Below are 57,671 nucleotides of genomic sequence, written 5' to 3'. Positions count from 1 at the left end.
AGGTATGTACCGGAAGTTCTTAAAGATAAGGTTATCAGGTTCGAATATGGTTAAAGTACCATTTCTCTGATTGGTATCCTCCTCCCCTGACTCCTTAACCAGCTCTCCCTGTGCAAACTCAGCCCACTTGGTCTTACCATCCCGGAAAGATTGTACTTTAAAGTAGTTGGAAAGAGCATTCACGGCCTTTGTACCGACCCCATTCAGACCTACTGATTTCTGAAAGGCTCCAGAATCATATTTTCCACCGGTATTGATTTTGGAAACACAATCTACTACCTTGCCTAATGGAATACCGCGGCCATAGTCCCGTACTTCAACCCGATGTTCCGAAATTTTTATTTCAATGGTTTTACCATTCCCCATCATGTGTTCGTCAATTGAGTTATCGACGATTTCTTTGACAAGTACATATATACCATCGTCAACAGAGGCACCGTCACCTAACTTACCGATGTACATACCAGGCCTTAGCCGGATATGTTCTTTCCAGTCCAGTGATCGGATACTACTCTCATCATATTGCACATTTGAATTATCTGCCATAAAAAATTAGCAATTTTTTAACAATACTGTTTATATAATGTTTTAGTGAAGGCTTCGTTAAGGAAACGGACAAACCACAGCATTTAGATTCCAAAAAAAACAGATTCTATCAAAAAAAATGAAAAATCTACGTTACTTTGCTGTTCAGTAGCACCATTACACGTTTATTGTACTTTTATTAGAGTGAGCACAATTTAGGGATTTTTTAGAAATAATCCTTACCAGACAACTTCCAAGTATAAATCATTTTCTATGAACACTAAGAAACTGATTGAAATCAGTAAAATAGTATTGATTTCTTTTCTGATTATCTCCACATCCTTATCTAACGTATTTTCACAAGTTGCTCCCGCACCCACAACAGGAACTGGCACCACCGGAACCGGAAATACTGGTACCGGACCTACCGGAACAGGTAATACAGGTACAACAGGTAATCAACCTGGTTCAACAACAAACAACAGAGGTCCAGCCGGTACCCAGGGCAATCCAGCTAACCCCAATGCCCCTACTAATAACACAAATCAGCAGGGAGAAGTGCTACAGGATGCCAAATCAAATGTTAATCAGGAAAGAATAAATGCTGAGCTTCAGGCCGAGTCAGAAGCCAATCAAAAACTTACTCAGGCTGAGCAACAAAAGCTAGCACTTCGCCAGCGGATTTTTGGTTATTCTATATTTACCAATAAGACTTTCCAGCCTAACCCAGACCTCAACATTGCTACACCACGTGACTATACAATTGGCCCTGAGGATGAGCTGGATATTTATGTATACGGTTACGCTCAAATTACGTATAACAACATTATAGTAAATCGTGATGGCTTTATCACATTGCCCCGTGCCGGCTCCATCTATGTGAGTGGCAAAACCATTGAAGAAGTACGTAAGATATTAATTGACAAGCTAAGCTCTTTCATACCGGGTCTGCTTGGCTCCAATGGACAAGCCAAGAGTACTCTGACGGTTACACTCGGCCGAGTTAGAAGCATCAATGTTTTCGTAACTGGTGAAGTGGTGAATCCGGGTAGTTATCAGCTTAGTTCACTAAGCTCTGCTTTCAACGCTCTTTTCCTGGCTGGTGGTCCTAATGAGTTAGGTACTTTCCGCGATGTTAGAGTAGTAAGAAATGGTAAAGTAGTGAGCCGGATGGACCTGTATGACCTACTCATGAATGGTACTGCCAAAGGAGATATTCGTCTTCAGGATAATGACAACATTATAGTTGGAGTTTATAAAGAGCGCATTGACCTGACCGGTGAGGTTAAAAGACCTGGTATATTTGAGCTGCTTCCTGAAGAAAACCTGGCAACTCTGCTGGAATATGCCGGTGGCTTTTCAGATAATGCGTATACTGAGCGAGTTCGAGTATACCGTGTTACTCCAAGAGAACGTCGTATCATTGAGGTTCGTGAACCTGGGTTCGGCAGCTTTGACCTAAAATCAGGTGATGAAGTAGAAGTACAGGTAGTACTTGACCGGTTTGAAAACCTGGTAAGCATTCAGGGCTCAGTTATGAGGCCGGGTGAGTACTCTATTGATAGTAACCCTACCCTAAAGACTCTAATCAAAAATGCCGATGGTCTGCGTGAAGATGCCTTTACCGGACGTGGTAGTATCATCCGTACCAACGATGACCTTTCTGTTCAGAATATTTCATTCAATGTAGCTGATATAATCAATGGTACTGTCGAGGATATCGAGCTTAAGAAAATGGACGTAGTAGCCATTACATCAAAGTTTGATTTGGCAGAGCCGGCTTACGTACATATACAGGGTGAAGTTAACACACCAAATACGGGCACAGGTGAGGGTATTTATCCTTACATGGCTAATATGACTTTGGAAGATCTTATCCTGAAAGCTGGTGGCTTTAAAGAGTCAGCAAAAGCTTCACAGGTAGAAATAGTAAGAAGAAAACGTGATATCAACATCCTAGCCGCTGACGCCAAGATCTCCGAAACCTATTCATTTGACGTAAGCCGTGATCTCAACCTGCGTAAAGATGGTCAGGAGTTTGTTCTACAACCTTACGACGAGATAATTGTACGCCGGGCTCCTAACTACCGCGAGCAGACTTTTGTAGCAATCGAAGGTGAGATATTAAACCCTGGCTTCTACGGTATAATCGCCAAGAATGAGAAGATCTCCGATATTATCCAGCGCGCTGGCGGATTAACCGATCTGGCCTATCCGGATGGAGCTACGCTCGTTAGACAAGTAGTCATTTCACAAAGTGAGGCTGAGCAAAAGAGCGAAACTCTTCAGAATATTGCCAGTGATGTTAAGAAAGGAGCCATTGATGTGCAGGTACAACAAACATCTGAGCAGTTGATTGGTATCAATCTTGAAAAAATTCTCAGAAGCCCAGGCTCTAATGAGGATCTGATTATTCAGGAAGGTGATATTATCAGAATTCCTAAAAGACTGGAAACTGTACAGGTACAGGGCGAACTGCTGTACCCTACTACTGTAAAGTATGCACGTGGCATGCGCTTCCTTGATTATATTTCACACGCTGGTGGCTTTACCAGAAAATCACTAAGAAAAAGCGCTTATGTAAAGTACCCCAACGGTTCGATTGACAGAACACGGAAGTTCTTAGCCTTCAATATCTATCCTAAAGTAGAGCCAGGTTCAGAGATTTATGTTCCAATGAGAACAGGTACCGAAATCACTGCCCAGCAGGCCTTACAACAGGGTGTAAGTATTACATCTACCCTATTCACACTCATCCTTTCAGTATTAGCATTCCGTAATATCCGATAACATTTATGTCACAAGTAATCCAGACAGTTCCTGAAGATCAGATTTCCCCAAAGGAAATAGTACTGAAGGTTATTGCATTCAAAAATAGCCTTATCCGTAACTGGAAGATCTTGCTACTTTTCATTGTGTTGGGGGCAGGTATAGGATATGTGCTTGATATCTATTTAGAAGAGCCCGCCACGTATGAAGCCACAGTGGTATTTAATCTGGGAGGTGGAAGCTCAGGCCAGGCCAATGAGGTTGCCGGATTGTTAGGACTTGGAGGTGGAGCACCCGATGCAAATATTTTTACGGGTGAAAACTTCTTTTACTTTGTAACATCACGTCCCGTAATCGAAAGGGCGCTGATGAAGGAAGTAGATATCAATAACAAAAAGATGCTCTTCGCTAATTTTTATATTGATTCAAGTGGTATCAAGAAGGATTGGGCAGAAGCAGAGTCAACTGAAATGCTAAACTTTCAATTTACAAATAATGACCCTACAAAGCTAACACTTAAAGAAAGGCTGGTACTCAATGAGATTGTAGAAAGAACCAAAGGAGCAACCAGTGTAGCTGCACTTGACCGTAAATCGTCATTTATTCAACTTACTAGTAATTCACAAAACTCAACGCTTGCCAGAACCTGGGCAAACACACTCCTTGAAACAGTAGAAGAGGTTTATACTGAAAATCAGACCTTTAAGACTCGTAAGACGCTTAGACTGTTACAAAGACGTGCCGACTCTCTGGCGGTTATTCTAGGTCGTACAGAAGCCCGTCTGGCGCGTGAACTTGATTATAGTACTCAGGTAGTAGTTCCAGAGGGTAAGGTTTCAGTCAACAAGCTGGAACGCAATACATCCTTTATTCAGGGTCTCTATATGGAAACGATGAGAAATGTAGAGAATACCAGAGTTTCACTCATTAGAGAAGCTCCACTGTTTACTATTATCGAGGGCGTTAAAACGCCACTGGATATGAACATCGATAACGCCCAGAGAATGAAAATCGGTCTTTTGGTTGGTCTTATTTTTGGTTTGTTCTTTGTATATATTAAGGATGTGTATGCCAATGTTATGGCAGATCCACGTGTCTAACTTATAACTTATGTCTCATTCAGTAACGATAAAGGCCGACGGATCAGAAAAAGATTATTGGAAAGACCTCTGGAGAAATAAGCAGCTTCTCTGGATCCTTTCAAAACGAGATATTTCTGTACGGTACAAGCAGACTTTTTTGGGTATGGCATGGAGCGTTATTCGCCCTTTGATGACCATGCTTATTATGGTGTTTGTATTTAGCTTCGTAGCCAAATTAAGACCCGATCCGGGTGTCCCCTACCCGCTTATGGTACTGGGGGGCCTCACCATTTGGTTATTCTTTGCGAATACTTTTACTCAGATAAGTAGTAGCATTGTACTTAATTCCAATTTAGTATCCAAAGTATACTTCCCTAGGCTGCTCATGCCTTTGAGTGCAGTAGCCGTGGGCTTTATTGACTTTCTGATATCACTGGTGTTGTTTATCTGCCTTTGTTTCTGGTACCAGTATTCGCCCAGCTGGCAGATCATTTTCATGCCTTTTTTTATATTTCTGACTTTCCTGACTTCACTGGGTTTCGGTTTGTTTTTTTCAGTAGTGAATGTAAAGTTCAGAGACATTGGCCAGTTAGTACCTTTTATGATACAGATCGGCTTTTATGTGTGCCCTATCGCTTACACTAGCCGACTGGTTGAAGACGCCTGGTGGTACAAGTTCTATAACCTAAACCCACTTGTGGGTATTATTGATGGATTCCGCTGGTGTCTCCTCGGTGATAAAGTCTTTTTCAATCCAATCAGTTTGTATTCAACACTTGTTATATCCTTAATAGCTTTGTTCCTTTCGGTGATGTACTTTCGTAAAAAAGAAAATACGTTTGTTGACCACATTTAGAAACCACATCCATTAGCATGTCTGTAATTACTGCCGAAAATATAAGTAAGAAATACATCATAGATCACAAAAGCTCGAAACGTTCGAACAGTATTCGTGATTTGGTGTCAGACACATTTGATAGTATTTTCAAGCCTAATAAAGAAGAAAATAGTAAGGGTAAAGAAGAGTTTTGGGCACTACGTGACGTCAACTTTAAGATTGAACAGGGAGACCGCGTAGGTATAGTCGGACATAACGGCGCCGGAAAATCTACTCTTCTGAAAATATTAAGCCGTATCACCAATCCTACTACCGGACAGGTTAAGATTAGCGGTAGAGTAGCCAGTCTTCTGGAAGTAGGTACCGGTTTTCATCCCGAACTTACCGGCCGTGAGAACATTTATCTCAATGGAGCTATACTGGGGATGAATAAGGAAGAAATACGGAGATCATTTGATGCCATCGTAGACTTTGCCGGTGTTGAAAAATTTCTGGATACGCCTGTTAAACGGTATTCCTCCGGTATGTACGTCCGACTTGGCTTTGCCATTGCCGCCCACCTGGAACCCGAAATCCTGATCATTGATGAAGTACTGGCGGTAGGTGATGCCGAATTCCAGAAAAAGTGTCTGGGAAAGATGCGAGACGTGTCGGAAAGTGGCCGTACCATCCTATTCGTAAGTCACAACCTGGTGGCGGTTCAGGCCCTGTGTAATAAAGCTTTCTTCTTCGAAAAAGGCACTTTAGTTGATCAGGGTGATACAACGCATATTGTAACTACCTACCTCAGCAAGATATCCCAGAAAAACCTGGAACGCCAGTGGAATAGTATCGATGAGGCCCCGGGTAACGATCAGGTCCGGATCAAGAGCTTTAAGCTTATCCCGGAGTACCAGGATAACCTGATGCATATTGATGTGAGGACTCCCATGCAGCTCCAGTTTGAATTCTGGAATATGGAAGAAGAGTCCAACCTCAACCTGAGTATGCACCTCTACTCTTACACCGGCGAGTGTATCTTCAACGTAGGTACTACCTCCCAGACTTTTTCTAAAGGGCTGGTGACAGGTAGCTGCGAAATCCCTGGCCACTTCCTTAACGATGGCTCGTATGTAGTATCCATGATGATTGTGAAGGATACCAGTACAGTTGTATACAACATGGAGGAGGCTTTGAGCTTCGACGTGGAAGATTACCGCGAAGGTGTGACCTGGTACGGCAAGTGGCCTGGCTTTATTCGCCCACAACTTAACTTTTCTATTAGTCAAACAGAACCCGTAGTGAATGATTAATGTCACTAAGACCTTTCTCCCAGATAAGGCCGAATACATACAATACATCCATGAAATATGGGATAAAGTACAACTAACAAATAATGGTCCATTACTACAGGAGCTCGAAAAGCAACTTAAGGAGTATCTTGACGTACAGCATTTGTATTTCTGTACTAATGGTACCGTTGTCCTGCAGATAGCTTTAAAGGCTCTGAAGATATCAGGAGAAGTAATTACGACTCCTTTTTCGTACTGTGCTACGACCAACTCCATTATTTGGGAAAACTGTACTCCCGTATTTGTTGATATCAATCCAGTTGATTTTAATATCAACGCAGATCTAATTGAAAAGGCTATTACTCCTCATACATCGGCCATCATGGCTACCCACGTCTATGGCAATCCGTGCGATGTAGAAAAGATAGAAGCCATTGCCAAAAAGCATAACCTGCGCGTTATTTACGATGGAGCGCATGCATTTGGAGTAACGTACAAAGGTCGTTCTCTATTCTCCTATGGAGATGTCAGTACTTGCAGTTTCCATGCTACCAAGGTGTTTCACTCCATCGAAGGCGGGGCCATTATCTCTAACCTTCCGGAGCTGCACGAAGAGCTACACCTACTGCGTCACTTTGGGCACCGGGGTGATGAAGACTACCGCTTCGCGGGCATCAACGGCAAGAACTCAGAATTTCACGCCGCTATGGGGCTTTGTAATCTTCCCCATGTACCTTCTATTATACAGGCGCGAAAGGATGTATTTGAATTGTATGATAGTTTACTTAACTGGGATTTGCTTTTCAAGCCCCAGCTAAGTAAGAATATTGAGTATAACTATGCCTACTATCCCGTAGTATTCCAGTCCGAAGCTGTCCTTAAAAAGGTACAGGCAGCCCTGGTAGTCGAAGATATAATACCACGCCGGTATTTTTACCCTTCGCTTAATACCCTTTCCTTTATGCCACGTACGTATGCCTGCCCGGTATCAGAAGATATCTCTGTGCGTGTTCTAAGCTTACCGTTGTACGTTGGCCTGCCACAGGAAGACATAGAACGAATAAGTAAGATCATCAACGAAAACCTATGACCCCCCGTCATGGCTATACTTTACTGGATTTCTTTTATTGCGTTTGTACTAGGTGTTGGATATACCGCTAAAAAAGTAGCGGAACCTTCTTTGACAGAATGGATCATTGTATCTTTTCTTTTCTTTGTAGGATGCATCATACCAACAGGTTTTATACTTTCTGGTCTTCATCTGACGGCTACACCCTGGGCCTGGCTAATAGGTGTTTTTATAGTACTGGCTATCTATAACCTGGTGTGGCCCCGGCTGGTATCAACTCCCCAATCCTACTCTGTCCGATCTTTGTTTGGGGACCGGGTACGTACTTTCAGAACCTGGCTGAGAAACCTCACGCCATACCTGAAATTTATGTACATAACCATGTTCGGTACCTTAACGATCATTGCTATTACTAATCTGCTATTGGTACTATTTACGCCCCCCAATGAATGGGATAGTATGACCGGCCACCTCAACCGGGTGATTCGTTACATTCAGCATGGTACTATGGCGCACTTTGGAGGTACCAACTGGAATATGGATACGTATCCTAAAAGTGTTACTACTATTCAGATATACACCTATCTAATAAGTGGTGAGATTGAAAACGCGATGAAACTGATCCACCATTCCGCGTATTGGATCAGTATCATTGCCATTTTTGGGATCAGCCAGCGGATCGGCCGTAACCTTTCAGCAAGTATCTTCTGTGCCCTGGCGTACAGTATGTTCCTTGACTTCCTGATGCAGGCCATTACTACTGAAACCGATATTGTACTTACTGCGTATCTAAGCTGCCTGATCTACTTCCTGTTCTCGTACCATGCCACTCGTCAGAACAAGTACCTGTACCTGGCCGGTCTGGCTTTTGGTGTAGTATATGGGCATAAGATTACCTTTACGCTGCTGCTGCCATCGGTATTCTCCGTAATGGTGTACACAGTATTCATAGCACAGGACTTCAAGACCTTCTTTAACCGGGTCTGGCGATTGGGTGTGGCTATATTGGTAGCTATGCTTATCTATACCCTACCCACCGGCTACCTACGCAACATACAAGTATTTGGCCACCCTATTGGCCCCCCTACGGCCCTGAAGCATCAATCCGTTGAGCGAGCCGGAACCCTGCGCAACCTTTTTGAACAAGGCAGCCGCAACGTGGTAAGATACAGCTACGACTTCTTTAACCTGGATGGAATCCGGAATGCTCAGTGGGGCTACGAACTCAATACCCTGGTTAGGAAGCCGATCGTGATGCTGGAGGATAAACTACACATGCGGCTTGATGAGGAAACCGACTTCTCGATTGTTCCCTTTGCCTTCCAGCGCCGGTTTGAGTTCTATAATGCCAATCCCTACTGGGGTATTTACGGGTTTGCCCTGACGCTCCCGCTGGTGCTACTTGTCTTTTTCAGGGTGATCTGGTCCCGGCCGCACTGGTTCCTGGCACTGGCTATTGTTTTGCATTTCATAGCCATATCCTATTCAGCTCCCTACGATCCATTCAAGGGTAGATATTTTATCGAAACTGGCCTTTTCGGAGTCTTATTCTTACTGCTGCTCTTTACGCACCATCGCTTGTCGATACTCAAGCCACACCGCTGGGTATGGAAGGGATACATAGGTCTGATCGTAGTGATGGGCTGTATATCAGCACTTATGTCTGTATACCTCAATATCCGGGCCCTGCCTATCTCAGCGTATGGGCACGAGTCAGCATTTACGGGCAATCGCATCCGTCTGATGACATTCGCCCGACCCGATATTACACCTGCTTATCTAAAGTTTGACTCCATTGTACCTCAGGATGCTACCGTAGCCTTAGGTACCATCAACGATGACTTCGAGTATCCCCTGTACGGCGATAAGCTTACCCGCAGGCTAATTACTATAAATCCTTTTGAGAAAGGAGTACAACCCATTCCTCCCGAAGCTGATTACCTATTTTTTGCAAAGAGTGTTATCAAGCCTCAGCCGGGCGATATCAGACTGGGATCGGACACAACCATGAATGATCTTATTGTAAAAGGAGAAGACTATTACTTACGTAAGCTCAAATAGCAGGCTTACTTATTATCTTATTAAACAGAAGTACTATGACAATAGCCATCATGCAGCCTTACTTTTTACCCTATATTGGGTATTATCAACTCATCAAGGCAGTTGATAAGTTTGTGATGTATGATGATGTCAACTTTATTAACCGGGGCTGGATCAATCGGAATAATATGCTGGTCGGCGGGAAAGCGCACCTGTTCACGATCCCCCTGAAAGATGCCAGCCAGAATAAACTGATTAATGAAGTAGCACTGGCAGACGATGCCCAATGGCGTAAAAAATTACTGAAGACCATACAGCAGTCGTATCAGAAGGCCCCCTGCTTTAAGGGTGTTTTCCCGATAATTGAAAACATAGTCAATTATACTACTGAAAGTATTTCTGAACTTGCGCTTCAAGGTTTGGTTCAGGTCAATACGTATCTGGGTATCACAACAGAAATCATCCCCTCTTCTACGGTTTACGCTAATTCTGAGCTGAAAGGCCAGGATCGTATACTGGATATCTGTCAAAAAGAAAATGCTACCCGCTACATTAATCCGATTGGTGGTATGGAATTATATGACAAAAGAAAATTCGAAGGGGAAGGTATTGAACTTTATTTTATAAAATCTTTACCCCATTCGTACCCTCAGTTCAAAAATGACTTTGTACCTTGGCTCTCCATGCTGGACGTGCTGATGTTCAACGAAGTAAGTACCGTACACGAACTACTAACCGCATACGAACTAATCTAAGAATGGCAAAAGTTATTATATTCGGAATAATGGACACGGCCGAACTGGCCCACTACTACCTTCAGCACGACTCCGAGCACGAAGTCGCAGCATTCACCGTCAATCGTGAGTACCTGAAGGAAGAGTCTTTCAGAGGGCTTCCTCTGGTTGCATTTGAAGATGTAGAAACCATTTTCCCTCCCCAGGAGTACCAGTTCTTTGCACCCATGACCGGTCGCAACATGAACCGTAACCGGGAAAAAATATATAACGAAGCCAAAGCCAAAGGCTATAGCTTTATTTCCTACATTAGTTCCCATGCCACTATTCTGGATCGGAGTGTAGTGGGTGAAAACTGCTTTATTCTGGAAGATAATACCATTCAGCCATTTACGACCATTGGTAACAATGTAGTACTCTGGAGTGGAAATCATATTGGTCACCACGGTCAGATCAAGGATCATGTGTTCTTTACCTCGCACGTGGTTCTTTCCGGACATTGTGTAATTGAACCATACTCCTTTTTTGGTGTTAACAGTACTATTCGTGATTATACGCATATAGCACAGGGTACCCTGGTAGGTATGGCCGCCGCTATAACAAAGGATACCGAAGAATGGGGGATTTATATTGGGAATCCTGCCAAGAAAGTACCCGGAAAGCTTAGTCACGAAGCGTACTAGTAGTGTTAGAAGCAGGTAGAATCTCCTGCATAATGTGTTGTTAAGTGAGCGCCCTGTAAGAAGTGGAGAAATGTCTAAGAAAGTACTATTTATAAGTCACGATGCCAACCGAGCCGGCAGCCAATTGCTGCTGCTTCAGTTGCTTAGGCTACTCAAGAAAAAAGGAGTACCTATGCACCTGCTGCTATGCGACGGGGGGAACATCGAATCTGAATTCAGAGAGGTAGTACCTATCACAGTCATACCCGGCAGTGACGACTTACTTCTGAATCCGCGCCTTGACAATGTACTTTCCAAGGCTGGAGCTTACAGGAGCATCAAGCAGCAGAAACAGCGCAAAAAGCAGGAGCAATTTGAGGCAGAGCTCAAAGGACTGGATATTGGTCTGGTGTTTGTAAACTCCATTGCCAATGCTGAAATCTACCATAAGCAACTGACTTGTTTACACCACCTTCCGGTAGTCCTTTTTGCGCATGAGTTACAGATGTCGGCTGAGATCTATACCGAGAAGCCTGATCTCTCATTCCTGATCAGTAAGACCAATCACCTGATAGCGGTATCCAATGCGGTAGCCAGCTACTACACGAGGGAATTTGGGTTTCCGGAAGAAGAAGTAAGTACTTTTACCCTTATTGATCACGCTCAGATTGACAAGTGCCTTAAAGTAGCGGATCATCATCTGCTCGAAGCGCAGTACAACATACCTCAGGATGCCATCGTGATTGGTGGCTGTGGTAATGCCGAACTTCGCAAAGGAAATGATATTTTTAACTGGATAGCCCGGATAGTACTGCAGAAAACATCACCCCTACCGGTATACTTTGTATGGGTGGGTGCCGGTCCTGAACATTCTATTTATGACCTGCTCATCAGTGATATACAGCGCATGGAGCTTGAAGATAAGATTATACTTATCCCTCCTACGCCCAATGCCCTGGATCTGATCAGCCGGTTTGACGTACTGCTGCTTACCTCACGTGAAGATCCCTACCCACTGGTAGTACTGGAGGCAGCCCTCAATGAAACACCCATTGTGTGCTTTGAAAAGGCCGGAGGCGCTCCTGAACTCGTAGAGCATGACGCCGGATTTGTAGTACCTTATATGGATATTTCGGCTGCCTCTGAGGCTGTTATTCAGCTTATTGTTGATCCGGCCCAGCGTCAGACTATGGGAAGAATAGCCCGTGAAAAAGTCCTGAAGAGACATGACACACGAACCAGCATAAAGAAAGTACTCACAATCCTTCAAAGGTACCTAACTTTGCCGCTGTCCGAAACACATGATCGATGACCATTGCTTTTACTATTTGCTCTATTAATTACCTGGCCCAGGCTCGTACTTTAGGAGAATCGCTGGCGGCCACCAATCCTGATATCAAGTACTTTGTTGGATTAGTAGACCGTCTGGAAGGTGTTAGCTTTGATGAATCCTATCGTCCGGCCTTTCCTCTAGTAGAGATACACGCTATCGGCATAGAAGGCTTTCAGGAGATGTGTGACAGGTACAACATCACGGAGTTGAATACAGCCGTTAAGCCCTTTTACTTTACCTATTTCTTTGAAAAATACCCCGAAGCGGATAAAGTCATATACTTTGATCCTGACATCATCGTATATCAGCCACTCACCCATCTGCTGCAGACGCTTGATACGCACGAAGCAGTAGTTACTCCCCATGTGTGTACGCCCATTGAAGACCAGAAAACTCCCAATGAGCTACATCACCTGAATACGGGTGTTTTTAATCTGGGTTTTGTAGCATTCAAAAAAACGGCCCAGACTGAGAAGTACATCAAATGGTGGGAAGAAAAACTGCGATATGAATGTCTGATCGCGCTCTGTGATGGTCTATTTGTGGATCAGAACTGGATGAATTTTCTGCCTCTGTTCATTGATAATACCTACATTGAGCGCGATCCCGGCTACAATGCCGCCTACTGGAACCTGCACGAACGGCAGTTCAGCGTAGACCAGAATGGCATCCACTATGTTAATGAGGACCATCCGGTAGTTTTTTTTCATTATAGTGGGTATGATCCCGCTAAACCAGCTATACTTTCAAAGTACCAGGATAGATTTGAGCTCTCGGAAAGACAGGATATGCAACCTCTTTTCGACATTTATCGTAACAGCCTGATCCGTAACGGAAATGAGTACTACCGGAGGTTTCCCTGCTGCTACATTAAGCCTCCTAAAGTACTGCGGTACCAACGGGTCAGAAAGTTTCTAAAAAAACGGGTAGAGTACCTGATCGAAAAAATTGACACCATCTGATGAAAGAGTTAGTTACAGTGGTAGTACCTGTATACAACAGCAGATTAACGCCCTTTGAGGAGAAAATGCTGGAACAGTGTACAGCTACACTGGTAGGTTTTCCGATACTATTTATTAGTGAAGATAACCTTGATCTTTCCGGACTGAAAGAAAAATACCCCGACTGTACTCAATATACCTTTGACAGCAAGTACTTCGAGAGCCGTTCTGCCTTGTCCAGACTACTCCTGACCGAAGACTTTTATGAACGCTTTGACTGGAGTGAGTTCATCCTGTTATTTGAGTGTAATAGTTACGTATATCGAAACGAGCTCCGCTACTGGTGCCATCAGGGATATGACCTTATTCAGGCCGCTCCCACCGACCTGGACCGAAGTCCGTCTTTGTGGCATTCAATAACGAGCATAAGCCGGGCAAAAGTTCTATCGGCCGGGTCCGTAACGGAACTGGAAGGAAGTGGAATATCACTCAGAAGGGTAGAAAAGCTTCGCAAAGCATTGAATAAGTATAAGAGGGAGGCTTATCAATACAGAAACAAGTCGGAATCCCTAAAAAATGATTCATTATTCTGGGAAACCGAAATGAATAAAGGATGGCCTTCTCTTCAGATACCTACCCCCATAGTACGTGATCGCTTTGCCTTATACGCAAATTCCAAAACATTTGAGGCCGTAAAGCCGTTCGCTCTAACGGGGTTGACCGAGAAAGATACCTATCAGGGAATTGATTAGTTAGCCCAGTCGCCATTATCAGTATACATGAATATCTTTTTTACAGTATGCAATCGTACCGAACTGCCTAACGCCATAGCTCTGGGAAGTTCAGTAAAAAAATACCATCCTGACGCGCAAATGATCATAGGTTGGGTAGATGAAGCTCCGGTTCCATCCTTACCCGAAGAGATGCTGCGTTTGTCGGTAAAACTTATTTCCATCCCCGGCTGGGCTACTATGTACGAGCGCTACTATGACTTTGAACTGGTAGCAGCCTGTCGCCCCTGGTTTGCCCACTACATCCTGCAGACTAATCCTGAGTGCAGCAGGCTCGTGTTCCTGTCACCTACTACTGTACTGTATCAGGCAATTCCCTTTACTGATTTGCCCGAAGCGGACTTACAGCTGACACCTCACATCACACAGCCGCTGCCGCTTACTATCGAGCTGGACGACAAAAGGATACTTAATATTGGCATGTACCATGCCGGAGCGTGGATACTACAACATGGTACCGAAGCCGAAAAGCTACTAGACTGGTGGAAACAGCGGACCTATGACCGAGCCCACTTTGACCTATGTCAGGGGATGTGTATGGATCAGTTGTGGCTTAATTTTGCTCCTGTTTGGATCCGGAACACTGCCCGGATCAATCTGCCGGGATGGCATCTGGGGCTACATTCTATTGCACAGAGAGAACTCAATATAGTCAATGGACAGTACCAGGTAAATAATAAACCTCTTATTACAGCTGATTTTGCCGGTCTTACCAGCTATCATCCGGTCTGGTCTGATCATCAGCAGCTCTTAAAACATAACAGGACCTTTGAGCAACTGTACAGAGAGTACAAACAAGGTCTGGAACAGTATAAAAAGTACCAGGTCAATAACACTCCTGCCTTTGGACAAACACCAGATATAAAAGGAAGCCGACAATTGAGAAAGGGTCTGGTCTCGAACTTAAAAAAGGTACTTACTCAAATAGATGAGTTTGAAATAAATCAATAAGTAAGACTCTAGAACTACCTCAGATCAGCCCGCCCGTACCATTGGAGCAAAATTGGGTACTCGTATATACTAATACTAAATCAGGACGTTTGTGTAATGGTTTGGGGCAGGTATCTGTACAACTACTAGTTAGGTGCTATATTCACCTAGTTACTGATAGCCAGCTGAATGCAGCTAATTATCATGAGGTATAAATGCAAGTAACGCTACTACACTATAGCTTAAAATAGGTATCTTTGTAATTGGATCAAAAGCAGACTACCACTTACAGCATTGTTACTTTTTTACAAAGGAATCATAGGTTGAAAAGATAAAACATGGATGTTTCACAATTTATATCAGTTTTTAATCCACTCAAAAACTTTAATAACCTCAGGTACTCCGTAGGTATCTACATGCTATTCAATGGCTTCCCTATCATTTTCTTTGTCCGTGACACCTTAGGCATCGGTCCGGCATCAAGCGTATTTACAGCGGCTTTCTGGATGTTAGGGCTCGTGCTGATGCTCCCTGCTCAGCTGTTCATGCGAATTTACAAGCCCAATGCCATCTTGTTCAACCTGAGTGTTCTGTTCCTTCTGCTAGCCTTTTTTTACTATATGCTACCGGGTTCGACAGGAGCCGGTACAGTAACAGAGTTTGGAAACTACTTCTTTATTTTTGCGTACCTGATCCTAATCATACAGGTTCCCAATACGGTTAAAGACACACTTATACCTGTTATCTTTATACTTTCCCTGCTTTCTAACTTTTCGCTTATTTACTCACTTCTGGTCGACCCTAACTGGACCTTGGGTATGCGAGCAGCCATAACATTTGCTAACGAAAACGCCCAGTCAGGAGGTAATCCACACGCTGCCGCCCGGAATGCGATCGTTTGTATTATTTCTTCGGGTGTATTGATCTGGCAAAGCAGGAGCCTGCTACTAAAAACGTTCTTTTACTTCTGTATCATTTTTAGCGTTGTTATTATTATCCTTACCCAGACGAAATCTACTTTTCTGGCACTCATCCTTATGCTGATGTTTTACATCTATGCTAACTTCTCAATGAGAAAGATTGGTAGTGCCATTTATAATTTCTTCTCCTTAAAGACTGTACTTATTGCCATCTTTATATTCCTGGTTGCCAACTACTTTCTTAGCAGGTACTACGATATATATGCCATTATCCTGAATTATAGCGACGTGTTGTTCGCCCGCTTTTACAATGTATACTATACAATAACCGGCGTACAGATTGACGCAGAGGCTACCATTGATGCCTCTTCGATGGGTAGGGTTTCTAGCTTTGAGCTTTTCTTTGAATCTATTGACAATCCGCAGATCATGCTCTTCGGTCTTGGCTATAAAGCTACTTTTCTAGATGTACCCGTTCTGGAAGCGCTTATTAACCATGGACTCCTGGGCTTCTTGTTCTTTGACGGCTTTTTGTTCTTCTTATTAGTATATACTCATAAAGAGGTACTAAGAAAAACTAACATTATCGCCTTGTTTGTAGCTTACTTATATATCTATACCATCCCTCAAATGGTAACCGGAGGTCGCCCTTATGACATTACTTACTGGTTTTCATTCATACTAATGGTACGATTCCTGGGTATTAAGTACTTGGACGCAGCTCCCAAACAACGCACTCTGGCAACTGCAACAGCCTGATCCAGTTATTACTTACAACCAGCACTTTCCCTTTTTAGTACATGAAACGAGTTTCTCAGATTGCTTTACTTGTTTTTCTGGTAAGCTTTATCGCTCGTGTTATAATCATTAATTTTACCCCGAGTTCCAATAGCTTTGCGGATATCTCCTGCCTGGTAAATGGTGGTCAGATGATCAGTCATGGAATCAATCCGTATGATTTTGAAGATAATGTAGAGTTAAGAGAAAAATTGCGTCTGGATGAATTTGGTGATAATTACTGGCTGTGTTCTAACCAAGACAACTGGAATTATCACAGTGCTAATAACCTCCCCTTCAACTTGCTATTTAACGGTTTTCTGGACTTCTTTTTTGAAGGGAATGTGTATTACTACCGATATGCCTATGCCTTTCTTGACTCGTGCATCGGTTATATCACTACCCTGTTCTTTTTTCAGCTGATCAGCCTGCCCATCAATATTTTTTCCATAGCTTTTGTACTGTTGGTTAGCAGCCTTTCGCCTGCGCTTTTACTTAATGGTACCTTTATTCCCGAAGACAAAGGTTTTCAGGTCCTGCTGATCCTGCTGTCTCTGTGGTTTTCGATTCACCGGAAGTTCTTTTGGGCCTGTATTTTCCTTTCGTTCTCGATCGGATTCAAGGCTATAGGAGCTCTGATAGCTCCCATTTGTCTGGCTTACTATGTACTGGGTAAAGACAACTTTTTAAAGGTTCGGGAGTGGCAGACGTTAGTAAAGGAGTTATTTACTCCAACTTCCAGTCTTAAGAAGACAGTACTGTTCACCGTCGTGACTGTAGCTCTGTTTCTGGTCATATATCTACCGTTTGCCAGTGACTTTTCCAGAATCATCAATCAAAGGATTCTTTATGATATAGATAATGCGCCCAATCATTCATCGCTCTGGATAATCTTCTACCGAACGTTTCCGGAAAGCTGGCAAACCATCCGGACCACGATTCTGTGCCTGATTACGTTGGTGCTCCTGATCGCATTCTTAAAGAATCTGTTACCTGCCGATATTTTCCTCCTGTCTATACTACTTCTGTTTCTGTGTGTTGCCCTGTTGACGGGTTCTCTGGATCGTAATAATATGGCTATGCAGCCTGTCATTGTATACATGGCCATGCGGTGGAAGAAAGAGGGTATGATTTTGGGATGGTACTACGGAATAGCCGGTATTCTCATGCTGATTCCGGTAGCCTACAAGCATTTCATTGATGATACCATTGAATACGCTTTTTTCAGTAGCCTTTTTGTACTCGGGTACTGTATAGTTTTCTACTACATCGTCATCCGGAAAGCCTTTCAGCTCTGGATACTAAAAAAGGGGGTTATCGCTTAACCCCCTTTTTTTAAAATCAATCAGCCAGTAATAGTTATTTTACACCGCCTGGAAATATACCCTATTTCTGCTAATTTTTATAGACTCTGATTTCTAAACCTTCCTCTTTGTCAAATACTTTGATAGGGTTATACCCATCAACTGATCTCTCCGTAATCAAGTATTTGTATTTTCCATCTTTGAAGTCCTGCAGTGCCTTCTCCCACTCTACACTGTGACTAGTCAGTAGCACATTATCCATGTACACATCATAGTCATATTTCGGCACTTCTTTGCGATCACTGTACCGGAGCAGTATCTGGTACTGTATATCATAGAGGCCTTCATCTTCAAAGGCAAATGACTTTGCCACTACCGATAGCCCTGTATCATCCACTTCATTTCCACTCTTATTACCCAAGAGGTAGTTTAGCTTACGGATCATCAGGGTAGTGTCTCTCCGCTGCTCCTGATTCCGTAGCAGGGCAACTTCTGATTTCTGCAGGTAGAAATCCAGATCAATTGGTGCCAGTATTTTCACGTCAGCAGGTAACGTTTGTGCCCAGTCAAAGGCTGAAAACGCATTCATACGCTCATGACGCACCCCCTGAAATTCATAGTACCGCCACTGGCTGGCCACGGCGATGACAAGAACGAGTACCAAGCTTATTACCCATCCTGCCTTACGTATTTGATGGTACACATAACCAACTCCTAGACCAGACATAATCAAAGTAATTACTCCAGCCGGCAGTACATGGGTGTCGTAAATCTTGGCCGAACGCAGCACCAGGAAAAGAAAAAACACCCAGTTAAGCACAAGTACCCAGTACTGTATTTTTCGTTCTCTAAGCAGCACATAGGTACCCAGTACTGCAAGAATAATAATCAGGTAACTGGTTGGTTGATCAAAATAGCTACCAATGTAATCCTGGTTAAATAGGGTTTCCATTGGTTTATCGTTCATTTTGGCAATGATACCTCCTACAAATGACTTGGCTACAACCAGAGGATCGGTCAGCAGAAAAGGACAGAGCGCCACAAACACCATGAAGGTAAAGGCTACAGACCGCAGAGCAACTCGCCAGCGCTCATGCTCTGCCAGCAGGAAGAATATACTTAGAAAGAAGATAGGTGAGACGAACAAAAAGAGCAGACGCTCAGCTATAACAACAGCAAATAATGCCGAAAGCATATAGGCTTTATGAGCAGACAGGTTAGTGGTAAATACAAGGCGCACCAGAATGTACAGGAAAATACAGCCCGAAATACCTTCTGGTCGTAAAACGGGTGCACTGAACCACACCATATCCGATGTCACAATCAGAACGGAAAGAAGAATCTTAACAGCCGGAGTGAGGAGTGGATGTTCCTGACGATAAATGAAGCGGACTGTCAAAAAAAGAAAAAGACCTATAATAACTAACTGGACAGTACGGGCTACAAGTAGATATGGTTCACGATCAATCAGGTACTGGTAAGCTGTAAAATCAAATTTTTCAAAAACTCCGATCAGACTATCGTATGAACCTATACTACTAAGGAGAGTAACAAATACATCTATGCCATAAATTAAAAAAAATATTAAAGCAGTAGGTGTGGCGGGCCAGTCAAGACAGCGTGGTGTTATTCCGTACCACATAAACACACCCGAGTCAGCTACCGAATTCTCATCAACGGTATAATAGGAGAAAAAGGGAGGGGTGACGACGCTGACATAAAAGGTATAGATCCAAATAGCTAGAAGAAGAAGATAAGTCGGTAATTGGGTATTTTTTGTATTTAACATAGGGAATTTATTAGGCCCGGCTACTTAAACGAAAAGTAATTATAAATTTGCGGTGTCTGCGGCACAAAATTAGAAAAGCTTGGTACGGAAAATTGTTTTAGGAATTATTATTTTTTTAATTCTCGCTCTGGTGGCGGCAGAAGTAGTTTTGCGCTACAAGTATGGCTTCTTAAGTGCTCCCCTATACGTCGCTAGTCCTGATTATGAATACGTCTACGCTCCTAATCAGGAGATAGTACGGTTTGGCAATACCATCCGAACCAATAGCTACTCCATGCGAAATGATCCCATTGATCCGTCTGATACTACCGTTGTACTTTTGGTTGGTGACTCGGTCGTAAATGGTGGAAGCCTAACTGATCAGGATAGTCTGGCCTCTACTCTTCTGGAAAAAAGGTTGACCCAGGCTCTGGGTGGGCGGGTACGGGTCCTTAATATATCGGCCGGTTCGTGGGGTCCTGACAATGTAGCCGCTTACCTCAAAAAGTATGGCCTATTTAATGCTGATCTGATGTGCCTGGTAGCCAGCAGCCACGATGCGCACGATATCATGGGACATGAACCCATCGTAGGCATAGACCCCAACTTACCGGATAAGCAATTTGACTGGGCGCTGCAGGAACTTTGGGTACGGTACGAGTGGATGATTGAATATATGTGGGAAACCAAAGTAAATTTAGATAACCTGCTTAGATACATAGAAGGGAGCGCCAACTTTGCCCCGCTACCCGATAAAGACCGTCCGACTACGGGAATCGTAAAAAACGGTGAAGGATTTAATCCGGGCTTTATGGAACTGGCAGAAATAGCACAACAGAATAACATACCCTTCTTTATTTTTCTGCATCCGGAAACTTTAGAAATTGAGCAGGGTGACTATAATAATCAAGGCAAAGAAATCATTCAGTTTGCTCAGCAAAACGATATTCGCCTAATTAAAGAATTAGAGGCTGGAGCTTCCAAAGCATACTACCGCCGGGGTGACCTGGTACACTATAATTCAAGTGGCCAGCTATTCCTGGCGAATCAGCTGTACCCCCTGTTCCTCAACTACCTAAGCCCTTCACACTGATGCGTGTACTCATTATACATAATCAGCTGTGGGCTCATTACAAATCAAAGCTTTTCAGCGAAATCTATAACATCCTGAAGAATGACCACCCAAAGGCTGACTTCAAGGTAGTTCACATAGCTCTGCATGAAGCGAGCAGAGCCGTTATGAAGGATGATGAGAGTATCCGGTACGAGTATCCGTATGAAGTACTGTATCAAACCAGTCTGGACTCAGTAGGATTCAAGGACCGTCTCAAAGGACTACTGAAAGCTTATCATGCCTATAAACCCACCGTACTTAATATTACCGGCTATTTTGACTGGGCCCAGATCCTGCTAATGCTGTATGCAAAGACCCAGGGGGTGAAGATCGTACTTTCGTCTGAGTCATCCAGTATGGACAGGCCCCGCTCCGGCCTCAAAGAACGGCTGAAAGCCATGATCGTTAACTCAGCCGATGCGTATTTCTGCTTTGGTAGTTCTTCCGCAGAGTACCTTAAATCACTGGGCGTACCTGATTCCAAAATAGCGGTAAGACAGGCCGCAGTGATTGATGAACAGGTCATCCTGAAAGCTTACCAGCGGGGGACGGAGCTGCGCCCATTACTGCCCAACCTTCCCCGTTACCACTTTGTGTACGTAGGTCGACTGGCTCCGGAGAAGAATCTCCTGCTATTGATAAAAGCCTTTAAGGAAGCAAAGAAACGGGTGGAAGGTACCGCTGACTGGGGACTGATGTTCATTGGAGACGGCCCTGAAAAGAACAATTTAGCTGAATATATTAACCAAAACGGGATTTCTGGAGTTACTTTCACCGGTGGATTCCCCTGGCACAAAGTACCCGAGTGGCTGGCTCAGAGTAATGTGTTGGTACTTCCCAGCTTGTCCGAACCCTGGGGACTGGTTGTTAATGAGGCGATGGTTTGTGGTATGCCCGTAATCGTCTCCCAGAAATGTGGCTGTGCAGACGACCTGGTGAAGCAGGGGGTAAACGGACACCTTTTCGACCCGACTAACCAGGCTGAATTGGAAGAGATCATGTCATATTATATCATAAATCCCGATAGACTTAACCCTATGGGTGAGCAATCAAGGGCTATTATTGCCCCCTTCTCATCTACTAAAATAGCGCGGGAAATGGTCAATACGTACCGTAGCTTATCTGAAACAAAGTAAGGCTTTATGCGAATTTTAAATATTTGCGCTTATACCTGGGCTATTGGTGGTCCTGCCCGAATTATCTACGATCATACAACAGAGGTACTCAAATACGGCCATCAGGTTGATATACTGAGCCCAATGACTCCAGGAGAGAAGTCTTATCCCGTACCCGAAGGAGCCAGACTTATTGAATGTAAACGCACTCCTTTTTTAAGTAAGGTGTATCGTGAATTTTCACTGGAACTGTACGCTTATCTCAAAAAGAACATACACCTTTACGATGTTATCCAAATACACGGGATATGGCACTTTGGTAGTCTTGCTCCATTTTTGATCGACAACCATGTTCCGAAAGTAATTACCATTCATGGCTTGCTGGACCGCTGGGCCATCCGGCATAGCCAATGGAAAAAACAGTTGGTAACCCTTCTTTATCAGAAAAACCTATTGGGTAAAGCTGATCTTATTCAGATCAACAATACGGATGAAGAGGAAGATGTAATCCAGTACCTGGGCTACCGTCCACGCAACATGGTCATAGTCCCCAATGGTATGAAAATGGCGGATTATACCAACCTGCCTCCCAAGGGTACCTTTAGAAGCCAGTTCAAAGTACCTGCTGACAAAAAGCTCCTGCTCTTTATGGGGCGGCTCAACATCAAGAAGGGGTTAGACCTGCTGCTCCCGGCATTTGCAGAGTACAACCGCCAGCACCCGGATACTATCCTGATTCTGGCGGGGCCCGATGATGGTTATCAAGATAAAACAGAAGCTTTTATCCGCGAAAATGGAATGGAATCCTACATCCGTATGGTAGGTATGCTAACGGATAAAGTCAAGAAGGCTGCACTAGCTGACGCTGATCTGTTTGCACTGCCCTCCTATTCAGAGGGCTTTTCGATAGCTGTACTGGAAGCCATGACGGCTGGAGTACCTACCCTGGTTTCAGACCGTATCGGGTTTGGCGACTACCTCAGGCAGTACGACTCAGCCTGTATTACACCACTGACGGTTGAAGGTGTAACCCAGGGACTGCAAAAAACCTTGCAGAACAGCAGTTACCGGGCCGAAATTGCTGAAAAGGCCTTCAATATGGTCAAAGAGAACTTTGATATCCAAGTCGTAGCAAAACGATTACTGGATGAGTATGTGAAAATTAGTAAGGCTAAATAACTTTGTAGCCAATCACACCCGAATTAAGGACTTAGTATGGCTGATTTATCGGTGATTATTCTTACCCACAATGAATCCCTGCACATTGAGCGATGTATAAGGAGTCTGCTTCCTGTTACCGATAAAATATTCATAGTCGACTCCTACTCAACCGACAACACCGTGCAACTGGCCACCCAGCTAGGGGCCGTTGTAGTGCAGAATCCGTGGGTTTCCTACGCCTTTCAGTTTAACTATGGTATTCATCAAAACCCATTCAAGACCAAGTGGCTGATGCGCATGGATTCTGATGAGTACCTTACCCCGGAACTGGCCAGCGAACTGAACCAAAAACTTACCGGCCTCGCTGACAATATCTCAGGATTGTATGTCAAAAGGAGGGTATTTTTTATGGATAAGTGGATCAAAAACGGGGGCTACTACCCTACCTGGCTACTCAGGGTCTGGCGGAATGGCCAGGGTATCTGTGAAGAGTTGTGGATGGATGAGCACATCAAGCTTACGCAGGGCGAAACTATGAATCTAGATTATGACATTGTCGACCATAACCTGAATAATCTGACCTGGTGGACACAAAAGCATAATAATTACGCAATACGGGAGGTGATTGACTTACTGAACATTAAGTATAACTTTGATGAGAAGGAGACCGTTACACCGGCTTTCTGGGGAACACAGGAGCAGCGTAAGCGATACCTTAAGGTACGGTACGCCTCGCTGCCGTTATTTACCCGGCCGGTAATGTACTTTTTGTTCAGGTACTTTATAAAGTTAGGCTTCCTTGACGGGAAGAAAGGCCTCATCTGGCACTTTCTGCAGGGGTTCTGGTACCGCTTCCTGGTCGACGCCAAGGTGTACGAGGTATACCAGCGGGCCGGCAAAAACAAAGAAGATATTATTACTCACTTTATGACAGAATATGGAAAAGACCTTCGCGCCGCGAACAGATCTGTCAAAATATGATAACAGCTGGTACCAGCCTGGTGGCAGCTTTAAGCGGCTGCTGTGGTTTATATGTGGCCGTGTATTCATAAATACATATTTGCCTATTCCCACCCAGCTTAAGATAATGATCTTAAAGCTTTTTGGTGCCCGCATCGGTAGTCAAGTTACTATAAAGCCAAAGGTCAATATTAAATATCCCTGGTTTCTGACCATAGAAGATTATGTCTGGATTGGTGAAAATGTGTGGATTGATAATCTGACGGATGTACGACTGGGTAAAAATGTCTGCATATCACAAGGAGCTATGCTTCTCACCGGTAATCATGATTTCACCAGTACTACTTTTGACCTGATCACCAAGCCCATTGTACTGGAGGATGGTGCCTGGATAGGCGCTAAATCTGTAGTAGCTCCGGGAGTCACAGTGCATTCACACGCTGTACTGGCAGTCAACTCTGTGGCTACCAAAGATATGGAAGCGTATAGCATTTATCGTGGTAATCCGGCTGAATTCATAAAAACTAGAGTATTTAAAAAGTGAAGGTTTCAATAATCACAGTCGTATATAATGGTGAGAAGACAATCAGGGATAGTATCGAATCGGTACTTCGACAGGATTATCCCTCTATTGAATACATTCTCATTGATGGCGGATCATCAGACAAAACAGTCGAGATCATTCACTCGTATGGCTCAAAAATTGCAAGAGTAGTTTCGGAGCGTGACAAAGGTATATACGATGCCATGAATAAGGGCATCAGCTATGCCACCGGCGACCTGATTGGTATTCTGAATGCAGATGATCTGTATGCGTATGATAGCGCTATTTCAGATGTTGTAGCTGCTGTAAGCCACGATAATACTGACGGTGCCTACGGAGATCTGGTATACGTAGATCCGACGTTGACCCAAATCAAGAGAAGATGGATATCCGGCATGTATAGGAAGAATCTGTTTAACTGGGGATGGATGCCCCCTCATCCAACGTTCTTTTTAAGGAAAGAGTGGTACCAGAAGTATGGTAACTTCCGATTGGATATGGGCAGCGCAGCCGATTATGAGTTGATGCTTCGGATGATTCATAAGCAGAAGGCAAACCTTAGCTACATCCCCCGGGTTATGATAAAGATGAGAATCGGCGGTGTGAGTAACCAAAATATCCTAAATCGTATCAAAGCGAACAAAAGTGACCGGAAAGCCTGGGTGGTTAATGATCTTAAGCCTTATTTCTTTACGCTTTGGCTCAAGCCAATCCGGAAAGTCATGCAGTACGTATATAAATAAATCATTAAACGCATCCAACCGTTTACTAAGTTTTCAGATCCTTAGAGGCAGCTTATACTAATTATACACACAAAAAGTCCGATATTTGCACTTGTATAGAACAAAGTCGCTATACAAGTGCTCAATAGCACCACATTCGTTCGGCCATGAAGCATTTAATTTTAGCAGATACATTATTTGGAGGATTTTCGGTAAGCCTTTTAGACCATGAGGTTTACCAATGTGCACTTTCTTTCCTGATTGCCTGCTTTCTTTCCATAGTATCCATACCCATTATCATCAACCTTTCGGCACTGCTCAACCTTACTGCTAAGCCGGGTTTCCGAAGCTCACACCACACCGATACCCCCACCCTGGGAGGGATTGCCTTGTATGCATCTACCCTGATAGCCTTTTTTCTATGGCCTCATGCTGCCGAGATCAAGGACTCAAACCTGACCAACCTCTCCATGGTTGGCCTCACAATTCTGTTCTTTCTTGGCCTCAAGGATGATATACTGGCGCTGGATTCTACCAAAAAGCTACTTGTACAGATCTGTGCATCTCTTACGCTGGTTGTGATGGGCGACTTTAAAGTTGACTATCTATATGGCATATTCGGCTGGTACTATATCCCTGACTGGGCGAGTGTTCCGCTGACTATTTTTATCTTCATAGCGCTTATCAACTCCATCAACCTCATTGACGGCATAGATGGTCTGGCTGGTGGTATAAGTCTGATCGCCGGTATGGGACTAGGCTTCTGGTTCCTCTTCAACCAGCATTATACCTTCGCCTGTCTGGCTTTTTCAATGTCAGGATCACTACTTGGCTTTTTACGGTTTAATTTCTCCAAGACCAGCAAAATCTTTATGGGTGATACAGGTTCATTGGTAATAGGATTTATGCTGTCTTTCTTTGCCATAGCTTTCCTGCGCCTCAATATCAGCTATCGCAATGATCCCAGCGCCTTCTTTAATGCGCCCATTGTAGTAATGGTGATGCTTATTGTACCCATTTTTGATACGCTACGGGTCTTTATCGTACGTATTGTCAAGGGGGGGTCTCCCTTTGTGGCTGATCGCAACCACATGCACCACATACTGATTGATAATGGTCTTACCCACTTCCAGGCTTCTTTTTCACTCTGGATGGTAACCATCATCAATACTACCCTCTTTTTCCTATTTCACGGTGATTATTCCAACACAATCTCGCTGTACATCTACATCGGACTTTTCTTTATCTACATGGGTGTAGCCTATATGCTTAAAAAGAGAGCAACAGAACGACAGGAGAAAAAGAAATATATACAAACAGCGTCTTTTACGGATCAGGACATCTCAATTACAAAGAAGATATTGAAAGACCTGTAAAGCATAGCCCCTTCTTTAAGAGCTATTCACATCTAGCACGATCAGGTTAGTTATTTATTGATTACGATTTAGTGGAGCTAGACTACATAGCCTTTCCTTTTATTGTACCTTCATAGGTTTTAATCAGAGCTGCTCTACTTCCCACAATCCCAACCAAATCATTCAGAGTCGCAATATCCAGTCAGTTTTTTGGTAAATTTGTATCATTGCAAATGCTTTGGCTCTTTTCAATGGGCGAAGCATGTCTCTTAATATAACACACTAAAAACGATGGATAACAGGTAGGAAATCAGAAAAGCGCCATGGTATCCTATACAAAACCTCTTGTATGAGCTTCTTTTTACTTCCATTATCAGTCATTTTAATCTTTCTCCTCTTCTTTTTAACATCAAAGCACAGTGGCTTATATAGTAATATTAGAAGATATTTTATTCTTTCATTAATAACGAATGGCGGTGTAGTAGTTCTTTTTAATGAACTCTTTTCTGCTTTCAATGCCCTGAATTCTCAATCAGCTATTCTATTCTGGTCTTCTGAAAACCTCGTACTAGCTGGACTGCTGCTGTACCTGAATCAGAAAAAACAAATACAGCTTGCTGAACTAGCTTCTCTGAAGCAGGTATTCAAACTTAACGGTATCAGTAAAACCAATAAAGTAATTGTATATACAGGGCTGTTGTTCTTTGTACTCCCCTTATTGTTTTTAGCTGTTTACTCCCCTCCCAATAACTACGATGCTCATTGGTACCATCTCACCAGGGTATTACTGTGGATCGACAATGAAAACCTAAACCACTTCCCTACTCAGTTTAGCCAGCAGCTCTATCTCAATGTATTTGCGGAGTACGTGACTCTGGATACGATGTTGCTTTCAGAGTCGGATCGATATATAGGTTTAGTGCAATACGGCTCTTATGTAGGCTCTCTGGCTGCCATAAGCCTCCTGGCCAAAAGATTTGGTGCAAATGCAAGCGGTCAGATACTTGCCGCTACCTTCCTACTTACATTACCAATTGGAATCTTTGAGAGTACTAGTGCCCAGGTAGACCTTGTTGCCTGCTATTTCTTTATCTGCTTTGTGTACTTTGGCTTTGATTTGCTCGAAAAAAGATCTGTGGTAACATTGGTAGCATTCTTGACTGCACTTTCATTAGGAGGATTTACCAAGTACACGGTGTTCATCTTTGCTATTCCATTCACTGTTTATTTTGCAGTACGTCTGTTGAGCCAGTATGGCTTTGTATACTCATTAAAGGTCCTACTCCTTTCTCTCGCCATACTACTCCTGACTTTTACTCCTTTTTTATTACGTAACTATAATTTATTCGGACATATTCTCAGTCCTCCGCTTAATTCAAGGCTATTTTCAGAGAAGATTCCTGCTGACCAACATTCTTTTAGTTTTACCATATCCAATGTTATAAAGAATGCCAGCCTGCACATGGGTATTCCCAGTACAGGAGTTAACCTGTTGATCCAGGATAAAATAACTAACCTTCACCAATCGATCGGCGTCAATATCAATGAGCCAGCTATTAGTATTGATCAGTTTTCGGTACGCTACTCAGTACATGAAGATATGATGCCGAATACCATTCATTTCTGGTTAATTGGTCTGTCTATTATCGGTTTGCTGTTTTTCAAGGGACGCTGGAAGATTAAATGGCTTATCCTATGCGCGGTAGCAGGCTTTGTACTGTTTAGTACCCTGCTCAAGTTTCAGTTATGGAGTTCGCGTACCCAAATGCCCTTTTTTGCAGTAGGTGCCATACTTGTTACTTACCTATATACTCAAGCCCTCAGATGGAGAACAGTATACCTGATTGTCCCTCTCCTACTTCTTTCTGTTGGTTTTGTCTTCGGTAATCCCAACAAACCCATTGTTCCGGTTAGCTACCTGGTCCGTAAGGCTATAGCCCATATACCTATCTCCATCTGTGCCACTGACAAAAAAGAAGAACAAGTTTATAAAAAGTACCTGGAAGACTATTATACGTTCCCGGCTGTAGAGAATTGTCATCCCTTAAAAGAACTGCCCGGTTATCAGAAACGAGCCGAGATCTTCAACATATTGGACCAGCTAGGCTACTATGATGATGTTAAGTCTTCTACTGTATTTAAGACTGACCGGGTAAAGGCCCTTTTCCTAAGTCATCTTGATAACTATTACAGCTTTGAGCCATTGCTTAAGCATATAGACAACAATAGTAATATTGGGGTCTTGTACGAAAAGGGGCTTGGATTTTTTCATTACTGGAGTGCACTAAACGAAAAATTTGAGAATCCGGGCAAAATGCATTATATCCGGTACAAGAGGGAACTAGCCACGCTGGAAAACGCTCAGAAGCCCTTTTGTTACGACTATATTCTATGTGATGATCTTACCCTGCTGAAAGGCTTTGTTCCTGAGGAGAACATTGATACTGTATATCAGGAAAAAACACTAAGCCTGGTGAAGCTGAAAAGCCCAAGCTGTGCTCGTCAATTGTTCTAATACTATGGTACTCTCATAAATCATTTATTTGGTAGCTATCACAACAGTAGGTACCAGGAAGTAAGAAAGGTACTCCTTTATACGTCAAAACGCCAGGTATATACTACCTGGCGTTTTCGTTATTAATTTTATCTGGAAATGTTATCGGCCAGAAGCAAAATCAACAGTGATGGTACGGTCGACATACATATTTGACTTAAGCACCATTTCCTTAATCATATCTTTGTGAGAAAAGGTAATCATATGACCGGCTTTGGGCAAATATATATATTGAGCCTGAGCACTCGGAATATGCTTTTTAGCGAATTCAATGTTAGCCGGATCGGCGATCCAGTCATTACCTCCCTGGATTACTGTAGTAGGTACTGTGAGATTTTCCCATATAGGCAACATTCGTCGTAGTTCGGCAGAATGTGAATATTTCTCGGCAGTGGCTGCGTTGAATTCACGGGGAAGGAAGAGTTTTACGATAGGGTTTCTGCCCCATTTGGAAAACCAATAGAAACGTTCCTTATCCGGATCTATTACCGGCGAAACCATGATGAGCTGCTTTACCTCTTCTGATGCTAGTACTGTAAGCTGAGCTGCAATCGGTGCTCCGTAAGATCGTCCCAGCACAACAACTTTCTCTTTGGATTTATTAAGCTTTAGCACAGGAAGTAAGCTACGGGCATGCATCTCAATAGATGTAACGTGCCTCTTCTTTTTCCATCTTGATTTGCCATAGCCCAGTCTGTCTACTGATACGATATGAAAGCGCTTCTGGAGTTCGGGATCATCCAGTAAGTTCATATACCCCCACCACGCTCCGGGCGCTCCATGTATAAGCAGCAACATAGGAAGAGTATCTGCTCCTACTGTCGCTACCTGCACGCAAATTGTATCATTCTCGATACACATTACTCTTGGCTTTACTTCTTTCTTAGCATAATGCTTCCTTACCTCCCTTGCGGTAGTCCGGTATTTAGAGAAGCAGGATGTTAAAAATAGAGGGGTAAAGAGTAATAGGATATATAAGGAAAGAGACTTTAAAAACTTCATACGGTTTAGGTTTTATAAGCACATACTATTCGCAATTAACTCTAATATACAGATAAATCGGTTGGCTTACAAATACTTGTCTTCATATATAAAATATTCATACCTCACTATATCTATAAAAGCTCAATTGCCATTAAATCAACTCATTGCTTGTTCTAGGTACAGAGTTTCATTTCGTAAACGGTCAAAACTTGTAGAATCTCAACATATCAATAGGCATTAAATCAAACCTCGAACTGTGGCTAGTGGGTAAAATTTGGTACAACTACCCGAACAGCTATCTTAGATTATCACTGAGGCTAGAGTAGCTGCCTTAAAATTTATGGGTATACCTGATAAAGTCGTAGTTTTGAACAATCTTTTCTCAACTATCTTTGTTTATCAAAAAAAAGTAGCTGAATCGGTTGAGTTCTTTTTACAGCAGCACCAGATGACTATTGAACAGCAAGAGATTTTCTTTCAGCGTTTAGCTGACCAGAATCACAAGTATCGCTACCGTCTGCCGTCACGGCACGAGTGCGGACATTTCTTACAGCGTCTTATTAATTTTCTTTTTCCCATATGTCAGGATTGTAAAGAATCTAATAACCCGGCCGGACTACCAGGCGCTTATAAGGAATTACAGAAGCAACTGGACTGCCTGCTTAAACCATTGGATCCTCAGCTGGAGCGTAGTCGGGAAGATATCGTGTATGACTTCTTTTCCCAGCTACCTGATACGTATGATCTGCTGATGCTGGATGCTCAGGCTATTACTGACAATGATCCTGCCTCCGTAGGTATCGAAGAGGTTATTGCTATTTATCCTGGCTTTATGGCCATAGCATCGTACCGCATAGCGCACCTGCTTATGACCTGTGAAGTACCCTTGCTCCCCCGCATGCTGACTGAGTTTGCACACGGACAAACAGGGATTGATATACATCCGGGTGCCACGATTGGTAAATCATTCTTTATTGACCACGGAACGGGTGTAGTAATCGGAGAAACTACCCATATTGGAAATAATGTGAAGATATACCAGGGGGTAACGCTGGGGGCCACGTACGTGGCTAAGTCCCTGGCCTCACACAAGCGACACCCAACTATTGAGGATAATGTAGTAGTCTACGCCAATGCGACCATTCTGGGAGGTAATACCGTGGTTGGCCGCGATTCGGTGATTGGTGGTAATGCCTGGCTTACTAAGAGTGTACCGCCCTATTCGCAGGTTTATCACCAAAGCAAGGTAGAGGTAAAGCAACAGATAGCATAAAAAGGAAAGGGACGCTGATGCGTCCCTTTCCTTTTGTTACATCACGCTGCGAATAAATCGCCTTACACCTTCCATATAGATGGGTTCGGCATGAGGTATCGCATGGCGCGGCTGAGTGGTCATGGTGATACTTATAAAACCATAAGTAAGGCACCACCACTCATAGTATGTCTTGGTTACCATTTCTCCAGACTTGGGCCGAAGCGTCGCAATCATCTCCCATACAGGGTTCTTGACGATATTCATCTCCTGTATGTATACCTGCTTGGACTGGCAGTAGGCTCCTTCTAGGTTAAACATTACCTGAAACACTTCGGGCTGCTCTACCGAGAAGTTCCATATAGCTTGCGCTATTTCAGCCAACTGTTTTTCGGGCTGACGATACACGTGCTTGATCCGTTCAAATTCATCTCTTAGCGCTGCAAAACCTTCGGCACGTATCGTTTCGAGTAACTTGTCTTTACTCTCAAAATACTCATAAAGGATCGGGGGACTGTACTCGATAACATCGGCGATCTTACGGATGGAGACAGATTGCCAGCCATCTTCACGGGCAATTTCTTTTGCCGTTTTTACAATGTCAGAACGTACCTGTTTTTTGAGGCGTTCGCGGCGTTCGATGATTCCCATTCAGCAATTCTCGTATTTTAGATGGTGGATTAGAGTAATTGCTTTCAAATATAAAAAATCTGATGGGCTTTCCAAACGCTGTTAACCTTTATTTTTAAGCTGATTTGCCACACCTAACACTGATAAGGCGTGGCAAAGGACTCTAAAATTACAAGAAAGCACTACGTATCAATCACATAGCCTCTAATGTATCCTTGAGGGCACCAAAGTCTGGAAGCTCTCTGGCATCGTCTAAAATTTCTACATATTGTATAACTCCTTCTTTATCTACTACAAAAGCGGCCCGCTTGGAGATACCTCTCAGCCCAAGCATGAACTCATCTTAGTAAGCCCCATACGCCTGGCTTGTCTCCCGATTGAAATCCGAAAGTAAATCAAAGTTATAGCTTTGATCTTCCTTGTAGCGAGCCAGTGCAAAGGGTGAGTCCACCGAGATACCTACTACTTCGGCATCCAGGTTTTGATAGATTGAGAGATTATCCCGCATGGTACATAACTGAGTAGTACAGGTACCGGTAAAAGCGAGTGGAAAGAAATGAATGATCAGATTCCTGCCACGGAAATCTTCCAGTGTTACTTCTTTTTTATTTGTGTTGTAAAGTGTGAAGGAGGGAGCCTTGTCGCCCTTTTTGATCGCCATTACAGAAATGTTTTTGTGTTTTGGGTATGATTCGTAAGTTTATATGCAAGAACCAGCCCTACCGGGCTATGGTTTATGACTGACTGATTTCATTTTCTTTTCTGAACTACTACACATATGCAAACTTACTGGGGAATTGACTTGGGAGGTACCAAAGTAGAAGGGGTTATATTATCAAGTCCATCGCCCGATGCGGTTATATTCCGACACCGCATTGACACTGAGTCATATAAAGGCTATGAGCATATTATTGGCCGTATCGCTACATTAGTTGATATTATGAAGGCCGAAACCGGCTCCAAGCCCGATGTACTTGGTATTGGTACACCCGGTACGGTAGATCCGGCCCGTCAGACTATGAAGGGCTGTAATACTACTTCACTCAACGGTATGCCCATGCATAGGGATCTTGAAACCAAGTTGGGTATGCCTATTTCCATTGCCAACGACGCCAATTGCTTCGCTCTGGCCGAGGCTTTAATGGGTGGGGTTAAAGATGTGGCTCCCAACTTTAGATCAGTGTTCGGTGTGATTATGGGCACCGGCGTTGGAGGGGGTATAGTACTCCGTGGAAATGACGGGCAGCCATTTGTGCTGAACGGTATGCAGGGGATTGGCGGCGAGTGGGGCCATAATGTACTGGAGCCGGGCGGTTACGACTGCTACTGTGGCAAGCAGGGCTGCGTAGAGCAGGTATTGTCCGGTCCTGCCTTACAGCGATTCTACCAGGAAAGAAGCGGTACTGCGCTCAAACTCCCTCAGATCGTGGAAAGATACCACGAAGGTAACGATCCGCACGCTACAGCGACGATAGACCGCCTACTTGAAGGATTTGGTCAGGCTATCACTGTAATTGTGAATATTCTGGACCCCGATGCAATCGTACTGGGCGGTGGTGTAGGCAATATTGACCTCCTCTATACAGAGGGACCTAAGCGCGCCGAAAAGTATGTCTTTAACCATAGCTTCGAAACACCCATCCTGCGGCCTAAGCTGGGTGACTCAGCCGGTGTATTCGGTGCAGCCATGCTTACTTTCAAGTAGAACACTGTTAACCTTATAAAAAAGGGCAGGAAAGCGTATTAGTTTCCTGCCCTTTTGCATGTATAGATATTTTCAGCCTAGAATAACGACTGCTGCTGGGTAAGCTCCGGGTATGAGTAAGACTCTATAACTGCCTTTGTATTACTATCGTCAGAATGGGATGTTACCAGCGGGCTAACAGTGTAAGCTTGCATGACAGTGTCCGAAATAGGCTGTAAGATCTCTTTAAGCTCTTCTTCCCGGGTATCCTGACTTAGCCACCTCCTCTCGTTTTCTGGGGTAAGTATGGCGGGCATTCGCACTTTGGTATTATGGATACGAGCCATGAGCGGATTGGCCGGAATAGTAATCATGGTATAGGTCTGTATTATCTCCCCCGTTTCCTTATCTGGCCACTCATCCCACAGCCCGGCCATCGAAAAGATCTTTGTAGTAGTCAGTGATACGTAGTAAGGGTACTTCTTCTTCCCTACCTTCTGCCATTCAAAAAAACCGGTGGAAGGAATAAGGCAACGCCTAGCTCTCCGATACGACTCCCGGTAAGCCGGCTTTTCGTGGATAGACTCGCACCTGGCGTTCAGGGTACTACTTTGCAGCTGGCGTGCTTTGGAAGCATCTTTGACCCAGTGCGGCAATAGGCCCCACTGCAGGTACTGAAACTGATCCGGCCGTTCCGAGGTCAGGATAGGCCACTTTCTAAAATCAAAACCACTGGTATGATAAGTAGGTTGGTAATCTGGCACAGCAGCTACCTCTGCCTTGTATCTTTTAGCCAGTTCATCGGGTGTGGAAACTAAGGAATTGTGATAACACATAGCCCTATTGTTTAGTCACTAAACATTCTCCGGAACAGTAACCACTACCTTACCGGGACTTACCTCAGGAAAAAGGCTTGGTGTACGGTGTTCCAGACGCTCGGTCAGGCGATAGTTAGCATCCTGAGCCCTTACCTTGGTACCGGATGCCTCAGTTGATAGCAGTACGTTGTGCTGATAGGTATCCAGCCGCACTGCTTTCTGATTATCAGTCAGGTAGTTTTTGAGTACCTGCCTGATCTGTGATTTCAGGTATTCATCTAGAATAGGATACGTTACATCGATTCTACGGTGCAGGTTACGGTAGGTCCAGTCACCCGACGAAAGGTATATTTCATCTTTGCCCCGGTTGAAAAAATGCAGGATACGGGTATTCTCTAGATACCGATCCACCAGCCGCATAACAGTGATATTATCACTGATCGTTGGTAGCTCAGGGATCAGGCAACAACAATCGCTGACGATGATATTTACCTCAACACCTGCCCTACCCGCCTGGTACAGTTTTCCGATCAGCATCTGATCCTGCAGCTGGTTCAGCTTTATGGTGATAGCCGCTTTTAACCCGGCTTTGCTGTTCGTTATCTCGCGATCTATTAACTCTACGAGCTTCTTTATAGCATTGAACTGCGAAACCTGCAGGTAGTTAAAGGGCAGGTACTTGTATTTTTTTGGTTCTTCGCGGGTGCTGAGATAGCCAAACAGCAGCTCCAGCTCATTGGTAATATCACGGTGACTCGTCAGGAGCGCATGATCTACAAATTCGCGCGAAGTCAGTCGGTAAAAGCCGCCGGTACCCAGGTACGCATAGCGCTCCCACCCTTTCTTGACCTTACGCTTTACCAGTGCTATTTTAGCATGTACTTTGAGTCCGGGCATACTGAAAATAATCTTCACCCCGGCCTCCTTCATTTTGCGGGCCCACCGCAAACTCTCCTGAATATCAAATTTGGCATTCAATTCCACAAAGGTCACTACCCGCTTACCGTTCCGGGCCGCACTGATCAGTGAGTTAACGATGAAGGAGTTGGCGCTGATCTTATAAAGCGAAACAAAAATCTCACGTACGTAAGGGTCAACTGCCGCCTCGCTGAAAAACCTGACAACCGGATCGTACGAGTGGTACGGCAAATGCAGCATCTGATCGTTACGCTGAAGCGTTTCGAATACTGATTCACCTCTCCGCAGCTCTACGTGATTGACAGGCTTCTGAACCGGATAATCAAGCTTCTTGAATATAGTCGGGAATGTAGCCAGATCCTGGTAGTACAGGTACCTGCCCCGCTCGTGAAATTCTGACATCAGTATACCCACCCGGGTAGATAGGTACTCCTTCATTTCGAGGGGCATTCCCATCTCATAAAAGAACTGATGAGGCTGTATGAAATTACGCTTCTCCAGCTGCTTGGCAATCTTCTGAGCAATGGCCGGCGGATAATCATCTTCAAAGGAAAGCTCGGTATCACGCTCTGTCCTGACGGCAAAGCAGTCAAGAATTTCATATCCCGGAAACAGATCCGGCAGATTGAAGCGTACTATATCATCCAGAAACGCCACTTGCTTGGCGCCATCCTGATCAGGCAATTCAACAAAGCGTCCCAATTGCTTGGTGGGAATATTGACGTAGGCAAACCAGACTTCATTAGGTTCGCTTCGTCTTACCAACCTGAGTACATAGTATAGGTGATTAGGCTCAAAAATTGTGATCTTTGAACTCCGGCGGCCATTAAGAAATACCGGTTGGATATACCTGTATACCTTGTCAACAAAGTACTTTCGGACGTACTCCTGATGCTCGGGAGTAAAGTTCTCCTTGAAATACAGGTGTACCCCATTCTGCCTCAGATCCGGCACTACCATGGACGCCAGTATATCTCCAAACTCACTTAGCTGATTTTCGACGGTCTCATTGATATGCTCGAGGAGGGGCTCCGGATATAGATTCAGTTTCTCGAGTATATCGGCACTCACCTCACGCATAGCGAGTAAAGAGGGGATGCGAACCCGGAAAAATTCATCTATATGATGGGAATAAATGGCCAGAAAGCGTAGACGTTCCCGGGCTGGTACAGTTTCGTCCTTGGCTTCGAGCAGTAGCCGATAATTATAGGAAAGCCAGCTAAGATTATTATCAAAGTATGGATGAGATACGTCAATCATGGGTTAGGCCAAAACTTTAACGGAAATTTCATCCAATATAACCACATTTGGCGTCTATGACAACTTAACTTACCGTTTGAAAATAAAATTAACAAACTACTTCCGGGGTTGATCTGTTAACTGTGGAGAAATCTTCTTTTACTACTACTACTACTTTAACTTCTTATGAGATATAAGCTACTTGGCCGTTCCGGATTGAAAGTGTCGGAACTTTGCCTGGGAACGATGACCTTCGGTACTGAATGGGGCTGGGGTGCCGACCAGGAGGAAAGCCTCCGAATGTTTGAAGCATTCGGTAATGCCGGAGGTAACTTTATTGACACTGCTAACTTCTACACCGGAGGTACTTCGGAGCGATTCCTGGGTGATTTTATTGAAGCGGATCGCGACCATTGGGTACTAGCTACCAAGTACACCCTCAAAGACCGAAACAACGACCTCAACTTTGCGGGCAACCATCGCAAAAACCTGGTCCGTTCGGTACAGGAAAGCCTCAAACGGCTTAAAACACCTTATCTGGATCTTCTGTGGTTGCATATGTGGGACTTTACCACGCCCGTTGAGGAAGTTATGCGCGCCCTGGATGACCTGGTAAGTCAGGGACTGGTACATTACATTGGTATCTCAGATACACCGGCCTGGGTCGTAGCACAAGCCAACACTATTGCCGACTTCCGCGGATGGTCTCCCTTTGTAGCCCTACAGATAGAGTACTCACTGATCCAGCGTACTCCTGAGCGTGATCTGTTACCCATGGCCAAAGCATTGGATCTGGCCGTGACGCCCTGGGGAGCTATTGGGGGTGGAGTATTGACCGGCAAGTACCTGAAAGGTGAAACCGGCCGGATTACTGAAGGCAGCGCACGCAGGAGAGATCAAAGTATGGCTATTGCTCAGGCGGTTGTAGATATAGCCACCGAACTGGGCGTAACACCGGCTCAGGTAGCTATCAACTGGACTCGTCAGCGCGATCAGGTTATGGTTCCTATCATCGGAGCCCGTACTACTACCCAACTCAATGACTCCCTGGGTTGTCTGTCGTTCCAGATACCGGATGAGCATATGCAGAAACTTAATGATATCAGTAAGATTGAGATGGGCTTTCCGCATGACTTCCTCAGCTCCGATGGGGTCAAAGAAAATGCCTTTGGTAGTATGTACTTCAGCCTGGACAACCACCGAAAGTAACATCGACTACATTATAAAGCGATAAAGACCTGAGCATCACGCTCAGGCCTTTATCGCTTATAGGCTAACAAACTCGTAGCGGTACTTTAACCAGCTATCCGTCCCCAGGTATCCGGCGCTTTCCGCCAGTCAGTGAGGTTGAGTAGTTGGTCTTCAGTAATATACTTCTTATCCAGAGCCGCTTCAATGAGGTAGTTGTACGTACTGAGTACACTATACGAAACGCCTTTATCTTTAAAATTAGCAACTGCCGTATCAAATCCATAGGTAAAGATGGCGATCATGCCTACTACCTCTACTCCCGCCTGATGCAGGGCATCCACTACTTTCAGCGAGCTACCTCCCGTCGAGATCAGGTCTTCCATCAGTACTACTTTTTGTCCTTTCTCCAGGCGGCCTTCTATCTGATTACCCATACCGTGCTTCTTGGGCTCAGGGCGCACATAAGCAAAGGGCAGATCCAGCAGATCAGCTACCAGGGCTCCCTGTGCTATACCGGCCGTAGCTACGCCGGCTATGGCCTCCGCCTCGGGGTAGTTGTTACGTACCAGATCGGCCAGTGCCTCCTTGATATAGGTACGAATGTCGGGGTACGACAGGGCCACACGATTATCACAATAGATAGGTGACATCCAGCCGGAACTCCACTGAAAAGGTTGATCAGGGCTAAGTTTGATAGCTTTAGCATCCAGAAGCATTTCGGCTACTTTCCGGGCCACGGTTTCTTGGGTTTCGCTCATTACTTTTCGCGGGTATCTACGTCTTTATATACTGTTATTAATAGCTTATCAATACGGCTTTTGTCCATATCAATCACCTCGAAGCCAAACTGTTTCCAACGGAACTTCTCCCCCGTTACTGGAATATCTTCCAGCACATGTAATACAAAGCCCCCTAATGTATTAAATCCAACCAGCTCCTTACGCTCGGCTTCCGGCAGGGTAATATCAAAGTAGTGCAGGAAGTCATCAAAAGCGAGTTGTGCGTCGATCAGGTAACTGCCATCTTCACGCTGGATGATTTCAGCTTCAAACTCATCGGCTTCGGATAAATCCCCTACAAGCACATCCATAATATCATACATAGTCACTACGCCCTGCACCCCGCCGTATTCATCAACGATAACACCAAAATAGACACGCTGGTCCTTGAACCGCTCCAGAGCCTGATACGCTCGGTTATTTTCGGGCAAAAACAGGGCTTCCCGCTTAATAGCATTCAGATTGGCCAGATTTTCGTCAATATTATCACCGATAAGATCTTTAATGTAGATTAGTCCCAATACATCATCTACGGTTTCGCGACACAAAAGGTAAATCGCATGCTTGGTTTCATAGACCTTGGCTTTATTGACTTCTACACTGTCCTCGATATCGAGCCACACGATCTCCTGCCGGTTGGTCATCAGCGAGGTTACTCGGCGATCACCCAGCTGAAACACGTTATGTACAATCTCCTGTTCAATTTCTTCAAATACACCTCCGGTGGTACCTTCCTGGATCAGGCTCTTGATTTCTTCCTCGGTCACCGAGTTCTCGCTGGGCTTAATATTCAGGATCCGGATGATCAGGTCGTTTGAAAAGCTCAGCAGAGCGATGAACGGCATAGTTATCTTAGAGAGAATATTCATGGGCTTGGCCAGGCTCATGGCTATGATCTCCGGCTTGGCCATTCCGATCCGCTTAGGTACCAGTTCGCCCAGTACCAGCGACAGGTACGTAATCAGTAGTACCACCAGTGTCACGGCCATCGGGTGACTATATGGACGTAATAAGGGAACTGATGCCAGAGAAGCCTCCAGGTCGGAAGTAAGTTTATCACCACTGTAAACACCGGTCAGGATACCGATCAGTGTTATACCTATCTGAACAGTGGAAAGGAACCGGTTAGGGGAATTGGCTAAGTCCAGAGCTGCTTTGGCTTTCTTGTTCCCATTGCGCAGGTAAGCCTCAAGGCGGGACTTTCGGGAAGATACCAGTGCAATCTCCGACATCGAAAAAACGCCGTTGAGGAGCACCAATATGAATATGATAATTAGTTCCAAGTAATCATGGATTGATGTCGGTGCAAATTTATCAATAATACTTACTGTCTAAGATAAACTCTTTACTTAATTTTGTCAACCGCAACCCCTGCTTCATACATGATTATATTTTTTGATGACCGCCCGGTGACTATTGTTCGTACCAACGAACTTAACCAGTCGGATACTTCCCATTTTGACCATATCATTGATATTCGTCTTACTAAACTACGCTCTGTGTACCTGACCGGACACGTACTATTGCTCAACACGACCAGTACAGTAGCCTTGCAGATCATCGAGATACTACAGACCGCGCCGCCGGATGAGCTTTTATCCATCACGATGGCTACCCGCGACAAAGCAGGTGTAGTCGAAAAGATTAAGGGACTGTTTAAAGTAATAAAGGCTGCGGGTGGAGTAGTCGTAAAGAAAGACAAGTGGTTGCTCATGTACCGCCGCAAAAAGTGGGACCTACCTAAAGGTAAGCTGGACAAAGGCGAAAAATCACGGGATGCTGCTATTCGGGAAATAGAAGAGGAAACCGGAGTAAAGGCCGTACTGCGTGACCGGATCTGTACTACCTGGCATACGTATACCTTCAACAACAGTCGTATCCTGAAGCGTACCAAGTGGTACCTGCTTGACTGCACCGACGATGCGAAGATGGTACCACAGGCCGAAGAAGATATTGAAAAGCTGGAATGGCTGTCGCCGCGTGAGTCTCAGTCGGTACTAGTCAACTCATATAGCTCGATCCGATACGTCGTGGAATGTCTGATGAAAATGCAAAACGTTACGGAACGCCTGTAGTAGTACTCCATTTTTAGGGCTGGAGGTGCACAAAAGGGAGCTATCTGTTGTTATAAATAAAGAGATAGATAAATATAAACTACAACAGATATGTCAAACTTCAAAGAAATTATAGAATCCGATCAGCCTGTTCTGGTTGATTTTTTTGCGGAATGGTGCGGTCCCTGTAAGATGATGAAGCCCGTACTGGAGAATCTTCAGAAGCAGTGGGGAGACAAAATCCGTATCCTCAAAGTCGACGTAGATAAGAATCCCAAAGCGGCGGCTCAGTATCGTATTCAGGGAGTACCTACCCTGATGATATTCCAGAAGGGACAGATCAAGTGGAGACAGTCAGGCTATATGGATGCCAGGCAGCTTAACCAGGTCATACAAAAGGTAGCTACATCCTGATAGCTACCTCATTTACATTTTTTCCGTACTACCTTTCCTCTCTCTGTAATTTACAATGCCACTGCTCAAAGGAACCAAGATCTATAGCATCCTGGCTAACAAGTGTCCCCGGTGTCACGAAGGCGATTTCTTCCAGACTCACAACCCGTACGACCTCCGGAACTTTGATAAGCTCCATGACCGCTGCCAGCACTGCAACGAGAACTTTACAAGGGAGCCCGGCTTTTACATCGGCTCCATGTACATCAGCTATGCTTTATCTACGGCCCTGACCGTAGTTACCTTTGTGCTGTTTGTAGTGCTACTTGGCTTTGACGAACTTCGGGTTCTTTACGTACTTCTACCAGCGTTCGTTTTTTTACTGCCGGTATCTTTTCGTACCGCACGCCTGATCTGGATCAATATATTCGTACGGTACAACCGGCAGAAGGCCCGGAACAATAAACCTGATGTAGTTAGGCTATAGTTGGTTTGGGTAAGTTGTAAGGCAGAAAGTCATCCACGTTCTGCCCGTATCGATGCAAATCCCTGATAATACTCGAGCTGATGGGAGCCAGCTGCGGAGAAGTAATCAGAAAAACGGTTTCAATTTCCTCATATACATATCGGTTGACCTGCGAGATACCATTCTCATATTCAAAGTCGGTCGTATTTCTTAATCCTCTCAGCAGGAACTTAGCTCCTACCTCCCGGGCTATTCGAGCGGTCAGATCCTCATAGGCGATTACTTTGACATTTTCCTGGTTTGAAAAGGTCTCCTCTATAAGCTCTTTCATCATCTCCAGCGGGAAGTAGCGCTTCTTACTGGCGTTTTTCCCTATCCCAATCACTACCTCGTCAAACAAATTCAATCCGCGCAGGACAATGTCTTCATGGCCTTTGGTGAAAGGATCAAAGGATCCGGGGAACAAAGCAATTTTCTTCATGGAATAAAGAACAACAGTTAGCGGGGCATCAGACAGGTATTCAACAACCCAAAGTAACGGTGACCGGGTATATCTTCAAAATTAGCAGTATAGTCCAGGGCTCCGGGGTTCTGTCCGAAATGCAGGTGAGGTATAAAACGCGCCAGTTCGGTAAAGGTATCTGCGTAGGGCGTTATTTCACCGTACAGATACATTTTTACATTCTCCGGCTGGTAATTGATCTGGTTCAGGGTAAAGAGTATAAGGTATGTCAGCTCCTGCGCATTGTTGTACCTGAACCGGTTGCAGAATATAAGTTTGCCACTCTCGGTGAATAGCAGCGTCACGTACTCTTCTTCAAAGCAGGCCGACAGGATACGGGGTTCGTTGTACTCTTTGTGGCTGGCCAGAGCGCCCGTAATCAGGGGGCTGGTCAGGTGACAAAACTCGATTGTCTGAAAGGGGTACAGCCCCATTAACCACTCGGCCCAGTCCGACGGTATCGTGAATACATTGTAAGCATCAATCTGGGCTAGGTAGTGGTGCATAACCCGGTCCTCGGGTTGTACATTTTTGCCCAATACCAGATGCAGGTACTCAGCCGCATATTCCTTTCTGAAGAGCGGAGCAGGTACCAGGGTAAAGGCATTGGTATTGACTGTAACGCTGATGCTTTTCCAGCTATCCGAATTCAGGAAGGCATGCTCGGCCGAGATCTGCTTGAGTTTTTCAAGAAGTTCGCCCTGGTTGAGAAAGGTATCCGATGCATAATCTTCCAGCCACCGACATTGCCTGTTATCTTCCTGAACCGCACAGAAGCGGAACCTCAACTCGTCAATCTCGATACTTAACGAACAAAGCTGCGTATCCTTTACTCCAAACGACTCGTCAGCCACCTTGACGGTGGGCTGTATCTCCTTAGCTATGGTTTCGATTAGTGCCAACGGGGGTGTATAATTAAGTATTAATGTTCTAAATATCCTTTCAGATGAAATATATCATCCAGTGCGTTGCAATACGTAAACATATGGTGTACCTCCTTCTGAGGAAATGACTTAATTTCCTCCATCGTCATGAGTTTAACCTCATAGATGATCTGGTTACCATCTGTCATCTCCGGATCTATTCCCAGCTTTACATCACCGGATACGATCCGGGTCGTAAAGAACAGCTCCATGGCATGCAATGGAGGCTGCATAAACTCATTAACAAAAAGTAACTCACCGGGTTCAATGACCAGCCCTGTCTCTTCCAGAAACTCCCTTCTGAGTGCATCCAACGCATTCTCACCGAACTGAATACCTCCACCGGGCGGACACCAGAAAGTATCGGTAGGTCCGATACCTTTATGCCTGACCATCAACAGCCGGTCATCAATAATGCATATACCACAGACTCTCGTACGGAGGCGATTCCCGTACAGCCTGAAAACTTCCTGTCTTGCTGGGTCCAATGATGTCATTCGTTTTTGGAGTGCAAATATAACCCAACGAATAAGATTCAGTAGGATACCCCATGTATTTTTACTGGTAAGTACCGCCCGATATGTAGTTTTCGAGGGAGTGAATCTGGTGCCGCTGTTCGGTGATGATAGCCGTTACTATATCATTAATAGATATAATACCAACCAGTTCACTCTTAAAAGTAACGGGCAGGTGCCGGATGTGCCGGTCTGACATGATCTGCATACATTCCTCTATTCGTTGCTCAGTCTCAACGGTTATGACTTCACCAGTCATGACATCACTGATAAGGGTATGCTGGGAGGCCCTACCTTTCAGAATCCCCTTCCGGGCGTAGTCCCGCTCCGAGAAGATACCGGCTAGCCTGCTCTCCTGGAGTACCAGTACCGCACCAATATTTTTTTCAGCCATGAGTTCAAGAGCCGCATACACGGTGGTGTCGGGTGTGACCGACCAAATGGTAGCGTTTCTCTTCTGAGAGAGGATCTGGTGTACGAGCATAAGTAATGATGAGGTTTAGGATTGGGGGCAATCGACGAATCTAATATATCAGATAGATTTGAAAAAGTCCAGCCCCCGTTGCAAGTATAGGCAGAACTATTTTTACATCTTTTTTTTTATACTCTATTAGAGTAGATTCGTAGTTATGAAAGCCGAAGAAGTAACACCCTCACAATATCTTGTAAAAAAATTTCCGTTTAAGCCCACTGATAGTCAGGTAAGGCTGTTTGAGAAGATGGATGGCTTTCTTCTGGAAGAAGATGGCCTGGAAAGATACCGTGATTGCTTCATCCTGAAAGGATACGCCGGTACCGGTAAAACCACCATAATAAGTACCCTGATCAAGGCAGTCAAGAAGTTTGGCTATAAGGCAGTATTGCTGGCCCCAACCGGGCGGGCGGCAAAGGTAATGTCGAACTACTCGAAGAAGCCGGCCCTCACTATCCATAAGAAGATCTACAAGCAGACTTCCGACTCCTACTCGGGTAACTTCGTCTTTGAGCGGCAGAAGAATTACCATGAGTACACCCTGTTCATTATAGATGAAGCTTCCATGATCAGCGACGACGCTGACTTTGGAAGCCGTAGCCTGCTGGCCGACCTGATCGAGTACGTCTACGAGAATCCCGGCAATAAGATGATGTTTGTGGGTGATATGGCCCAGCTCCCACCTGTCGGAAAAGACCTTAGCCCTGCTCTGGACAGGGAGTACCTCGAAAAAAACTTCTACATGTCAGTGATGCAGGAGGAGCTGACCGAGGTCATGCGTCAGGATGAGCAGTCGGGGATTCTGCACAATGCCACGGGCTTACGTGACCAGCTACGCCTACAGAAACCGGATATCAATATTACAACCAGGACCTACCGGGATATCTACAAGATGACGGGTGATAGGCTGGAAGAGGGACTGCGCTACGCCTATAATAAGTATGGCACAGAAAATACCATTATTATTACCCGTTCCAATAAAGCAGCAGTGCAGTACAATCAGTACATCCGGCGTACGATCAATTTCAGCGAAGAAGAGTTGGATGCGGGTGACCGGCTGATGATCGTCAGGAACAACTACTCAGTGCTGGACGAGGACTCTCCGGCGGGATTCATTGCCAATGGTGATTTTGTGGAGCTGCTAAAGATAAAAAAGATTGAAGAGATACACGGATTCCGGTTTGCGGATGCGACGCTTCGCCTTACCGATTATGAAGATCAGCCCTCTTTTGACGCCAAGATTATCCTGAATACTCTCCATTCAGCGACTCCTTCGCTTACTAATGACGAAAACCGTCAGTTGTACGAGAGTGTAATGGAGGAGTACTTTTATATCAAATCAAAAAAGGATCGTACTGAAGCCCTTAAGAAGGACCCCTACCTGAATGCCCTACAGGTGAAGTTTGCTTATGCCCTTACCTGCCATAAGTCACAAGGTGGACAGTGGAGCGCGGTATTTATAGACCAGGGGTACTTACCCGAAGAGCAGGTCAACAATGAGTTTATCCGCTGGTTGTACACAGCCATCACCCGCTCTATTGACGAAGTATTCCTGATGAACTTCCACCCCCACTTCTTCAAGTAGGAAGCAGTGAATTAATTGTAGTACCTCCTAGTGAGCAGCGGCTCTGCGAAGGCGGTCATTGATGGCTCTGCCAAGTCCGGTATCAGGTACCATCTCCGCCCTGATCTCCTGCACGTCCATGGCATCCAGTTCGCGCAGGTACGAAAACAAGTTATGGGCTGCCTGCAACAGGTTGCCTTCCGGTGATAACACCCGCTGGTATTCAATGGGTACTTCATCCAGGTACTTGTCAAAAAGCAAATAGCCCGTAGGCGCGTCAGAGCTTAATGTCGCCTGATCTACTTTCTCCTGCAACTGAAAGGGCTTACGGGGTGCGTAGTGGCTTTTGAGCATACCCGGTGCCTGCGGATTAGAGGTAGAGTGTGGCAGGTACTGCACCGGGCCTATTACTTTCTCTATTTCCTCGATAGCTAACCCGCCTAATCGATATACCAACGGCATACCTTCGGGAAAACCTATAATTGTTGACTCAATACCGACTCCGGCTTCGCCTCCATCCAGGATGTAAGGGATTTTATCACCGAGCTGTGTTTCGACGTGCTTTGCCTGGGTAGGACTTATATAGCCGAATGGATTGGCACTGGGAGCCGCCAATGGGAAATCCAGACTCCCAAGTAGCGCTAAGGTAAGTGGATGATTAGGAACGCGAACAGCTACCGTATCTAGTCCAGAGGTAACCAGGTCAGGTATATCCGGATTCTTAGGTAGCAGTAGCGTCAGAGGACCGGGCCAGAATGCTTCGGCCAGTAGCCGGGCCTGCTCCTGCATATCTGCTACGACACCTTCCAGCTTCTCAAAGGAATCAATATGAACTATAAGCGGATCAAAAGAGGGACGGTTCTTTACCTCAAATATCGATAGTACCGCCTGCTGGTCCAGCGCATTGCCGGCAAGTCCGTACACGGTTTCGGTTGGGATGGCGACTAGTTGTCCCCTCTCCAGGTAGGATTTTGCTAATTCAGTATCTATTCCAGTGATAGCCAAGGTAGTCAGTACTTTTTGGACCACAAAGGTACGAAAAAGCGCTACTCATAGTATATACACCATTTACTGCTATCAGATGTCGGCTAGTAGAAGATGTAAAGTTATGTATGTTCGATATTCAGCTCGTTAGTGGTAGATATATACTACCAAAAGCGCTCAATGCACAGATAACTGTTCATTGAGCGCTTTTGGGTTAATCAACTATATAAAAGCGTTAAGCTAATATGAGTTTCGATCTGAAGTAGTTGTTCCTTTATCTTTTCCCTGGGAGCCACTTCTTTGCTGCTTATCATCATCTTCCATCATGTCACGATTTCTTTTTTCCTCGTCCATGCCGCGATCTTTTGATCCCTGCTGGCTACCACCGCGTTGACTTTGATCGGCTTGTGAACCCTGACGTCCGCCCTGATTTTGTTGGCCTGACTTTTGTCCTGACTGGTTCTGCTGACCGCTTTTATCTCCACGGTTTCCGCTGTTCTGGTTAGTTGCCATTGTTAATAAAGGTTTTGTTTAAGAATAAGTACAAGGGAGTTTCATAATCCCGCAATGGTGTCTACAAAACCTATTCCTCACTATTTTTTGTACTGTAATAACATTTTTTTGTAATTTAAAAAGCGTATTTCTTTACCCATGCTATGGATATAACTCCTCAATGTATTTCAGGCACATATTTTATAAGTAATAAATGCCTTCATTGTATGTACATCCAGCCTGTACAGCGTTATATCATTACTAATGATAAAGTAGGTCCTGGTAAGCTGTAACAGCATTCTGCATAAGCTGCACCTCAATTATTAATATTTTTTAAAATACGACTACTACAATAGTAGATATACCTCTCAGGTAACTTATATTTATTGCTCAAAGTCAAACCCTATTTACATAAACCATCATTTATGAGTTTTCAGATAAAAGAACAGCCAGCTGTTTTTGATGTGTGCATCATTGGCTCCGGTGCCGGAGGTGGTATGGCCGCTTATCAGCTCTCAAAAGCAGGTGCAAAAGTTGCCTTACTAGAGGCTGGCGGATACTTTGACCCCGCCGATCCTAAGTACATCACACAGCTAAAATGGCCATGGGAATCACCTCGCCGTGGCGCCAGCACGACCCGTCCTTTTGGCGATTTCGACGCTGCCTGGGGTGGCTGGGAAATTGAAGGAGAACCATATACTCGTAAGAATGGTACCCAGTTTGACTGGTTCCGCTCACGTATGCTTGGTGGCCGCACCAACCACTGGGGACGTATTTCCCTCCGGTTTGGCCCGGATGACTTCCGTCGTAAAAGTATCGATGGCTTAGGAGAAGACTGGCCTATTACTTATGACGATGTAAAACCATATTACGACCGGGTAGATAAGCTGGTTGGGGTATTCGGTTCGGTAGAGAATATACACAATGAGCCGGATGGCTTGTTCCTGCCCCCTCCAAAGCCTCGTCTGCACGAGCTATTCATTAAGAACGCCGCTCAGAAGGTAAATGTACCGGTTATTCCTTCGCGTCTTTCTATTCTGACCAAAGCCATTAACAACGAGCGTGGACAGTGCTTCTACTGTAGCCAGTGTAGCCGCGGTTGCCAGGCCTACGCTGACTTTTCAGCTTCGTCGGTACTGGTAATACCTGCTCTTAAGACAGGAAATGTTACTCTCTTTACCAATGCCATGGCGAGAGAAGTACTTACCGATCCGTCTACCGGACAGGCTACGGGTGTATCGTACGTTGATAAAGAAAAACTAACAGAACATACTGTTAAAGCCAAAATCGTTATTCTGGCGGCTAGTGCCGGTGAGTCGGCGCGTCTGCTCCTCAACTCGAAGTCGGCGTATCACCAGAATGGTCTGGCTAACTCAAGTGGAGTAGTTGGAAAGTACCTGCACGACTCAACCGGTGCCTCCCGCAGTGCCTTTATGCCTAGCCTCATGGATCGCAAACGGTACAACGAAGATGGTGTAGGTGGAGCCCACGTATACTCGCCCTGGTGGCTTGACAACAAAAAACTGGACTTCCCACGTGGTTACCACATCGAGTACTGGGGTGGTATGGGTATGCCTAGCTACGGATTTGGCTGGGGCATTGAAGGCATGAATGGTAAGTACCCAACCTCGGATGGCCGTAAGAAGGAAGCCGGAGGATATGGTGCTTCACTGAAAGAAGACTATCGTCGTTTCTATGGTGCCTACGTAGGTATGTCAGGTCGTGGTGAAGCCGTTGCCTCTCCCGACAACTACTGTGAGATTGATCCTAATGTAGTAGACAAGTATGGTATCCCGGTCCTGCGCTTCAACTATAAGTGGTCTGACTACGAAATAAAGCAGGCTAAGCACATGCAGGATACGTTTGAAGAAATCCTTACTGCAATGGGTGGCATACTATCAGGCAACAAACCGGGTCCTGAAAGCAACTATGGTCTGGCCGCTCCGGGACGAATCATTCACGAAGTAGGTACTTCGCGTATGGGTAACGATCCCAAGTCTTCAGCTCTCAACAAGTTCTCGCAGGCTCACGACGCCAAGAACGTGTTCGTAGTGGACGGTGGATCGTTCGTATCACAGGCCGACAAAAACCCAACCTGGACAATCCTGGCTCTATCGATGCGTGCTTCTGACTACATCATAGATCAGGTAAAACAGAAGAACTTGTAATATCACTTTGGTTGAGCTATTCTAAATCATATAAAAAATGAAACGCAGAGATTCATTAAAAGCCCTTACCATTAGCTCACTGGGAGTGGTAGGACTTAACCCTCAGGAGACACTGGCCGAGCAAAGAGCGCTGGAAACCGCACTCGCTGATGATCCCATAAAAATACCTGGTGGCCGTTTAAAGGAAGAAGCTATTCGTGACGCCAAACTCATGAAGGAGAAGTTTTTTACCCCTCAGGAACTGGCTACCATTACTGTACTGGCAGATATCATCATCCCGGCAGATAGTAAGTCAGGTAGTGCTACCCAGGCCGGCGTACCTGCTTTTATCGAGTTCATGATGAAAGACCAGCCGCAATGGCAGACACCTTTCCGTGGTGGTCTTCGGTGGCTGGATGTCGAGTCGCGCAAGCGCTTCAATAAGCCCTTTACGGCTGTTACCAAGGCCCAGCAGATTGAACTGGTAGATGACATCGCCTATCCCGAAAAAGCAAAGCCGGAGATGAGCCAGGGAGTTGCCTTTTTTAATATCATGCGCAACTTTACGGCCACTGGCTTCTATACCAGCCAGATAGGCATCAAGGACATTGGCTACATGGGCAACACTCCTAATCAATGGGAAGGTGTACCGGCTGATGTTCTGAAGCAGTACGGTGTTAGCTATTAGTGATAATTACTCTTACCTTATATCCTATTCAAAGCGGAGAATTTACATTCTCCGCTTTTTTTGTATACTTTCATTGTTTATTTGCACAAAAACTTTTCCTGGTGTAGGTAGCAGTGACGGCAAGGTTACAAATAGATATAAAGTGGATTCTATTACGATTACTCGCAATAGCTGGTTATACATGGTCTGCACTTTGTTTAGGAATGTCTTTTTGTGTGGCCCAGTGCCCTACTTCGATTCCCGACCTGTATAGCTATGGTACGGGTACTACGGCTGTTATAGATATTGAAGAATGCCTGCCTCGTACCATCAAAGCCCGGCCTACCCTGGATGGAGCAACCAACATCCGGACAATCTTTAACTACCTCGGTGGCCCTTTGCACCCTGATAGCCTGAAAACTGATTCTATTCATACCTATACCAAACCGGGTACTTATACCCTTGTACAACTATCGGAAAAAGAGGGTGTCAAATTGATCGGCTGCTCCAGAGTAGTAGTTAATGATACGCTCCCCCCGAAGGTAAAGTTGATCACCTGTCAGGATGGTACCATAAAGGTGACTTTTGATGCCAAACAACCCTCCAGCTACCATACCTACTGGGTGGACTGGGGAGATGGTACTATTTCAGAAGTACCAGTACATCTCAGAGCTACCAATCATGGCTACTTAGATAACACAACACCTCATACCATAGCCGTGTGGGGAGTACAAAGGCTAGGTACCTGTAAAGGAAGTACTGCTTTTATAGAATACAAACCCGAACCACCTTCCGCCAAGCCCCAAATCCGCGAACTAACATCTACCCCTTCTAATCAGGTAGAGCTTGTTACGGAGAATCCACTGGCCCTGGAACTCCTGGTTATGAAACAGGCCCAGGATGGTACATTTGAGCCCACTGGACTGCGGACTCAGGAGGCAACAGGTCGGGTAACTGTGCCTCAATATTCGTCTCAGTCCGCGTGCTTTCGTCTGGAAACCTCGGATGCGTGCCTGGCGGGCTTGTATCAATCAGAAGTGGCATGTACAGCCACCTTGACACTTACTGATCAGCCGGAAGGAAATGGACTTGCCTGGCATACAGAGCAAGCCGGACCTACAATGAAGATAGAGCTTTGGAAAGATGGGAAGAGCTGGAAAGATATTTCTGCCCTGGGAACATCTAATCAGCTGAATGATGCTGAACTAAGCTGTAACACAGAGCACTGTTATCAGTTACGCATCACTACGGCTTCCACTGTAAGTACATCTCCTATCCATTGCCGCAAAACTCCCCTTACCTTCTGTAGTACTTCCTCTCCCTTATATATTCCCGAGGCTTTTAGCCCGAATAATGATGGGATCAATGACTACTTCGAGATTAAAGGTGAACTACCCGCTGATTTTAGACTATCGATATTCAACCAGTGGGGAAGTGTACTATATCATACCACCAATCCGGCTATGGTCTGGGACGGAAGTAGTAAAGGAACGCCTCTCCCCCCCGGACACTACACGTACCTGATCCGGTATAAGGATGCCAGGGGTAAAGACTACCAGAAAACCGGCACTATACTACTTCTAAAATAAAAACGGGGACCTTAGTAGGTCCCCGTTTGCTTTGGATATATACTCTGCTAGTATCAGGCAGGTACACCCTTATGCAACGACTGACGTTGCTCTTTGATGTAATCGTCCTGCAGGTACTCATCGTAGGTCATTAGCTTATCCAGCATACCTTTAGGTCCGATCTCAATAATGCGGTTGGCTACTGTCTGAATAAAATGGTGGTCATGCGAATAGAATAGTACATTGCCTGAGAAATCAATCAGACCATTGTTAAGCGCTGTGATTGACTCCAGGTCGAGGTGGTTGGTTGGATCATCCATTACCAGCACGTTGGCGCCCGATAGCATCATGCGTGACAGCATACAGCGTACCTTTTCACCTCCCGAAAGTACCGTTGACTTCTTCAGCGATTCTTCACCCGAAAACAACATACGTCCCAGGAAGCCACGGATAAAGCTCTCGTCCTTTTCGGTAGAGTACTGACGCAGCCAGTCTACCAGATTGAGATCAGTCTGGAAAAACTCCGTCGGATCCTTAGGGAAATAAGCATTGGTTACTGTCACACCCCAGTGAAATGAACCAGAGTCAGCTTTCTGCTCACCCATAAGGATATCAAAAAAGGTACTTATCGCCACCATGTTACGGCCGGTGAAAGCAATCTTATCACCCTTGTTAACGGTAAAGCTCAGATTTCTGAACAGAACCGTTCCGTCTTCGGCCGTCTTTGATAGACCTTCTACACGGAGTATCTGATCCCCTACTTCACGCTCAGGTTTAAACGCCACGTAAGGGTACTTACGCGAAGAAGGCTTGATATCATCCACCGAGATTTTTTCCAACAGCTTCTGACGCGAAGTAGCCTGCTTGGACTTAGAGGCGTTAGCGCTGAATCGACGGATAAACTCTTCCAGTTCTTTACGCTTATCCTCGGCCTTCTTATTGGCATCCTGGCGCTGTTTCAGAGCCAGCTGGCTCGACTCATACCAGAAGGTGTAGTTACCAGTGTACATCTGTACCTTACTGAAATCTATATCGACGATGTGCGTACAAACCTGATCGAGGAAGTGACGGTCGTGTGAAACCACGATTACGGTATTTCTAAAATCAGCCAGAAAGTTTTCTAACCAAATTACTGTCTCGATGTCCAGGTTGTTGGTAGGTTCATCCAGGAGTAGTACATCCGGATTACCGAACAGTGCCTGTGCCAATAGTACCTTTACTTTATCATTGGCATTGAGGTCACCCATAATCGTGTAGTGAAGATCTTCGGTGAGCCCCAGACCGCTTAGCAGCTGAGCCGCTTCGCTCTCGGCATCCCAGCCGTTTACATCCGCAAATTCAGCTTCCAGCTCCGCAGCACGCTCACCATCTGCATCAGTGAAGTCCTCTTTAGCATAGATAGCCTCGCGCTCCTTCATGATGCGGTACAGCTTCTCATGACCTAGTATTACAGTATCCATAACGGTATACTCATCGTACCCGAACTGGTCCTGCTTCAATACGGCTAGACGCTCGCCGGGATTCATACTTATTGTACCCGTTTGAGCTTCGATCTCGCCTGATAATATTTTCAAAAAGGTTGACTTACCTGCCCCATTGGCTCCGATAACACCATAGCAGTTACCGGGGACGAACTTTATATTTACTTCATCAAAAAGCACCCGTTTGCCGTATCGCAGCGATACGTTCTGAACCGTGATCATGTATAGTTGTATTTTTTAATGTATGAAAGTGCAAATTTACTAAAAAGTAGAGTAAAAAATAAGACTTTGCCTATCCTAAACCTTTCTTTAAGAAGATGATACAATTAGGTCTTTGGTTACCCCTATAAATAGCAATTTTCAGCGAAAGAAGGTTCAGTATCAGGCGCAAACTTCATACTCCAAAACTGAGAGATTATGTACCTATATAGGACTACCACATATGGAGTTGTAGCTACCTTAAAAGCAAACGGGCCGATGGATAGTCCATCGGCCCGTTTGCTTTTAAGGTATGTTAGCTAGATCAGGGAATAACACGGATTGTGTGGCATCCACGCTCAACGCTAATTTTTCCTGGCTGTTTGGTGAGTGTTGGCGAATCACCCTTGTTTACGCTCCAGAACTCGATACCACCGGTACGGTTACCAAAGTCAAGGTATTCGTAAATAGCTACCGCCAGATTTGATCCATCTTTGTCAAAAGCAATGCTCTGTGGCATAATACCTTCTACCGGATAGTCTGCTACTTTAGTCATAGCTCCGTCAGCACCTACTTTTAGCAGAGTCAATGAGCTACCACCACCTGCATTGGCTTCTGTCCAGGGTTGTGCGCTCTTACCCACATTAGCCGTTACGATCATGGTACCTTCAGGATTAACGGCAAATGCGCCAGGGTTAAGACCTACTGGTGTTTTGCTCACTACCTTATGCTCGGCTGAACCATCCAGTGAGAACTGAATAACCATCAGTTCACCTTCACCAGTAGCTTTTCCAACGGCGCCTTTAGTATCCAACACAAAGTAGTACTTTCCATCGGCAGAAAACTTACCGGTCGCAGGATTATCACCAGCTTTGAAAGGTTTACCAACCATTTCAATATTTTTCAGTTTGCCTGCGTCGCGTACGATCCGGTACAGACCTACTTCTTTAGTCTGATCCAGGGTCACTGCCAGGTAGTTTCCGTTGGGGTGGAACGACAGGTCAATGATGCGGGTACTGTCAAGCTGAGCAGGCAGGTGAGCCAGACGAGTTGGCTTTCCGTCATCGTTTACTTCCAGGAATACCAGCTCTTTACCGGCCTCACTGGTGGCTACCATCAGCTCATTTTTGTTGATATCTATAGCGGTAGGGTTTTTACCTACTGCAAAAGCAAACTTCGTCTTAGGAGCAGCCGGATTGACGATATCTACTACCGTAAGTTTTTGTCCTTCCGGAAACTCTTTCATAGCGTCTTTGTATTCAGCTACATCATCAGCAGGGCTCACCCGTGCATCCAGTACATAGGCCAGACCACCCGTTTTGGGTACGGCGATACTTTTGCTATAGGTCAGTGCTGAATTAGAAACAATGATGCTTTCAAAAGTCTTACCTCCTCTTTGTAAAGGAAACTTAATTGAAGTAAGCTTATCTTTTACCGCATTTTCCCGAAGAAGTTTACCATCAATAAAAGCCGACGCTGCCATATCTGCATCGGATACGGCCACCATGCCTCGGGCATTAAAAGTAATAGGCGAAGTCTGAGCAGCAGCAGGGACGGCTCCCATCGCCACAAGACCTGCTAGCATTGCAATTTTTTTCATACAATCAGGAATGGTTTAGTTTAAATTGTGTAAGGTATTACTGCTATAATAGCCACTCAAAATAAACCTTGTAGCCGAAAAAACCGCGACTACAAGGCTGTCATTACTGCAATTTAATAAAAAAAACTGCTAAAAGCCAATAAATACTCCTATTTAATGTCCCACTTTCTATAATTTGTAACCACTTTAACTTAATTCATCCAAATATTCAGTGGACATAATTTAACTGGAAATCAAATAACTAATCTATCCGGATACGCAGGTCCTGTAAGCCAGATCGCCTGGTAAAATTGTAGTCATTATTATTAGTAAACGGATATTTAACCGGCTTGTTCAGCCGAAGCAAAGCATAAATTGGATGGCATACCTCCTTTACAGGTATACTTTCGCAGGATTTGGGATTGAACAAAAACAGTAAACCCCGACAGCTATAAGCCATCGGGGTCTCAATTTTTTTATCAGGTAGTGCTATTAAGCAGCTAGTGAATTTACGAATCTAGCCAACTTTGACTTCTGGTTAGCGGCCTTATTCTTGTGAATAACGTTTTTCTTAGCCAGACGGTCCAGCATAGAAGATACTGTCTTATATAGTTGTGAAGCAGCCTCCTGTTCTTGAGTACCTCTTAATTTCTTGATATAAGAACGAGTAGTTTTGTGCTGGTAACGGTTACGCAGACGCTTGGTTTCGTTGGCACGAATACGCTTTAATGCAGACTTATGATTTGCCATTTTTAAAATGATGTTTTTCTATACTTGAAAAGGTCTGCAAAAATAGGCATATCTACCTTAAATGCAAAATTTTGGCAGCAATTATATTCTATTTCCAACGTTTTGCCCGGCTCCGGCTCCCCCACCTCCGTACAAGCTCACGTCATTATTACTGAACCGGTTACTACGGCTAATCCTTTTGCGGCGGACGTAGCGTATCTGACAGCAGATATTCTTTCAATCGGATTTCCAACTCCGACGGAGGAATGTTGTTGTACAATTCACCTTCTACCGATAGTGAGATACGTCCTGTCTGTTCTGATATGACGACAACGGCCGCATCGGTTGTTTCACTCATCCCGATCGCCGCCCTGTGTCTGAATCCCAGTGTGGACGGTACATCATCACCATCTGCTACGGGCAGTACACAGCGAGCAGCTTTTAAGCGTCCCTCCTGTATGATCACGGCTCCGTCGTGAAGTACGCTATACTGATTAAAAAGAGAAATTAACAGAGGCTTGGATACGCGGGCATCCAGCTGCTCACCGGTAAGGATGAACTTTTCAAGGTCGTCTTTTTTCTTAATGACGATCAAAGCGCCATTAAAGTCCGACGATATCGTACGGCTGGCCTCTACCACTTCTTTGAGGGCCTGGGTATGTACACCGACCTCGGCGGCTCCAAATATTTTGGATAGAAGGCGGTTGTTTGAGAAAACGGTAGACTTACCTATGATCAGCAGAAAACGTCGGATCTCCTGCTGGAATATTACGATCAGGGCAATGGCTCCTACCCCCATAAAGTACTGCAGAATGGACGTTAGTAGTTCAAGTCCAAGGCCTTTGACGATAAGGTAAAAGATGTACACCAGCATATACCCCAGGAATACCCGGCTGGCAATACTCCCCTTGACGAGGTAATAAATCTGATAAAGTAAGAAAGCAACGAGTAGTATATCCAGCAGATCAGTCCATTGAACTGACAGAAAGCCAACTTGCATAATGATGTGTGAATTAAATGTGGGCCTAAATTATATTATTTTTTAGTCCCTGACGACTGTTAATTGCCAAAGTTTGACGGCTTCGACTGCTTCACGAACATCGTGAACCCGCAGTATGTTTGCGCCTTGCTGCAGAGCCAGCGTATTTAGTACCGTAGTTCCGTTAAGTGCTTCCTCAGCTGTAACACCTAATGTACGCCAAACCATGGACTTACGGGAAATACCTATCAGCAGGGGGCAGCCCAGCTGGTGAAACTCCCTCAAATTATTCATAAGCCTGAAGTTCTGGGCTACGGTTTTGGCGAATCCGAATCCAGGATCAATGATGACATCAGCTACTCCCTTCTGCCGTAGTTCAACCAGTTTTTGCTGTAACTCTTTCAGGATATCAGGTACCAGCCGCTCGTAGTGGGTGAGTTTGGTCATGGTCTGGGGAGTACCGCGCATGTGCATCAGGATGTAAGGTACCTTCAGGGCTGCTACGGTATCAAACATGGCCGCATCCAGGGTACCACCCGATACGTCATTGATAATAGCAGCACCGGCCCGTACAGCTTCCATAGCTACTCCCGACCTGAAGGTATCTATCGAAATGAGTGCATCCGGCAGATGTTTATGGATGGTTTCGACCACGGGTAGTACCCGATCCAGCTCTTCGGCCTGGCTTACCTCCTGAGCTCCAGGCCGGGTGGAGTACCCGCCTACATCCAGAATGGCGGCACCATGCTCGTGCATCTCCCCTGCCCTTTGTACCACCTCGTCTGGATCGGTGCTGACACGGCCGCCGGTAAAGAATGAATCAGGTGTGATATTCAGAATAGCCATGACCAGCGGAGTTGAAAGCTCCACTATACGTCCCCCTACATTGAGTGTTTTTTTTATATCTTGCGATGTATTATCAGTTAAATCGCTACCCATACTTTTAATTGCTGTGAAATCTACCGAAGCGGAATATCAGGAGATCATCCGACATTGCCAAGACCTTTTTGAAAAGAAAAACAAAGACTACGGTACCTCGTGGCGGATTTTGCGTCTGCCATCTATCACCGATCAGATATTTATCAAAGCCCAGCGTATCCGTACGATCCAGGAGAAAGGCGTCCAGAAAGTAGAGGATGGTATCTCGGGAGAGTTTATCGGTATCATCAACTACTGCGTAATGG

At 44.9% G+C, this 57,671-nt stretch carries 54 protein-coding genes (2 of these 54 cut by a window edge); 33 read left to right on the top strand and 21 right to left on the bottom strand.

Going from position 1 to position 57,671, the window contains the following annotated elements:
* Window positions 1–546: the start of a DNA topoisomerase IV subunit B gene (locus JUB14_RS21480; RefSeq protein ID WP_207508889.1), read on the bottom strand. It extends 1,329 nt beyond the left edge of the window; the window shows 546 of its 1,875 coding nt (coding positions 1–546); its start codon is at window positions 544–546; the stop codon falls past the left edge of the window.
* Window positions 547–798: 252 nt separating this feature from the next.
* On the opposite strand from JUB14_RS21480, the gene JUB14_RS21475 reads away from it, so the two are divergent.
* From JUB14_RS21475 to JUB14_RS21410, 14 genes are all read left to right on the top strand, one after another.
* Complete coding sequence (locus tag JUB14_RS21475) at window positions 799–3,315, top strand: polysaccharide biosynthesis/export family protein (RefSeq protein ID WP_207508888.1); 2,517 nt, start codon at window positions 799–801, stop codon at window positions 3,313–3,315.
* A gap of 5 nt (window positions 3,316–3,320) precedes the next feature.
* Complete coding sequence (locus JUB14_RS21470) at window positions 3,321–4,394, top strand: GumC domain-containing protein (RefSeq protein WP_207508887.1); 1,074 nt, start codon at window positions 3,321–3,323, stop codon at window positions 4,392–4,394.
* A 10-nt stretch (window positions 4,395–4,404) separates the two neighbouring features.
* Window positions 4,405–5,232: an ABC transporter permease gene (locus tag JUB14_RS21465; RefSeq protein WP_207508886.1), complete on the top strand. Its 828-nt coding sequence runs from the start codon at window positions 4,405–4,407 to the stop codon at window positions 5,230–5,232.
* Between the two features lie 17 nt (window positions 5,233–5,249).
* Entirely contained in the window at window positions 5,250–6,506 is a 1,257-nt protein-coding gene (locus JUB14_RS21460; protein ID WP_207508885.1) for an ABC transporter ATP-binding protein, read from the top strand.
* Window positions 6,499–7,575: a DegT/DnrJ/EryC1/StrS family aminotransferase gene (locus tag JUB14_RS21455; protein WP_207508884.1), complete on the top strand. Its 1,077-nt coding sequence runs from the start codon at window positions 6,499–6,501 to the stop codon at window positions 7,573–7,575. Before JUB14_RS21460 ends, JUB14_RS21455 begins: the two co-directional genes overlap by 8 nt.
* Window positions 7,576–7,584: 9 nt before the next feature.
* Window positions 7,585–9,615 carry a glycosyltransferase family 39 protein gene (locus JUB14_RS21450; RefSeq protein ID WP_207508883.1) on the top strand — a complete coding sequence of 677 codons (2,031 nt, stop codon included), beginning with the start codon at window positions 7,585–7,587 and terminating at the stop codon, window positions 9,613–9,615.
* 35 nt (window positions 9,616–9,650) lie between these two features.
* The gene (locus tag JUB14_RS21445; protein WP_207508882.1) at window positions 9,651–10,349 is read left to right on the top strand and encodes a WbqC family protein; all 699 of its coding nucleotides are present in this window, start codon (window positions 9,651–9,653) and stop codon (window positions 10,347–10,349) included.
* Window positions 10,350–10,351: 2 nt separating this feature from the next.
* Window positions 10,352–11,011, top strand: coding sequence for an acetyltransferase (locus JUB14_RS21440; RefSeq protein ID WP_207508881.1), 660 nt, complete (start codon window positions 10,352–10,354; stop codon window positions 11,009–11,011).
* Window positions 11,012–11,081: 70 nt separating this feature from the next.
* Entirely contained in the window at window positions 11,082–12,302 is a 1,221-nt protein-coding gene (locus tag JUB14_RS21435) for a glycosyltransferase family 4 protein (RefSeq protein WP_207508880.1), read from the top strand.
* The gene (locus JUB14_RS21430) at window positions 12,299–13,285 is read left to right on the top strand and encodes a glycosyltransferase (protein WP_207508879.1); all 987 of its coding nucleotides are present in this window, start codon (window positions 12,299–12,301) and stop codon (window positions 13,283–13,285) included. The genes JUB14_RS21435 and JUB14_RS21430 overlap by 4 nt, the downstream gene beginning before the upstream one ends.
* The gene (locus JUB14_RS21425) at window positions 13,285–14,016 is read left to right on the top strand and encodes a DUF5672 family protein (protein WP_207508878.1); all 732 of its coding nucleotides are present in this window, start codon (window positions 13,285–13,287) and stop codon (window positions 14,014–14,016) included. The genes JUB14_RS21430 and JUB14_RS21425 overlap by 1 nt, the downstream gene beginning before the upstream one ends.
* Window positions 14,017–14,043: 27 nt before the next feature.
* Entirely contained in the window at window positions 14,044–15,006 is a 963-nt protein-coding gene (locus JUB14_RS21420; RefSeq protein WP_207508877.1) for a hypothetical protein, read from the top strand.
* Window positions 15,007–15,323: 317 nt separating this feature from the next.
* Window positions 15,324–16,664 carry a hypothetical protein gene (locus tag JUB14_RS21415; RefSeq protein ID WP_207508876.1) on the top strand — a complete coding sequence of 447 codons (1,341 nt, stop codon included), beginning with the start codon at window positions 15,324–15,326 and terminating at the stop codon, window positions 16,662–16,664.
* Between the two features lie 41 nt (window positions 16,665–16,705).
* Window positions 16,706–18,007, top strand: coding sequence for a hypothetical protein (locus JUB14_RS21410; protein ID WP_207508875.1), 1,302 nt, complete (start codon window positions 16,706–16,708; stop codon window positions 18,005–18,007).
* Between the two features lie 70 nt (window positions 18,008–18,077).
* On the opposite strand, the gene JUB14_RS21405 is transcribed toward JUB14_RS21410, so the two are convergent.
* The gene (locus tag JUB14_RS21405) at window positions 18,078–19,775 is read right to left on the bottom strand and encodes a hypothetical protein (RefSeq protein WP_207508874.1); all 1,698 of its coding nucleotides are present in this window, start codon (window positions 19,773–19,775) and stop codon (window positions 18,078–18,080) included.
* A gap of 148 nt (window positions 19,776–19,923) precedes the next feature.
* On the opposite strand from JUB14_RS21405, the gene JUB14_RS21400 reads away from it, so the two are divergent.
* The 8 genes from JUB14_RS21400 to JUB14_RS21365 all read left to right on the top strand — a co-directional run bounded on the left by JUB14_RS21400 (window position 19,924) and on the right by JUB14_RS21365 (window position 29,240).
* Window positions 19,924–20,847: a hypothetical protein gene (locus JUB14_RS21400; protein ID WP_229368105.1), complete on the top strand. Its 924-nt coding sequence runs from the start codon at window positions 19,924–19,926 to the stop codon at window positions 20,845–20,847.
* Window positions 20,847–22,004, top strand: a complete 1,158-nt coding sequence (locus JUB14_RS21395) for a glycosyltransferase family 4 protein (RefSeq protein ID WP_207508872.1) — start codon at window positions 20,847–20,849, stop codon at window positions 22,002–22,004. The genes JUB14_RS21400 and JUB14_RS21395 overlap by 1 nt, the downstream gene beginning before the upstream one ends.
* Before the next feature lie 6 nt (window positions 22,005–22,010).
* Window positions 22,011–23,162, top strand: a complete 1,152-nt coding sequence (locus tag JUB14_RS21390) for a glycosyltransferase (RefSeq protein WP_207508871.1) — start codon at window positions 22,011–22,013, stop codon at window positions 23,160–23,162.
* A 36-nt stretch (window positions 23,163–23,198) separates the two neighbouring features.
* The gene (locus JUB14_RS21385; protein ID WP_207508870.1) at window positions 23,199–24,125 is read left to right on the top strand and encodes a glycosyltransferase family 2 protein; all 927 of its coding nucleotides are present in this window, start codon (window positions 23,199–23,201) and stop codon (window positions 24,123–24,125) included.
* Window positions 24,082–24,648 (top strand): WcaF family extracellular polysaccharide biosynthesis acetyltransferase, encoded by a 567-nt coding sequence (locus tag JUB14_RS21380; RefSeq protein ID WP_207508869.1) that lies wholly within the window; start codon window positions 24,082–24,084, stop codon window positions 24,646–24,648. Before JUB14_RS21385 ends, JUB14_RS21380 begins: the two co-directional genes overlap by 44 nt.
* Window positions 24,645–25,391, top strand: a complete 747-nt coding sequence (locus JUB14_RS21375; protein WP_207508868.1) for a glycosyltransferase family 2 protein — start codon at window positions 24,645–24,647, stop codon at window positions 25,389–25,391. The genes JUB14_RS21380 and JUB14_RS21375 overlap by 4 nt, the downstream gene beginning before the upstream one ends.
* Window positions 25,392–25,537: 146 nt before the next feature.
* Window positions 25,538–26,746 carry a glycosyltransferase family 4 protein gene (locus tag JUB14_RS21370; protein ID WP_207508867.1) on the top strand — a complete coding sequence of 403 codons (1,209 nt, stop codon included), beginning with the start codon at window positions 25,538–25,540 and terminating at the stop codon, window positions 26,744–26,746.
* Window positions 26,747–27,443: 697 nt separating this feature from the next.
* Window positions 27,444–29,240 (top strand): glycosyltransferase family protein, encoded by a 1,797-nt coding sequence (locus JUB14_RS21365; protein ID WP_229368102.1) that lies wholly within the window; start codon window positions 27,444–27,446, stop codon window positions 29,238–29,240.
* Window positions 29,241–29,381: 141 nt separating this feature from the next.
* Here the strand turns inward: JUB14_RS21365 and JUB14_RS21360 are convergent, their stop codons facing one another.
* Complete coding sequence (locus JUB14_RS21360) at window positions 29,382–30,140, bottom strand: alpha/beta fold hydrolase (protein WP_229368101.1); 759 nt, start codon at window positions 30,138–30,140, stop codon at window positions 29,382–29,384.
* A gap of 571 nt (window positions 30,141–30,711) precedes the next feature.
* On the opposite strand from JUB14_RS21360, the gene epsC reads away from it, so the two are divergent.
* The gene (epsC, locus tag JUB14_RS21355) at window positions 30,712–31,536 is read left to right on the top strand and encodes a serine O-acetyltransferase EpsC (RefSeq protein ID WP_207508864.1); all 825 of its coding nucleotides are present in this window, start codon (window positions 30,712–30,714) and stop codon (window positions 31,534–31,536) included.
* A gap of 36 nt (window positions 31,537–31,572) precedes the next feature.
* On the opposite strand, the gene JUB14_RS21350 is transcribed toward epsC, so the two are convergent.
* From JUB14_RS21350 to JUB14_RS21345, 3 genes are all read right to left on the bottom strand, one after another.
* A complete protein-coding gene (locus JUB14_RS21350; protein ID WP_207508863.1) occupies window positions 31,573–32,166 on the bottom strand; it encodes a TetR/AcrR family transcriptional regulator in 594 nt (197 codons plus the stop codon).
* A 172-nt stretch (window positions 32,167–32,338) separates the two neighbouring features.
* Complete coding sequence (locus tag JUB14_RS28040; RefSeq protein WP_310586181.1) at window positions 32,339–32,479, bottom strand: thioredoxin domain-containing protein; 141 nt, start codon at window positions 32,477–32,479, stop codon at window positions 32,339–32,341.
* 9 nt (window positions 32,480–32,488) lie between these two features.
* Window positions 32,489–32,806 carry a redoxin domain-containing protein gene (locus JUB14_RS21345; protein WP_310586180.1) on the bottom strand — a complete coding sequence of 106 codons (318 nt, stop codon included), beginning with the start codon at window positions 32,804–32,806 and terminating at the stop codon, window positions 32,489–32,491.
* 117 nt (window positions 32,807–32,923) lie between these two features.
* Here JUB14_RS21345 and JUB14_RS21340 point away from each other — a divergent pair, with 117 nt between their 5' ends.
* Window positions 32,924–33,850, top strand: coding sequence for an ROK family protein (locus JUB14_RS21340; RefSeq protein ID WP_207508862.1), 927 nt, complete (start codon window positions 32,924–32,926; stop codon window positions 33,848–33,850).
* A 77-nt stretch (window positions 33,851–33,927) separates the two neighbouring features.
* Here JUB14_RS21340 and JUB14_RS21335 read toward each other — a convergent pair whose 3' ends face one another.
* Window positions 33,928–34,665 carry an SOS response-associated peptidase gene (locus JUB14_RS21335; protein ID WP_207508861.1) on the bottom strand — a complete coding sequence of 246 codons (738 nt, stop codon included), beginning with the start codon at window positions 34,663–34,665 and terminating at the stop codon, window positions 33,928–33,930.
* Between the two features lie 18 nt (window positions 34,666–34,683).
* Window positions 34,684–36,825, bottom strand: coding sequence for a polyphosphate kinase 1 (ppk1, locus tag JUB14_RS21330; RefSeq protein ID WP_207508860.1), 2,142 nt, complete (start codon window positions 36,823–36,825; stop codon window positions 34,684–34,686).
* Between the two features lie 165 nt (window positions 36,826–36,990).
* On the opposite strand from ppk1, the gene JUB14_RS21325 reads away from it, so the two are divergent.
* A complete protein-coding gene (locus JUB14_RS21325) occupies window positions 36,991–38,013 on the top strand; it encodes an aldo/keto reductase (protein WP_207508859.1) in 1,023 nt (340 codons plus the stop codon).
* An 86-nt stretch (window positions 38,014–38,099) separates the two neighbouring features.
* On the opposite strand, the gene pyrE is transcribed toward JUB14_RS21325, so the two are convergent.
* Window positions 38,100–38,753, bottom strand: a complete 654-nt coding sequence (gene pyrE, locus JUB14_RS21320) for an orotate phosphoribosyltransferase (protein WP_207508858.1) — start codon at window positions 38,751–38,753, stop codon at window positions 38,100–38,102.
* On the bottom strand, window positions 38,753–40,057 hold the full coding sequence (locus JUB14_RS21315; protein WP_207508857.1) for a hemolysin family protein: 1,305 nt from the start codon (window positions 40,055–40,057) through the stop codon (window positions 38,753–38,755). Before JUB14_RS21315 ends, pyrE begins: the two co-directional genes overlap by 1 nt.
* A 99-nt stretch (window positions 40,058–40,156) precedes the next feature.
* On the opposite strand from JUB14_RS21315, the gene JUB14_RS21310 reads away from it, so the two are divergent.
* The 3 genes from JUB14_RS21310 (at window position 40,157) to JUB14_RS21300 (ending at window position 41,708) form a co-directional block, all read left to right on the top strand.
* Window positions 40,157–40,849 carry an NUDIX hydrolase gene (locus JUB14_RS21310; protein WP_207508856.1) on the top strand — a complete coding sequence of 231 codons (693 nt, stop codon included), beginning with the start codon at window positions 40,157–40,159 and terminating at the stop codon, window positions 40,847–40,849.
* Window positions 40,850–40,939: 90 nt separating this feature from the next.
* Window positions 40,940–41,242, top strand: a complete 303-nt coding sequence (gene trxA / locus JUB14_RS21305; protein WP_207508855.1) for a thioredoxin — start codon at window positions 40,940–40,942, stop codon at window positions 41,240–41,242.
* A 55-nt stretch (window positions 41,243–41,297) separates the two neighbouring features.
* Window positions 41,298–41,708, top strand: coding sequence for a DUF983 domain-containing protein (locus tag JUB14_RS21300; protein WP_229368099.1), 411 nt, complete (start codon window positions 41,298–41,300; stop codon window positions 41,706–41,708).
* Here JUB14_RS21300 and coaD read toward each other — a convergent pair.
* The 4 genes from coaD to JUB14_RS21280 form a co-directional block, all read right to left on the bottom strand.
* The gene (gene coaD, locus JUB14_RS21295) at window positions 41,698–42,168 is read right to left on the bottom strand and encodes a pantetheine-phosphate adenylyltransferase (protein ID WP_207508854.1); all 471 of its coding nucleotides are present in this window, start codon (window positions 42,166–42,168) and stop codon (window positions 41,698–41,700) included. The two genes, JUB14_RS21300 and coaD, sit on opposite strands and share 11 nt — an antisense overlap.
* Before the next feature lie 17 nt (window positions 42,169–42,185).
* Window positions 42,186–43,091, bottom strand: coding sequence for a DUF3822 family protein (locus JUB14_RS21290; protein ID WP_207508853.1), 906 nt, complete (start codon window positions 43,089–43,091; stop codon window positions 42,186–42,188).
* Window positions 43,092–43,111: 20 nt separating this feature from the next.
* Window positions 43,112–43,609, bottom strand: a complete 498-nt coding sequence (locus tag JUB14_RS21285; protein ID WP_207508852.1) for an NUDIX domain-containing protein — start codon at window positions 43,607–43,609, stop codon at window positions 43,112–43,114.
* A gap of 61 nt (window positions 43,610–43,670) precedes the next feature.
* Window positions 43,671–44,111 carry a CBS domain-containing protein gene (locus tag JUB14_RS21280; RefSeq protein ID WP_207508851.1) on the bottom strand — a complete coding sequence of 147 codons (441 nt, stop codon included), beginning with the start codon at window positions 44,109–44,111 and terminating at the stop codon, window positions 43,671–43,673.
* A gap of 145 nt (window positions 44,112–44,256) precedes the next feature.
* Here JUB14_RS21280 and JUB14_RS21275 point away from each other — a divergent pair, with 145 nt between their 5' ends.
* Entirely contained in the window at window positions 44,257–45,684 is a 1,428-nt protein-coding gene (locus tag JUB14_RS21275; RefSeq protein ID WP_207508850.1) for an ATP-dependent DNA helicase, read from the top strand.
* Between the two features lie 27 nt (window positions 45,685–45,711).
* Here the strand turns inward: JUB14_RS21275 and JUB14_RS21270 are convergent, their stop codons facing one another.
* Window positions 45,712–46,668 carry an L-threonylcarbamoyladenylate synthase gene (locus JUB14_RS21270; protein WP_207508849.1) on the bottom strand — a complete coding sequence of 319 codons (957 nt, stop codon included), beginning with the start codon at window positions 46,666–46,668 and terminating at the stop codon, window positions 45,712–45,714.
* Between the two features lie 219 nt (window positions 46,669–46,887).
* On the bottom strand, window positions 46,888–47,160 hold the full coding sequence (locus JUB14_RS21265) for a hypothetical protein (protein WP_207508848.1): 273 nt from the start codon (window positions 47,158–47,160) through the stop codon (window positions 46,888–46,890).
* Between the two features lie 404 nt (window positions 47,161–47,564).
* Here JUB14_RS21265 and JUB14_RS21260 point away from each other — a divergent pair, with 404 nt between their 5' ends.
* From JUB14_RS21260 to JUB14_RS21250, 3 genes are all read left to right on the top strand, one after another.
* Window positions 47,565–49,307 (top strand): GMC family oxidoreductase, encoded by a 1,743-nt coding sequence (locus tag JUB14_RS21260; protein ID WP_207508847.1) that lies wholly within the window; start codon window positions 47,565–47,567, stop codon window positions 49,305–49,307.
* 37 nt (window positions 49,308–49,344) lie between these two features.
* Window positions 49,345–49,974, top strand: a complete 630-nt coding sequence (locus JUB14_RS21255) for a gluconate 2-dehydrogenase subunit 3 family protein (RefSeq protein ID WP_207508846.1) — start codon at window positions 49,345–49,347, stop codon at window positions 49,972–49,974.
* A 203-nt stretch (window positions 49,975–50,177) separates the two neighbouring features.
* Entirely contained in the window at window positions 50,178–51,542 is a 1,365-nt protein-coding gene (locus JUB14_RS21250; RefSeq protein ID WP_207508845.1) for a T9SS type B sorting domain-containing protein, read from the top strand.
* A gap of 53 nt (window positions 51,543–51,595) precedes the next feature.
* On the opposite strand, the gene JUB14_RS21245 is transcribed toward JUB14_RS21250, so the two are convergent.
* The 5 genes from JUB14_RS21245 to folP form a co-directional block, all read right to left on the bottom strand.
* On the bottom strand, window positions 51,596–53,224 hold the full coding sequence (locus JUB14_RS21245; RefSeq protein WP_207508844.1) for an ABC-F family ATP-binding cassette domain-containing protein: 1,629 nt from the start codon (window positions 53,222–53,224) through the stop codon (window positions 51,596–51,598).
* Between the two features lie 301 nt (window positions 53,225–53,525).
* Complete coding sequence (locus JUB14_RS21240; RefSeq protein ID WP_207508843.1) at window positions 53,526–54,800, bottom strand: lactonase family protein; 1,275 nt, start codon at window positions 54,798–54,800, stop codon at window positions 53,526–53,528.
* A 471-nt stretch (window positions 54,801–55,271) separates the two neighbouring features.
* A complete protein-coding gene (rpsT, locus tag JUB14_RS21235; RefSeq protein ID WP_207508842.1) occupies window positions 55,272–55,529 on the bottom strand; it encodes a 30S ribosomal protein S20 in 258 nt (85 codons plus the stop codon).
* A gap of 169 nt (window positions 55,530–55,698) precedes the next feature.
* Complete coding sequence (cdaA, locus tag JUB14_RS21230) at window positions 55,699–56,508, bottom strand: diadenylate cyclase CdaA (protein WP_207508841.1); 810 nt, start codon at window positions 56,506–56,508, stop codon at window positions 55,699–55,701.
* A gap of 42 nt (window positions 56,509–56,550) precedes the next feature.
* Window positions 56,551–57,426 (bottom strand): dihydropteroate synthase, encoded by an 876-nt coding sequence (gene folP / locus JUB14_RS21225; RefSeq protein ID WP_207508840.1) that lies wholly within the window; start codon window positions 57,424–57,426, stop codon window positions 56,551–56,553.
* Between the two features lie 13 nt (window positions 57,427–57,439).
* Between folP and JUB14_RS21220 the strand changes: the two genes are divergently transcribed.
* Window positions 57,440–57,671, top strand: partial view of a DUF1599 domain-containing protein gene (locus JUB14_RS21220; RefSeq protein WP_310586179.1) — the beginning only. 314 nt of this gene lie beyond the right edge of the window; only the first 232 of its 546 coding nucleotides appear in the window; it begins with the start codon at window positions 57,440–57,442; the stop codon falls past the right edge of the window.

Source organism: Telluribacter humicola (assembly GCF_017355935.1).
GTDB classification, from domain to species: Bacteria; Bacteroidota; Bacteroidia; order Cytophagales; family Spirosomataceae; genus Telluribacter; species Telluribacter humicola.
The sequence above is the reverse complement of the archived record's forward strand: the minus strand, read 5'-3'. Positions and strand labels throughout refer to the sequence as shown.

Excerpts from the sequence above, each read along its gene's own strand:
- JUB14_RS21470 (WP_207508887.1), top strand. The coding sequence starts at position 3,321 with ATGTCACAAGTAATCCAGACAGTTCCTGAAGATCAGATTTCCCCAAAG.
- JUB14_RS21450 (WP_207508883.1), top strand. The coding sequence starts at position 7,585 with ATGGCTATACTTTACTGGATTTCTTTTATTGCGTTTGTACTAGGTGTT.
- JUB14_RS21410 (WP_207508875.1), top strand. The coding sequence starts at position 16,706 with ATGAAACGAGTTTCTCAGATTGCTTTACTTGTTTTTCTGGTAAGCTTT.
- JUB14_RS21390 (WP_207508871.1), top strand. The coding sequence starts at position 22,011 with ATGCGAATTTTAAATATTTGCGCTTATACCTGGGCTATTGGTGGTCCT.
- JUB14_RS21460 (WP_207508885.1), top strand. The coding sequence starts at position 5,250 with ATGTCTGTAATTACTGCCGAAAATATAAGTAAGAAATACATCATAGAT.
- JUB14_RS21255 (WP_207508846.1), top strand. The coding sequence starts at position 49,345 with ATGAAACGCAGAGATTCATTAAAAGCCCTTACCATTAGCTCACTGGGA.
- JUB14_RS21425 (WP_207508878.1), top strand. The coding sequence starts at position 13,285 with ATGAAAGAGTTAGTTACAGTGGTAGTACCTGTATACAACAGCAGATTA.
- JUB14_RS21350 (WP_207508863.1), bottom strand. The coding sequence starts at position 32,166 with ATGGGAATCATCGAACGCCGCGAACGCCTCAAAAAACAGGTACGTTCT.
- JUB14_RS28040 (WP_310586181.1), bottom strand. The coding sequence starts at position 32,479 with ATGCTTGGGCTGAGAGGTATCTCCAAGCGGGCCGCTTTTGTAGTAGAT.
- JUB14_RS21420 (WP_207508877.1), top strand. The coding sequence starts at position 14,044 with ATGAATATCTTTTTTACAGTATGCAATCGTACCGAACTGCCTAACGCC.
- JUB14_RS21285 (WP_207508852.1), bottom strand. The coding sequence starts at position 43,609 with ATGACATCATTGGACCCAGCAAGACAGGAAGTTTTCAGGCTGTACGGG.
- cdaA (WP_207508841.1), bottom strand. The coding sequence starts at position 56,508 with ATGCAAGTTGGCTTTCTGTCAGTTCAATGGACTGATCTGCTGGATATA.
- JUB14_RS21345 (WP_310586180.1), bottom strand. The coding sequence starts at position 32,806 with ATGGCGATCAAAAAGGGCGACAAGGCTCCCTCCTTCACACTTTACAAC.
- JUB14_RS21300 (WP_229368099.1), top strand. The coding sequence starts at position 41,298 with ATGCCACTGCTCAAAGGAACCAAGATCTATAGCATCCTGGCTAACAAG.
- JUB14_RS21335 (WP_207508861.1), bottom strand. The coding sequence starts at position 34,665 with ATGTGTTATCACAATTCCTTAGTTTCCACACCCGATGAACTGGCTAAA.
- JUB14_RS21275 (WP_207508850.1), top strand. The coding sequence starts at position 44,257 with ATGAAAGCCGAAGAAGTAACACCCTCACAATATCTTGTAAAAAAATTT.
- JUB14_RS21360 (WP_229368101.1), bottom strand. The coding sequence starts at position 30,140 with ATGTGTATCGAGAATGATACAATTTGCGTGCAGGTAGCGACAGTAGGA.
- JUB14_RS21385 (WP_207508870.1), top strand. The coding sequence starts at position 23,199 with ATGGCTGATTTATCGGTGATTATTCTTACCCACAATGAATCCCTGCAC.
- JUB14_RS21465 (WP_207508886.1), top strand. The coding sequence starts at position 4,405 with ATGTCTCATTCAGTAACGATAAAGGCCGACGGATCAGAAAAAGATTAT.
- JUB14_RS21415 (WP_207508876.1), top strand. The coding sequence starts at position 15,324 with ATGGATGTTTCACAATTTATATCAGTTTTTAATCCACTCAAAAACTTT.
- JUB14_RS21265 (WP_207508848.1), bottom strand. The coding sequence starts at position 47,160 with ATGGCAACTAACCAGAACAGCGGAAACCGTGGAGATAAAAGCGGTCAG.
- JUB14_RS21325 (WP_207508859.1), top strand. The coding sequence starts at position 36,991 with ATGAGATATAAGCTACTTGGCCGTTCCGGATTGAAAGTGTCGGAACTT.
- rpsT (WP_207508842.1), bottom strand. The coding sequence starts at position 55,529 with ATGGCAAATCATAAGTCTGCATTAAAGCGTATTCGTGCCAACGAAACC.
- JUB14_RS21430 (WP_207508879.1), top strand. The coding sequence starts at position 12,299 with ATGACCATTGCTTTTACTATTTGCTCTATTAATTACCTGGCCCAGGCT.
- JUB14_RS21240 (WP_207508843.1), bottom strand. The coding sequence starts at position 54,800 with ATGAAAAAAATTGCAATGCTAGCAGGTCTTGTGGCGATGGGAGCCGTC.
- JUB14_RS21340 (WP_207508862.1), top strand. The coding sequence starts at position 32,924 with ATGCAAACTTACTGGGGAATTGACTTGGGAGGTACCAAAGTAGAAGGG.
- ppk1 (WP_207508860.1), bottom strand. The coding sequence starts at position 36,825 with ATGATTGACGTATCTCATCCATACTTTGATAATAATCTTAGCTGGCTT.
- JUB14_RS21455 (WP_207508884.1), top strand. The coding sequence starts at position 6,499 with ATGATTAATGTCACTAAGACCTTTCTCCCAGATAAGGCCGAATACATA.
- JUB14_RS21395 (WP_207508872.1), top strand. The coding sequence starts at position 20,847 with ATGCGTGTACTCATTATACATAATCAGCTGTGGGCTCATTACAAATCA.
- JUB14_RS21440 (WP_207508881.1), top strand. The coding sequence starts at position 10,352 with ATGGCAAAAGTTATTATATTCGGAATAATGGACACGGCCGAACTGGCC.
- JUB14_RS21475 (WP_207508888.1), top strand. The coding sequence starts at position 799 with ATGAACACTAAGAAACTGATTGAAATCAGTAAAATAGTATTGATTTCT.
- JUB14_RS21370 (WP_207508867.1), top strand. The coding sequence starts at position 25,538 with ATGAAGCATTTAATTTTAGCAGATACATTATTTGGAGGATTTTCGGTA.
- JUB14_RS21250 (WP_207508845.1), top strand. The coding sequence starts at position 50,178 with ATGTCTTTTTGTGTGGCCCAGTGCCCTACTTCGATTCCCGACCTGTAT.
- JUB14_RS21445 (WP_207508882.1), top strand. The coding sequence starts at position 9,651 with ATGACAATAGCCATCATGCAGCCTTACTTTTTACCCTATATTGGGTAT.
- pyrE (WP_207508858.1), bottom strand. The coding sequence starts at position 38,753 with ATGAGCGAAACCCAAGAAACCGTGGCCCGGAAAGTAGCCGAAATGCTT.
- folP (WP_207508840.1), bottom strand. The coding sequence starts at position 57,426 with ATGGGTAGCGATTTAACTGATAATACATCGCAAGATATAAAAAAAACA.
- epsC (WP_207508864.1), top strand. The coding sequence starts at position 30,712 with ATGACTATTGAACAGCAAGAGATTTTCTTTCAGCGTTTAGCTGACCAG.
- JUB14_RS21280 (WP_207508851.1), bottom strand. The coding sequence starts at position 44,111 with ATGCTCGTACACCAGATCCTCTCTCAGAAGAGAAACGCTACCATTTGG.
- JUB14_RS21310 (WP_207508856.1), top strand. The coding sequence starts at position 40,157 with ATGATTATATTTTTTGATGACCGCCCGGTGACTATTGTTCGTACCAAC.
- JUB14_RS21380 (WP_207508869.1), top strand. The coding sequence starts at position 24,082 with ATGGAAAAGACCTTCGCGCCGCGAACAGATCTGTCAAAATATGATAAC.
- JUB14_RS21435 (WP_207508880.1), top strand. The coding sequence starts at position 11,082 with ATGTCTAAGAAAGTACTATTTATAAGTCACGATGCCAACCGAGCCGGC.
- JUB14_RS21405 (WP_207508874.1), bottom strand. The coding sequence starts at position 19,775 with ATGTTAAATACAAAAAATACCCAATTACCGACTTATCTTCTTCTTCTA.
- trxA (WP_207508855.1), top strand. The coding sequence starts at position 40,940 with ATGTCAAACTTCAAAGAAATTATAGAATCCGATCAGCCTGTTCTGGTT.
- coaD (WP_207508854.1), bottom strand. The coding sequence starts at position 42,168 with ATGAAGAAAATTGCTTTGTTCCCCGGATCCTTTGATCCTTTCACCAAA.
- JUB14_RS21260 (WP_207508847.1), top strand. The coding sequence starts at position 47,565 with ATGAGTTTTCAGATAAAAGAACAGCCAGCTGTTTTTGATGTGTGCATC.
- JUB14_RS21245 (WP_207508844.1), bottom strand. The coding sequence starts at position 53,224 with ATGATCACGGTTCAGAACGTATCGCTGCGATACGGCAAACGGGTGCTT.